This is a genomic window from Prevotella sp. Sow4_E9_plate (genome assembly GCF_052116205.1).
Lineage (GTDB): Bacteria > Bacteroidota > Bacteroidia > Bacteroidales > Bacteroidaceae > Prevotella.
In genome coordinates this window covers 1-57671 of record NZ_JBQKLN010000012.1, presented here as the reverse complement: position 1 = coordinate 57671, position 57671 = coordinate 1, and the positions used below count along the sequence as shown (strand labels likewise).

Below are 57671 nucleotides of genomic sequence, written 5' to 3'. Positions count from 1 at the left end.
GCTGGTGGCTATGCATCAGACGCCTACAAGAGCAAATCCTACATCATCTACATGAACGGCAAGGTAGCCAAGGTGGGACATGGCACCAAGGTTCAGCCAGGCTGCGAGATAGTAGTACCTGCCAAGATGAAGCGCAAGATGAGCGTTGCAGAAACCATGAGTCTGGGTACAAGCATGAGTAGCATCGCAGCCATGATTGCGACGATAGCTAATCTTAGCAAGTAATAAAGATTATTACTTATCAATAGCAGATTCTATTATCGGATTTCTGCTGTAGGTAAGATAACAACTTATATTATTTGATTGGCTCAGAAAAGAAAATACTTTTGCAAGAATTTTAAGAACAAAAAGAATAAATGGAAAATAAAGACAAAGACGAAAATATCAAACAGATAGATGTTGTAGCAATTGTGAAAGCAATGTGGCAACATAGAAAACTATACTTCATAACATTGCCGATTGTTATTGTAATCTCTTGTCTGCTCATTTTATGCGTACCAAGATATTACAATAGCACAGCCAAGCTTGCCCCAGAGTTGTCTAGCTTCAACTCTAGTTCCTTGGGTGACCTAGCCTCATCTTTCGGTTTTGATTTGGGCAACTCTTCTTCCAACGGAGATGCTATCTTCCCTGAACTGTATCCAGACCTGATTAATTCAAATGATTTCCTTACAAGTTTGTTCGATGTAAAAGTGAAATCACTCGATGGAACCATCAATACCACTTATTATGATTATCTTGCCACCAAGCAGGAATCACCCTGGTGGTCAAAAACAATGAATACAGTAAAGTCTTGGTTCGCAGAAAAGGATACGACAACGAATGCAAACAATAATAAAGTAAATCCTTTCAGACTCACCAAACAGCAAGATAGAATTGCACGCAGCATAGCAAGCAAGGTATCTTGCACTGTTGATAAAAAGAACTATGTAATTTCTATTTCTGTGCAAGATCAGGATCCACTGATCTGTGCAACATTGACAGACACCGTACAGTCACGTCTGCAACAGTTTATCACAGAATACAGAACCAGCAAGGCCCGCAAAGATTTGGAGTATTACCAAAGACTCTGTGCGGATGCCAAAAGCAAATACGAAAAGGTTAGACAAACCTATGGAAGCTATGCGGATGCCAATAATGACGTTATTTTGGAATCCTATAAGTTGAAGGAAAACGATTTGGAAAACGAGATGCAGTTGCTCTATAACAACTATACAGCATTGCAAGGTCAGGTACAACAAGCCCGTGCCAAACTTACTCTTCAGACTCCAGCTTTCACTACCCTGCAGAGTGCCTCTGTACCATTGAAGCCGGCAGGCCCTAAAAGAATGTTGTTTGTTCTCGGAATGACCGTCTTGGCCTTCATTGTTATTACAGTTTATTCTATAAGAAAAATCATCTTTGGTGAAAAGCAATAAATTATGTCAAAAAACAATAAAGACATACAAAACCGTTCTAAGCGAATAGCATCCAATACTTTGGTGTTGTTCGCTAGAATGCTTATTATCACCTTCATCAATCTCTATACCGTACGTTGGGTATTGGCAGGACTTGGCACAGAAGACTATGGTATCTTCAATGCCGTGGCAGGTGTGGTGACAGCAAGTACATGTGTCAGCAGTATATTAGCCTTATCAACTCAACGCTTCTACTCATTCGCAATGGGCAAAGGTGAACAGGAACGATTAAAAGAGATATTCTCCGTGAGCCTCAACATCGTCATGATGATAGCTCTTGTACTCTTTATTCTCTTTGAGATTGCTGGTCCTTGGTTGGTATCAACCCAACTCACCATCCCGCATGAACGTTTGGAAGCAGCCCAATTGATTCTTCAGTTTTCCCTGTTCTCTTTCATATTTACACTCCTGCAGATACCATTCATCGGAGCGGTCTTTGCCAATGAGAATATGGGATATTACGCCCTGATATCTACCATTGACTGTATCGTAAAACTCCTCATTGCCTATTGCATCGGTATGACAGGTGGAGATAATCTGGTGTATTATGGAGCAGCATTAATGCTCGAAGCATTCATGGTTATGTTGCTTTATGTTATCATTGCCAGAAGAAAGTATCCGGAATGTAAATATACCATTGTAAAGAAGAAGATCCTCTACAAGGAGCTTTTCTCTTTCTCAGGCTGGTCATTCTATGGAGCTTTGGCAGGTGTAGGCATGACTCAGGGAAGTACCATTATTCTGAATGTGTTTTTCGGACCAATCATCAATGCAGCCTTTGGAATCGCCAATCAGATATACAATGCCATCAATACGCTTACCAACAGCGTAGCCATTGCCTTCCGACCTGCGATAATCATGTCATATTCTGCAAAAGAGAATAAATATTTGGAACAGCTTTTCTTCGCAAGCAGCAAGGCCATACTTTATCTGCTGGCGATGGTACTCATCCCATTCATATTCGAGGTAGAGACATTGCTCACGCTTTGGCTAAGAGAATGTACACCAACCATGGTCTTGTTTGCTAGGCTCTATGCGGTCTATACAATATGTCTGGCGTTACATAATCCGATAACAACCATCATACAGGCAACAGGCAACATCCGTAAATACAGCATGTATGTTGAAAGCATGACAATACTATGTCTGCCTGTCAGTTGGGTCTTATTCAAGTTAGGTATGCCATCCTACTATGTATTCGTCACAATGATTGGACTCTGCATTTTGGCGCATATCATCAGACTACTGATGCTGCAGTCAAGCATCTCCGTCTTCACCATCAACAAATATCTAGTGAGATTAGTATTACCAGGCATTCTGATTATTTCGATAACCACGCTGATAGTATATTGCATAGAGACATTGCACGTAAACAGGATCTTTCAGTTCCTCTTATCGTTTGCCGTTTCTGCTATAAGCATATCCATCCTATTATACGCAGTGGGTATTTCGAAGAAAGAGCGAACCCTCATCAAAGAGTTAGTAAATAGAAAATTAAAAAAATAAAGCAATATGGGTTACATTTTATCGGCAATATTTCTAATCATTGCTATACTTTGTTACTTGGAAGACTATATTAGGAAGTATCAGAAGTCACTATTCTTCCTAATAGGGCTTGTGCTGATTTTTGTGGCAGGCTTTCGAGAAATAGGCTTGGATCCTGATTCGGAAAATTACGAATATACATTCCAGCATTATTTCAAGAACGGAACAGATGAGATGGTTGAGCCATCCTTTCTGCTCATATCTTACATTTTGGGATTCTTTACTGACAATGTACACGTTCTGTTCTTGCTTTATGCTTTGTTCGGAGTGTCACTAAAGATGTTTGCCTTCAGGAAATTGAGCGAATTCTATTTTGTTCCATTGCTGTGCTATATCAGTTTCTACTATGTACTGCACGATCTTACCCAGATAAGAGCGGGAGTGGTATCAGGAATCTTACTTATCGCACTCCATCTCATCACAGAGAACAAAAAGAAAATTGCCTTTCTGCTTTTGCTTGGAGGATCTTTGATACATTATTCATCTTTGACGCTCCTTCCAGTTCTGTTTCTCAGCAATAAGCCATTCAATAAAAAGACAACCATTCTGTTTCTTTGTGCCATTCCGTTGGGATATGTCGTATATTATGCAGGAGGTAGCATTCTGATGAACCCGTCACTTCCATTCATCGGAAACAAACTAGCTATCTACCAGGCAGCAGTGGAAAAGGGTAAAATGACTGTAGGCATCAATATATTTGATCCGCTGCATATCATGTCGATTATGCTATTTTATTACCTCCTCCTCTTTAAGGATTCGCTGACGAAACTATGCGATGATTTCCCGATACTGCTCAAGACGTCTGCGATCGGATTATCCCTGTATTCGGCGCTTGCTTTTTTGCCAGTTTTGGCATTGCGAACCAGCCAGTTGTATTGCATCGTGAATATACTGCTCTATACCTATATCATATACACTTTCAAACAGAAGTGGATAGGTATCAGCATGGTTGTCGTCATCTCTCTCCTTCTGCTCTATGTAGGCATACCGCATTATGGATTGGGAATGATGATCATACCCAATTAAGCAACAATAATAATAATTAAACATATTAAATGGAAGCAAGAGTTATTGCATATTATTTACCACAATTTTACCCGATTCCAGAAAATGATAATGTATGGGGGCCGGGATTTACAGAATGGACTAATGTTGCCAAAGCCCGTCCTGTATTCCATGGTCACTATCAGCCAAGAATACCAGCCGATTTGGGCTTCTATGATCTTCGTCTACCAGAAACACGCGAACAGCAGGCGCAGTTGGCATCCGAAGCTGGCGTGGAAGGATTCTGCTACTGGCATTACTGGATGGGTAACGGCAAGCGTTTATTGCAGCGTCCATTCGATGAGGTTCTTAATTCCGGCAAGCCAGATTTTCCATTCTGCCTAGCATGGGCAAACCATGATTGGAAAACCAACACTTGGAAGAACAAAGGTGGCAACCAGATGATCTGTGAGCAATTGTATCCTGGCGATGAAGATTACATCGCCCATTTCAACTATGTGCTCAAGGCATTTAAAGACCACCGTTACATCACCGTAGATGGTAAGCCACTGTTTTTGATTTTCGATCCATATCATTTCAAGGATGTTCGCCACTTCATGGAACTCTGGAGAAAGATGGCAAAGGAGAATGGATTGAAAGGCATCTTCTTTGTTGCTATGTGTGCTTCTACAACAACAGTCAAGAGAAACGAAGATGGCACCATCAGACGTGTGATGCCAAACCTTGAAAGCAGTGCAGACATCTATAACTCATTCCTGGAATTAGGTTTCGATGGCATCAACCCGATGGGAAAAGGTAGAGCCGAGATGATGTATCAGGGAAAGTATTGGCGTATTGCAAGAAAAGCGATGCAGAAGGCATTCCCTTTCATACCGACACTGAAGTATGATTATCCTAAGGTGATGAAGCATTTCTTTTCACCAGAAGACAATTGGGACAACGTGTTCCCTACCCTTTTCCCACAGTGGGACCGCACCCCTAGAGCCGGCAAGCACGAAGGTATTTACGTGAATGCTACCCCAGAGAACTTCGAGCATCATATAGAAGATGCATTGCAGCTCATCAAGAACAAGCCTGAGCAGAGAAAGATTCTCTTCCTTCGCTCATGGAACGAATGGGGTGAAGGCAACTATGTAGAACCAGACACCAAGTATGGTCATGGTTTCCTGGATGCCATCAGAAATAAAATTAAGAAATAAAAGAATAACTACATCGATAACGAAACATGGAAGTTAAAATCATACCAACAGGAGGACTTTGCAACCGATTACGTGCCATAGCCACAGGAGTGGCGGTGGCAAAGAAATATCATTGTCCTTCTGTCATTTACTGGAACAACAGCCTAGGCTTAAAAGCTGATTATTGCGAACTTTTCAAACCTATTCCACAAGATGATGTGAAACTGATTGAGAACAAACAATGGCTATACAACATCAATGGAAACAAGGACTATCTGGTAAGATGGCCCCTGCTAAAAACGATGTTCGAGCAAACCGTATTCAACTTCAGTATTTATCGCAATGGCGATGAGGTATATAGCAAATTAAAGAAAAGCTATTCACGCTCGCTCCTCCTCATCTCGTGTTATCCTATGTGTACGAAATATACCATCCAAGGGATGTTCATTCCACAAGATGATATCCAGCGAAGAATAGACGAAGTAATGGCAGGCTTTTCTGAGCGAACTATCGGTGTACATATCCGCAGAACAGACAATGTGGTTTCCATTCAATCCTCTCCATTAGAGAACTTTACCAACATGATGGATGCGGAAATCAAGAAGAATGCCAATACCAAGTTCTATGTAGCCAGCGATGATGATGAGGTAAAGGAAAATCTGAAATCAAAATATCCGAACCGCATCATTACCCTGATGGATGATACAGACCGCAATTCCCTGGAAGGAATGAAATTTGCAGTGTTAGACTTATTCTGTCTTAGCAAGACCAACAAGATTATAGGAAGCGTAGGTTCTTCTTATTCACAGATTGCTGCAGAGATAGGAGGTATTGAAGTTGAATATGCAAAATAAGTAACAGTTATGGCAACTAAAATAAGTGTTATCATACCAACATACGCTCCCAAGGACTATCTTTGGGAGTGTTTAGGAAGTCTTGAGAATCAAACTTTATCAAAGGATGAGTTTGAGGTAATCCTCGTACTCAATGGTGAAAGAGAACCTTATGAAAGTTTAATCCAGAAGAAACTGCCCGAATATTCCTTTAACAGTACGCTGCTTTACTCTACTCCTAATGGAGTGTCTAGAGCTCGAAATCTTGGAATGGAAAAAGCACAAGGTTGCCATATCTGTTTCATAGATGATGACGACTGGGTATCAGACAACTATCTGGAGGACTTGCTTTCTAAAGCATGTGACAACGGAATTGTTGAAGCCAATGTGAAAGATGTAGATGAGGTTACTAGAGAAGAAAGCGAGCAGCATTTCTTAAGCCGTGCTTATAAGAACTACCAACCAGAAAAGGAATCAAGTCTTTTTGTCAATCGCAGTTTTTTCTCGTCAGCATGCTGCAAGCTGCTTCCTAAAAACTGCATAAATGGACAACGTTTCGACACAAACATCAAACGTGGTGAAGACTCGATATTTATGTATGGAATATCCTGGAAAGTCAAGCATGTGAAAGTTGCCACTCCAAATTGCATATACTATGTCAGAAAAAGACATAATTCTGCAGGAAGACGTAACATCAGCATCGTAACAAGATTATATGAGTTTCTGTCTCAAAGTTCCAAATACACAAACATGTACTTTAGACACCTTACTCACAATGACCCACTATTCTATATAAGCAGAATAGCTGGTACTTTTTATAATAAACTGATACAGCAACATTAAAAATAGTAGATATGATACATCCAACATCAAGTAAAGTAGGAAGAATACTCTTTGCCCCTGCTATTAGTTTTTGCCATTTCTTAGGCAAGCACAATCCGGAATTACTCCTGAAGATAAGATATTTTCTCACCTTCAAGAAAAAGCTCAATTTAGAAGACCCTCAGGATCTCAACGAGAAGATTCTTTGGGCTAAATTGTATTCCGACACAAGCCAGTGGACTGTCCTCGCTGACAAATATAAGGTGAGAGATTATGTAGAGGGAAAAGGACTCGGTGAGAACCTTGTCAAGCTCTATGGTGCTTGGGACAATGTAAATGACTTTGACTTCGACCAACTGCCAGAGAATTTCATCCTCAAGGCAAATAATGGCGATGGTAAAGGTACCAACAAGCCAATAAGAGGAAAAAGTCATCTTTCTGAAGCCCAGAAAGAGACACTTATAAAGACTATGGACGAATGGCTACACCGCAAGAACATAGGTTTGCTTCATGCAGAACCTCATTACAAGGCTATCCATCCTATGGTTATTGCCGAAGAGCTACTACCTGCTCCAAAGGGAGAATCCACATTGGTAGATTACAAAATGTGGTGCTTCAACGGGAAAGTTCATTATATATGGACATGTTCTGAGCGTTCTTCTGATGGTGCAAGTGCCCATGTTATGCTCTATGACAGAGAGTGGAATGCCTGCCCACAATATTCTATCTTCAACTCGGGCTATTCAAAAGGTAAAGTAATGCCCAAACCCAAAAATCTGGAAAAGATGATAGAGGTAGCAGAAAAGCTATCCCAGGGATTCCCTGAATTGAGAGTTGACTTATACAATTTGAATCCGGAAGACGAGAACGGAAAGATTTACTTTGGAGAGTTAACGTTCACATCACTCGGAGGACTGATGACTTACTTTACTCCTGAGTTTTTGAAAAAAGCAGGTGCATTGTTTAGCATAAAAGATTTCAAAAAGAAAATTTAATGGAATCATATTGACGTCTGTAATCAGAAAAGGACACCACTTTTAATAATAAGTGATGTCCTTTTCTCTTTGATATATTCTCACCCAGTCAAACTCGGTTTCATAAGTTGCATGCGGGTCTGGAGCATGCCAGTTGCCATATCCTACACTTTGATTAAGAATAATAAAGAAGGAACGGTCAAACGTCCATTGCCCCTCTTCTAACTTAACGGGGTCATTCGACTTAAGATAGCAGCCGGTAGTCTCTCCATCAATAAAAGTAATCAGCGCATGAGGTGTCCATTCCAAACCATAGACATGCCATTTGTCTCGCTCGATATTTCTCGTCAGGAAGACTGTCTTATCGCCACTTTTTTTCAAAATCGCCGTGCGATGCGAATGGAAGGTTTGTCGTGCAATGCCTTCGTCGCCAAAATATTCTATCAGATCCACTTCGCCATATCGATATGGGCTACCGGGAACTTGCGGCATAATCCATGCAGCAGGAAAGTTACCTTTCTGTAAATTTGTTCTCATCCTAACTTCTAATTTACCATATTTAAAGGCAAACTTATTCTTTGTAAATACTGCACCCGCCAACATCATAGCTGTATCTGCAGGATTCGTATTCGGAATGACCCGGCAAACCAATCTTCCATTTCTGATGAAGACGACATCCGTAGTATCAGAATTCCACTTTGCCCAAAGATTCTTTGCACGCGGAACCCTACTCCATAATTTAGGATTAGGCTGGCTACCATCAGGAAGATTAAACTCCTCCCGAAACACAAGCTTATATTTCTGCACCCTATCCCTGGCCATTACATGATAAGTATCCCCTGCCAGAAAACAGAAGGTAAATATCACCAGACTACATATTTTCTTAAAATTTATCCTCATATTGTTATATTTATGAATAACACCTATATCTTGTTTTACATACAGGTTTAAGGAAATACAAATATACGGTTTTTATTAGAAAGAAACAAATTTTTCCTTCACATTTTTGTAAAAGACAAGTTTTTAAAAGCAAAAACTTCAATTAGTATCTTCATTTTACTTTTATCTCATTATTTTTTATTACCTTTGCAACGAAAGAAACTATAATCATTTTTTGAGAAAGTTAAACTCTAAAATAATGAATCAAGAAGACTTAGTATCTGTTATAATGCCTACATATAATGCCAGCAAATATCTTGCCGACAGCATCAACAGTATCCTTAATCAAACTTATAAGAACTTAGAGTTGCTGATTACTGATGACGCTTCCACAGCCCCTATTACCTTGCAATTGCTTCAGGAAATTGCAAGCAGGGACAATCGAGTCAATATACTATATCTAAAAGAGAATCATGGTGCAGGCTATGCAAGAAACAAGAGCATAGAACGCGCTAAGGGACGCTATATCGCCTTCTGCGACAGTGATGACAGATGGACCACAGATAAACTTGAAAAGCAAATTGCCTTCATGAACGAGAAAAAGTGTGCCCTATCATGCGCATCTTATATCATATTCGATGGTGAGACGCAAGAGGAGATTGGCTTCTGTACAGCTCCGAAAAAGATAACATACGGGATGATGAAGAGAGACAACAAGGTGGGATGCCTCACTGCCATCTATGACATCAAGATGCTGGGCAGAAAATTCTTCATGCCTACCATCCGCAAGCGCCAAGATTGGGCCTTATTCCTACAAATTATCAAAGAATGCAAAGTATGCTATTCATATCCCAGCAAGCCTCTTGCATACTACTGTGTTCGCAAGAACTCTATTTCGAGCAATAAAATGTCTCTTATGAAATATAACTTAGCTGTCTACAAGAAAATTCTAGGTTTTCATTCAATAAAAGCAAATCTATATTTCTTTATGCTTTTCCTACCAACTTATGGTACTAAAGTTTTAAAACGCAAATTAGATAGTTACTTTTTCTTACATCATAAAAGGGATTTGAATCAAAAATTTCATAATAGTGCCTTGGATATTTAAGGCACTATTATGAAAATACCGTCACCTTTCATTCACCATGAGCCAAAAGGTAAAGGATAAAAGAAATGCTGGTATGTCACTTACCAACCTTTATAACTGACATAAATACATAACATAGCTCCAATATGGCTCGTATGGCGACAAAACAATGCCTCATTATACACCGAACTGCTATTTAAAAGCAACTTAAAAGATTAAAAAAATAAATACAGCACAATACAATATATAAAACTATATTTCGTTTTATAAATAAAAGAGTAGAAAAAATTATATGGAAAATGTTCAAAGGAAATTCAATAATATCCCATCATATATTAAATGGAATGATGATATAGATAACCCACGTTTCATACCTGATGGCATGAATGAAATCGAACGCAGCGTCAAGAGAGCTGGAGACTTTGTTTTATCAGCTATCAGCCTATTAATGTTTTCTCCACTTTTCCTTATATGCTATATTGCTGTGAAAAAAGAGGATGGTGGACCTGCCATCTTCAAACAAGAACGCATCGGAAGATTTGGAAAACCATTTTACATTTATAAATTCCGCAGCATGAGAGTAGATGCTGAAAAAAATGGTCCTCAACTTTTTGCTCACAAAAAGGATACTCGTATGACACATATAGGTATGTTCCTGCGATCCCATCATCTAGATGAATTGCCGCAGCTGTGGAATGTATTCAAGGGAGATATGGCTTTCATTGGTCCACGTCCTGAACGCAAATTTTACATCGACCAAATTATAGAGCACGATTCTCGCTATACATACTTGTATCAGATAAGACCAGGAGTTACCTCTTATGCCACTCTTTACAATGGATATACTGATACAATGGAAAAAATGTTAAGGCGATTAGAACTCGACCTTTACTACCTGGAGCACCGCTCATGGTGGTTTGATTCGAAGATTTTGGTTAAAACCTTTATCAATATTGTATTTGGAAAAAAGTTCTAGCCATATAGTTCTTTCTTCCCCTCTTATTGCCTAACTATGGCACAATATTGCCCTTTACAGAGGCAACATTTTGCCATTGCCGGGCGTGTGAGAGGTGAAGGGTTGGTTCCACCCTTCACCTCATATAAACTTTCCGATTGATGAAGGGTGAAGGGTGTTTTTAAAAGTAGCTTTTTATCCACCGCCTATGGGGGGTAGCCTATGACTTACGTTTCAAGAGAAACTAGAACTTTTTAAAATTCAATCTTAAATCTTTTGTACGAAGAATCATTTTATTACCACTCAATTTCTCCTTATAATATGACTCTACCAAGTGGTTAATTCCACATTGACGAAGAGTTTCGTTGATTTCTGTGATGGGAATATCCCCACCATTCTCTACATCTTGATGCCCATGATTCTTATAGGGAGAAGAAAGTATAAGACTATCGGAAGTCTGACGGAAACGGAAATTAAAACTTCCTCCCTTGTAATTATTCACTGTCAGCAACTTATGCTGTACACCCCAGAACACCCGCTGATTGCTATAGTCACATCTGCCCCCTGTGGCCAGTGTATCAACACTCTCCAAATGCCAGAATCCATCAAGATCGCCATTATCACTGCTATCTACTTCGCAAGAATTCAACAATGCACTACCCAGCATCAACATCAGCAAAAAACAAACATATTTCATATTCTTAATCATATCTTTATGCATCTTTGGTTAAACTAATCATTTTAACAACCCCTTCTTGGATATGGTAAATTGGAATCCCGCATTGTGTCCCAACATCAGATTACTTCCAAAATCCATTCCATAACCAGCCTTGACACACCAGCCATGATTAAAATCATACTGCGATTCCAACAAGAAACTCACATTGTGATGCTCCTTCGTAAAAGGCTCCTGATAAGTACCCCAACCTTTCTGATACGTAGCCAAAGCTCGGTATCCCAATCGTTTTGCCGGGTGGCCGTCAAATCCTAAATGGTAAGCTATGAAACGATTATCCTTTACATAAATTCTACCATCCGTATTATATATAGGTGAACGGAAAAGAGGATTGCCGATTACTTGACCCCAATGTTGCCAGCCATTGTAAATACCGTGGTTATAATAATTATCCGTACCTGCAATATGGTCAGGAATATTCATTGTATGGTCGTGATAGATTGGTCCACTCTGATATTTCGTATAAAGGTATTCAAAGACTACATTTTGCAACCAATGTGTATTCTTTAAATTCAACTCTATTCCCCACAACATGTCCTTTAAATCATAACGGAAGAAACGGAACTTCTCTTTTTTCGTCCAGTTAGATTGTTCACCATAACCATCATAATCCAGAAGGAACATTTGGCTATGATCCTCAAAGAAATGATCCAAATAGGCATGAAGCGCCCATTTCTTGGCATTATAGTTAACGCGCATAACCCAAGAACCCAACTGATTGCCTGCTATATTTGGGTATTTCTCCCCATCAGTAGCATCGGAACCACCTGGAACAAACGCATGCCAAAATCCATTCAAACCCTTTTCTGTCGGTATCTGCACCTTTACACCATTATCCAGCCGATAGAGATTTCCTCCAAACTCAGCGCCCATTTCCAAACCTAGTTCTACGCTCCAAGGACTGTTCTTCCTCTGATTTTCTATCTTAAGATAACCCGCCTTGCTATGAAAAAGGACATGATCGGCATATTTGGATTGACAAGAAGTAAATTCGTGCTGCCAATGATCATCGGTCATTATTCCATAAGAGACATGACCTTTGAACTGCAGCCAACCTTTCAGGAAAGGAAGCGTGATATATTCTGGTAAAGCGAATCGGACTTGAGGTATTGGACGGGCATTAATACCTAATGCCTGACTGCCGCTTGATAAAGTCTGATTCTTTAATTCCATAGGAAATTCCTTTGATCCTATAGTCATTGTTCCATGAAGCCAGCGAACCTCGACAAAACCTTGCTGGACAATAAAATGACTTGTATAATTAACCGGAACAGCAATATCCAAGCCATAACCTACAGCCCAGCGACGGGCTGAATCTGATTCCATAGGACGAACCAGGCTTCCACGTAAATAGCCATTGCATTCTTCCAGAGAGCTGAGTCCATGCTTATTTGCATTAAGCCATAATGGAGTTTTACCTTTAGAGAAAGTCCCCTGCATTTCTGCTTTCCATTCAATATTGCTAGAAAGATTCATCTTACTTACACCCTCACCTTTCTGTTCTACATTCTGCGCATACACTACAGGAGAAAAGAAGGACAAAACTGCAAGAAATGGTTTTATATTCTTCATTTTGATTACTTTTTTATATGATAAAAATTCCACTCACTTCTATTATATCTATTTGATAAACGATTTCTTTTGCCTTTTATCATATCTATTCATTAAACAGTAAAAATTGTCGTAAAAGACTATAGAAGTTGTTGAAAAAGACCGTAAGTTTCACCGATATAGATAATATCTGAAACCGCACAACAGCTGTTGTGCACTTGCATAGCAGCTGATATGCACACGCATAACAAGTGATGTGCAAGCGTATAACTCCTGCTATGCAGTGACCGAAATCATTTTGGGCTGCCTAAAAAATCGCCTTACCGATTATTCGGCAAGGCGATTATAATTTCATATCATCCTATGTGATTACTTGCTCTCTTCCTCAGCCTTCTTGGTCTCAGGTGCATTAGGACCATAGTAACCATAGTAAGCCTGGTAACGGGTGTAACCCCAGTTAGCCTGTGCCTTCTCTGGATCGAGTTCCTTAGCCTTATCAAGAATCTTGATTGCCTCCTGAAAAACTACCTTACGGCCCTGAACAGCCTGGATATCACCAGCCTTGCTGTTGTAGCAAGCACCAAGATATGTCATCACTACAACATTGTCTGGCTTTGCTTCGAGAGCCTGCTTGAGGCACTTGATTGCATTGTCAGCATCGTTCTTCTGAATGTACATCATACCCTTGTTGGCAAGAGCTACGAAGTTCTTAGGATCCTTAGCGATAGCTGCATCCAAAAGCTCAGTCTGCTCTTTCTCCATCTTCAAGGCAGAATACATAGAGTTCAAGCCATCGAGCATTACCTCATTAGATGGATCCTTAGCATAGAGATCCTTCAGCTTGTTAACGTAGTTCAAAGAGTCTTCCTTAGTCTTCAAACCATCCTTCATTACATAGAGCTTGAGGTTAAGAGCATCCTTAGCCTCCTTCTCGCTTGTCATGGCAATGTCGCAATACTTCTCGCAACGAGCAGCATCCTTAGCCTGATAAGCATAACGAGCTGCGAAGAGAGCAACCTGACCGATATACTCCTTCTCACCTTCCTTCTGCTTAGCATCAATAGATGCGAAGAGAGGCTCAGCATCAGTATCCAAGAATGCACCCCAATACTTCAAAACATCATCAGCCTTATTGTTCTGAGCTGCAGTCTGACCTGCATTAACAAGCTGCTGGCGAGCACCCCAAACGCGGGAAGCATTGCCATTGAACTTAGGAGACACCTTACCCTTTGCATTAGGAAGCTGATCGTACTTGTAGCACTCGATAGCGTTCATCAAAGCATTGTAAGCGCCCTCGTTCATTACATTCTCATCAACAGGATCATTCTTCTTCATGAGCTGATTGGTCTGCTGAATAGACTGCTGATCGTTAAAATCCTTCATACTAAGGTCTACCAACTTGTTGTAAGCCTTAGCCTTCTCTGCATCATTAGCAAACTGACCCAAGTTCTGCTTTACCAAAGCCTCAGCCTCAGCATAAGTCTTTGCCTTCATGACAGCCTTGAGTGCATCACTGTCACCTGCGAATGCTGATGTGGCACCTAGTACCAACATAGCAGCTACGATTAACTTTTTCATTTTGTTTAAAGTTTAAAAAGTTGAAATTTATAATTTGTTACGCTTCGTCAATATGATATGAACGAGTGTTCAGGGGATTACTCCTGAACATTCTCGTCATCTTGATTCTCCAACTGAGCTTCTGCCTCAGCTGCTTCTTCAGCAGTCTTGGCACCAACAGTATCGTTTTCTATTTCCTCGCTCTTCTTTGCCCAAGCTGAACGGCTCTCCTCTTCTACAGAAGCTTCGAGTTCTGAACTCATCACCTTACATACGCTAGCAATGACATCATTCTTCTTAGCCAGATTGATGAGGCGGACTCCCTGAGTAGCACGACCCATGATACGGCAATCGGCAACAGCAAGACGAATCACGATTCCACTCTGATTGATAATCATGAGGTCGTTATCATCGGTTACGTTCTTGATAGCTACCAGACGACCGGTCTTTTCTGTAATGTTAAGAGTCTTCACACCCTTACCGCCACGGTTGGTTACACGGTAATCTACTACGTCAGAACGCTTACCATAACCCTGCTCGCTGACAACCATCACGGTTTCCTTCTCAGGATCATTGACTACAATCATACCAATCAAGGCATCATCGCCCTCATCAAGACGCATACCGCGGACACCGGTAGAAGTACGTCCCATGGTACGGATCTGATTCTCATCAAAACGAACGGCACGACCGTTTCTGTTGGCAAGAATCAACTCGTTATGACCATTTGTCAAACGAACATCTACCACCTCATCACCCTCTACGATGTTGATGGCAATCACACCGTTAGTACGTGGACGTGAATATGCCTCGAGACATGTCTTCTTCACTGTACCGTTCTTGGTAGCAAAGACTACATAGTGATTATTGATAAATTCGGCATCATTCAAGCCTCTCAGGCGGAGGAATGCATTTACCTGATCATCATTCTCGATATTGAGGAGGTTCTGGATAGCACGACCCTTTGAATTGCGGTCGCCCTCAGGAATCTCATAGCACTTGAGCCAGTAGCAACGTCCCTTTTTGGTAAAGAACAGCATGGTCTGGTGCATAGTTGCAGGATAGATATACTCAGTGAAGTCCTTATCACGAGTACGTGCACCCTTAGAACCTACACCTCCACGAGCCTGTTCACGGAACTCTGACAATGGAGTACGCTTGATATAACCAAGGTGACTCACGGTAATAACCACAGGATCATTTGGATAGAAATCCTCTGGATTGAACTCATGATCATCTGGCTTAATCATGGTACGGCGAGCATCACCATACTTTTCCTTCACCTCATTGAGTTCATCCTTCATTACCTTCTTGCAAAGCTCAGGGTCATTCAAGATCTGATTCAAGTAGTCGATGGTCTTCATCAACTCATTGAACTCGTTATGCAACTGCTCCAGACGCAAGCCTGTCAACTGACTGAGTCGCATGTCTACGATTGCCTTACTCTGCAGTTCATCCAGTTCAAAACGCTTCTCCAAGTTGCGCTGAGCATCAGATGGAGTCTTGCTGGCACGAATGATATGTACTACCTCATCAATATTATCACAAGCGATAATCAGACCTTCAAGAATGTGAGCACGCTCCTGTGCCTTCTTCAACTCGAACTGAGTACGACGGATTGTTACATCATGACGATGGTCAACGAAGTACTTCACGCATTCCTTCAAACTCAAGAGACGTGGACGTCCATTGACCAAAGCAATGCAATTCACAGAGAATGAACTCTGAAGAGCTGTCAACTTGAAGAGTTTGTTCAAGAGAACATTGGCATTGGAATCACGCTTTACATCGACAACGATACGCATACCCTGACGACCGGACTCATCGTTCACGTTAGCAATTCCATCAACCTTACCTTCCTTGGCAAGATCTGCAATTGCCATTACGAGCTGCTCCTTGTTAACTCCGTAAGGAATCTCAGTGATTACAATCTTATCATGGCTTTCACCGCTTTCTATTTCGGCAGTAGCACGAACCACGATTCTACCCTTACCTGTCTCGTAGGCATCCTTCACACCCTGGATACCATAGATAGTAGCACCTGTAGGGAAGTCAGGAGCAGGAATATACTGCATCAAGCCATCAGTATCGATATCAGGATTATCGATATAAGCACAGCAACCATCAATCACCTCGCCCAAGTTATGGGTAGGGATATTTGTAGCCATACCTACAGCAATACCATTACCGCCATTCACAAGGAGATTAGGAATCTTTGTTGGCATGACGGTAGGCTCCTGGAGCGTATCATCAAAGTTGTTCATCATGTCAACGGTCTCCTTATCGAGGTCGTCCATGATGTGTTCACCCATCTTTGAAAGACGGCACTCTGTATAACGCATAGCAGCAGGAGAGTCGCCATCCACAGAACCGAAATTACCCTGTCCGTCGATGAGAGTATATCGCATATTCCATTCCTGACCCATACGAACCAAGGCACCATATACGGAAGAGTCACCGTGTGGGTGGTACTTACCGAGCACCTCACCTACAACACGCGCACATTTCTTATATGGTTTGTCACTGGTGTTTCCAATTCCCAGCATACCGTAAAGAATACGGCGGTGCACAGGCTTGAAACCATCACGTACATCAGGAAGGGCACGAGCCACAATCACTGACATCGAATAGTCGATGTAGCTAGACTTCATCTCCTCCTCAATGTTGATTTTCATGATTCTATCATGATCCATTGTCTGATTTTCGTCCATTTCTTATATTTATGTTTATGTATTTTTATTACCATGATTTTAATGGAAAATCGCTCAGAAGGGCATTTATTTGCGTTCTAAGCCGTTTTGCCTCTCCAAAAATCTCGACAAAGATACAAAAAAATATCCATACTCAAACGCTTTACAGGCAAAAAAAATGAATCTTTTAGCATTATTTGTCTTTTGAGAAAGAAAAAAGTTGGCTGGAGGTTTGCAAATACCAAAATAATTTGTAACTTTGCACTACTTTATTAAGAAAGGAATATAGAATATGCAAAATCCATTTGAACATATACAGAAGATTCTAGCGCAGTGTGGTGAGAATGTAGCTCGCCGCCATGGCAACAAGATTACGATAGAACATCTAATCTTGGAATTCGTGCGAAAGAATAAAGAGATAAACTACATATTGGAGACAGGATTCAGGGTCGACATCAACGTTCTTGAAAATTCACTCAATCAAGAAATTGCGAAAGAACCAAATTGCGACTCAGAAGAATCTGAACTGGGAACTCCTTCTTTGGACGCAACAGCTTCCGAGCTGATGCGTAATGCAATTAAGGAGGCTTATATCTGCGACAATTCACCTTATGTGGAGCCTAAGCATGTACTTCTGGCTCTGCTGAAACAGAACAATAATCCTATTTCCAATTTGCTTTCCGGCAATGGAATCACCTACGATAGTCTCAGAGATTATCTGAAAAACCAAAACAGGAAAGCGGATGATGAAGCAAAACATCAGGCAGAAGAGATTGCAGAGGCTGAAGATTCAGAAATGGAACATGGAGAGATTACTGAAACAGACATAGAGGATACTCATGCAGAAAGTGAGTTGGCTGTAGATGAAAACAACGAGAATGACGAAGTTGAAACAGAAGAAGATATGGAACAGAAAAGTAAACGTCCGAAAGCTAACCTCCTGGATTCAGACGATGAGCCCCTGGACCTAAACAGCAATCCTGAAGACAATAAGAAAACGGCTAAGAAAGAGGAGAAAAAGACTAAGACAAACACTCCTTTCATAGACAAATATGGTCACGATTTAACTCAGGATGCAGCTAAGGGAATTCTCGACCCTATGGTTGGAAGAGAAAACGAGGTACAGAGAGTGATGGAGATTCTGGGACGCCGCAAGAAGAACAATCCTGTTCTCATTGGTGAACCAGGCGTGGGTAAGAGTGCTATCGTTGAAGGGTTAGCCCAACTCATCAAGAACCACCAGTCTGCCCCACTCCTCTTTGATAAGCGTGTCATCAGTCTCGATCTTACGAGTCTTGTCGCAGGCACTAAATATCGCGGTTCCTTCGAAGAGCGTATCAAGGGAATCGTGAACGAACTGGAGACGCACCCGGAAATAATCCTCTTCATCGATGAGATTCATACGCTCATCGGTGCAGGAGGAGCTGAAGGTGCCATGGACGCAGCCAACATCCTGAAACCGGCTCTGGCTCGTGGAGTAATACAATGCATCGGTGCAACAACACTGGATGAATATCGCAAGAGTATTGAGAAAGACGGTGCACTGGAAAGACGATTTCAAAAGATAATCATCAATCCGACAACGCCAGAGGAGACACTGCGGATACTTCATAACATCAAGAACACCTATGAGAAATTCCATGAGGTTACCTATAGTGATGAAGCATTGGAAGCATGTGTGAAACTGACTGACAGATATGTTACTGACCGTTTCTTCCCAGACAAGGCAATAGATATTCTTGACGAGGTCGGCTCGCGCGTACATCTTAAGAATGCAAGCATTCCTGATGACATTCTGGAATTGGAGCATAATATAGAAGTATTGATTACAAATAAGCAAAATGCTGTAGCGAATCAAAATTATGAATTGGCCGCTGCTTATCGTGACCAGCAAGCCCAAATGGAGAAGATGCTGACACGTGCCAGAGAAAAATGGCAAAACGGAGAAAGCGACAGTCATCGCACACCAGTAGAAGTAGATGACATTACTGCCGTGGTGAGCAAAATGACTGGTGTTCCGGTACAACGTATGGCTGAGGCTGAGAATAGCAGACTCTTGAAGATGGCAGAAAAATTGAAGAGTAAGGTCATCGCACAAGATAATGCCGTAGACAAGATTGTAAAAGCTATACAGCGCAATCGTATCGGCTTGCGAGATCCAAATCATCCAATAGGAGTATTCATGTTCCTGGGTCCTACAGGTGTTGGAAAGACATATCTGGCAAAAAAACTTGCTGAAGAAGTTTACGGAGATTCCAGTGCACTGATCCGCATAGACATGAGCGAATACGCTGATGAGTTCAACTCATCCAGACTGGTTGGTGCACCTCCGGGATACGTAGGATATAATGAAGGTGGTCAACTTACCGAGAAGGTTAGACGCAAGCCTTACAGCATCGTCTTACTCGATGAGATAGAGAAAGCTAGCGGCAAGATTTTCAACATGCTTCTGCAAGTACTTGACGAAGGTAGACTCACAGATGGCAATGGACGTCTCATCGACTTCCGCAATACCATCATCATTATGACTTCAAATGCCGGAACCCGTCAGCTAAAAGAGTTCGGCAAGGGTGTCGGCTTCAAGTCTGGCAGTATAGGTAATGTTGCCACCATGTCGGATACGGACAAGGAATACGCCCGCAATGTGATACAGAAGAGTCTGAGCAAGCAGTTTGCACCGGAATTTCTGAATCGCCTTGACGAGATTATCACCTTCGACCAGCTCGACATCAATGCCATCAAGCGAATCATCGACCTGGAACTCAGTTCGCTCATCAAGCGCATCAACGATATGGGTTATGGCTTCCAGATAACAGAAAAGGCAAAGCAGCTGGTTGCCGAGAAGGGATATGATGTACAATTTGGTGCTCGTCCATTGAAGCGCGCCATCCAAACCTATATAGAAGATGGAGTCTGCGAGTTGCTGATGCAGGGTAAATTGGAAAAAGGAAGCATCATCAATGTCGGGAAATGCCCTGGTAAGGATGAGTTGACTTTCAAATAAAAAAGGAAGAATCAATAACACTTCATTAAAAACATAAAGCGAAGCCCCTGTGCCTAAAAAAAGAGCACAGGGGCTTTATTTTTTTAAAGTATCATTCTACAAGCTATTATTAAGCGCCATCAAGGCAAGTACAGCCTCATTGTATTCATTGATAACATCAGCTTGTTTCATTCTCATATCGATTGCCTCGTTCAAGGCATTCACATATTCCACATAATTGATTTCACCATTCTCATATTCCGTGGTACTCAGACGAACTATCTCATTGGCTTTATCAATATTCTCTCCGTTGTAATATTGCAACTTCTTCGTAGCATTCTGCAAACGGTTATACCACAACCGGTAATCACGTTCTTTCTCGCGGCGTTCCTGCTGCATATTCAGCTCTGCCAGCTCCCGGTCTTTCCTTGCAGCCTTCACCTTGGCCTTGGTTGCCCCATAAAAAAGAGGTACACCCACACCAATTTCAAAACCGAAGAAATTACCCTCTGTAAAACGCTGACGGTCGATATGATATGGATCCCAACTGGAAATCAGCAACTGCGAACGCAAAGCCAGAGAAAGCGAAGGCGCATAACCGGTCTTTGCACTTTTTATCTCCTGATCGAGTACCTTCAGGCGGTCCTGCTGATACTGGGCATCAGCCGTCTGCTGGTAATTAAACGAACTACTGATTGATGAATCCAATATGATAAGATGAGACTCTGACGGCAATATAGGCTGGTCTGAATTCAGCAGATTCATCAAAATCATCTGTTGATTCTCTGCCTCCGACTTCACATTTCTCATCTCCACCTGATTCTCATCACGCAGACGCTCTGAGGTAAGTACTTCCAACTGGCGGGTTTCTCCCGCCTTGTATCGTTTGCCGGCAATATCACAATAACGATTCAGTATAGAATCAAGACGTTGAAGAATACTCAGACGATAGGTCTGATACAGCATCGCATAATAAGTAGAAGCGATTTCCTGCTTCAACTGTTGCCTGGACACATTCAATCTGCTCTTTTCAGCCTGCGTCTCTGCTTTCAACTGTTTCTTCCTAGCTGCATAGACAGTAGGAAAATCGATGCTCTGAGAGAAGGTAAGTCCATTATCTGTATCACCGCTCGAAGCAGGATTCTGAGAGAAAGCCACCTCGGTTTTATCAACATCCCAAGCTGTACCTTCCATTACCTTGGCACGTTCTATCGTTTTTCTCCCTGCCTGAAGCGAGAGATTCTGCTGTTCAGCCAGATCAAAACACTGCTGCAAAGTCATTTTCTTCCCCGGCAGACTCGCATCAAGAAACTGGGCATGGACTGTTCCTGGCAGCAACAATATCATGACCGAGAATGTTACCTTTCTAAATGTTCCTATATACTTCTTCATGATAAGTTATTTTTTAGTAAAAGTCTTGTAGATGGATGGCAACACAAGCAATGTGAGCAACGTACTTGTTATCAAGCCACCTATCACTACAGTAGCCAACGGGCGCTGCACCTCTGCACCATCGCCCTGCGAAAGTGCCATTGGCAAGAAACCCATAGAAGCAACAAGAGCTGTCATTAAGACAGGGCGCAAACGAACCATACAACTCTCGATGATGCGATGATGAATCACTTCTGAGAGATTGGCAGAAGTGTTATCAGGCGAAGCCTTCTCTTCACGCTGCATCTGATTCATCTGTCCGATGAGTACAATGCCATTGAGAACTGCCACACCAAAAAGAGCAATGAACCCAACACCAGCCGAAATACTAAACGGCATTCCCCTGAACCATAAAGCCCAAACACCACCGATTGCTGCCAAAGGAATGGCAGAGAACACGAAGAGCGACTCTCGAACATTCTTGACCGTAGCATAAAGCAGCAGCAAGATGATGACAAGCGCTATCGGTATTACCACCATCAAACGCTGCGTTGCACTCTGCAGGTTTTCAAACTCGCCACCATAATTATAATAGTAGCCCTCCGGCAGCTTCAACTTTTCATCGAGAATTTCCTGAATATCCTCTACAGTACTCTGCACGTCTCTCCCCTTTACATTGAATCCCACATAGATGCGACGGGCACCATTTTCATGAGACACCTGTGCCGGAGCTGGCTCATAGACGATATCCGTAATCTGAGAAAGAGGAATCTTAGAACCATCAGCCAATGGAATACTCAATTCCTGTAGGGACTCTGCATTACGCTGAGAAGGATCCATACGAAGCACAACATCAAACTTCTTATCACCTTCATAAAGTGCACCAGCTACTGCACCAGCAAAGGTGGTTTCCAAGACCTGATTGATTTCATCTACGCTCACTCCATAAGAAGCCATGCGTTCATGATTGTATTTCACCTGAATCTGAGGCAAACCCGATACTTCCTCTACAAAAATGCCACTCACACCCGGTACACGCTCTATCAACTTCTTTACCTTTCCGGCTTCAGAAGTCAAGACATCAAGGTCTTCACCGAAGATTTTGATAGCCACGTCCTGTTTGATACCCGTCAGCAACTCATTGTTACGCATCTGTATAGGTTGCGAAATCTCAGCTTCCAAACCAGGAATCGCCTTCAAGGTCTCCTCCATCTTCTCCATCAACTCCGGAGTAGTTTCTGCAGACGTCCATTCTGCCTTCGGTTTGAGGGCAATCATGATGTCAGCACGTTCTATAGGCATCGGGTCTGTAGGAATCTCTGCACTACCAATGCGGCTCACCACCTGTTTGACTTCCGGATACTGCGCCTTCAGCAGCTTTTCTGCCTTGGTACAACATTCCACCATCTGAGAGAGCGAAGTACCTTGTGCCATACTCATCTCTACAGCGAAATCACCTTCTTCCAAACTAGGAATAAACTCGCCGCCAAGGAACTTGAAGCCCATGATACTGACACAGAACAATCCGATAGCGGCAGTAATGACATCTTTATTGCGCGCCAACACCCAGTCAAGGACAGGTCGATACCAACCTTGGAGTTTCTCTATCATCTTATCAGAGAATGTCTTTCGGTTATGTACCTTGCGACTCAACAACAGTGAGCTGGCCATTGGCACATAGGTAAGCGAAAGAATGAAAGCGCCAAGGATGGCGAAGAAAACAGTCAGCGCCATCGGACGGAACATCTTCCCTTCAATCCCAACCAAGGTCATCAGCGGAATATAAACTATCATGATCATAATTTCTCCGAACGCAGCACTCTGTCGGATGCGTGAAGCTGAAAAATGCACCTCTTCATCCATCTGCTTCTGTGTAAGAGCAAATGGAATATTCTGTCCGCCATTCTGACTTTGAGCCAGATAAGCAGCCCTCACTTCTGGCTGCGAAAAATGCCCCGTATTAATATGTGTTACTACCGCCTCAACCATAATAACGGCAGAATCCACTATCATTCCAAAGTCGATAGCTCCGAGCGACATCAGGTTGCCATCAATACCGAAAGTCTTCATCATACCGAATGCAAAGAGCATACTGAGCGGAATCACACTGGCTACCACCAAACCCGCACGCCAATTACCTAAGAAGATAACCAGCACAAAGATAACAATGAGTCCACCTTCTATCAGGTTTCGGGCAATGGTACCCTCTACTCTATCCACCAGGTTGGTACGGTCAATGAACGGCTCTATCACAACGCCTTCTGGCAGCAATTTCTGAATCTGCTGAATACGCTCCTTCACATTGTGGCTTACTTCCTGAAAGTTTTCGCCTTTCAACATGATGGCGATACCAGCCACAACCTCACCTTCTCCATTGCGGGTTACAGCACCAAATCTCGTCGCATGTCCTAACTGAACCTTAGCTACATCGCTCACCTTAACCGGTGTACCGCCAGCAGTCTTCACCGTGATATTGGCAATATCCTCCAAACTCTTGACGGTTCCGATACCACGGATATAATATTGGTTGGCATTTTCTTCTATATAACTGCCACCGGTATTGGCATTGTTCTTTTCCAGCGCATCAAAAACTTCGCTAACGGTAATATTGTTGGCATTCAGCTGGTCAGTATTCACTGCCACCTCATATTGCTTCACGTAACCACCCCAACCGCTCACTTCTGCAACACCGGGAGTTCCTGAAAGTTGCTTTCTTACTATCCAGTCCTGCAAAGTTCGCAATTGGGTAAGAGAGTATTTATGCTCATATCCTTCCTTGGCCCTTACCGTATAATGGTAGATTTCACCCAATCCGGTAGCAATGGGTCCCATTTCAGTATCAGTATTCTTTGGCAACTCTTTCTCTACCTGAGTCAGTACTTGGCTCACCTGCGAGCGAGCCCAATAGATATCTGCATGATCATCAAACACCAAGGTGATGACGGAGAGACCGCTACGGGAAATACTTCTACGTTCCTGAAGCCTAGGAATATTGGCGAGCGCCATTTCCACAGGAGTGGTAACATATTGTTCCACTTCTTGCGCTCCAAGAGAAGGGGCTTGGGTTATCACCTGAACCTGATTATCAGTAATATCAGGAGTAGAATCAAATGGAAGATGAACAAGCGACCAGATGCCCCATACCATTAGGGCTATAGAGAGAACTCCAATCACCAGCTTATGGCGAATGGAATAAGTAATCAATTTCTGAAACATAAGCTTTAATCTAAAATCTTTTACTGTCTATTGATAAATAATCAACTAAAGCTTAGTGAGCATGTTCACCATGTTCGCCTGTAAGCGATGCGAGATAGAACGCATTGTCGGTAACTATCTTCTTGCCTGCCTTCAGATGGTCGCAAAGCTTCACTTCTGTAAATCCACCGCCTGTAACGCCAGTGCTAACCTCATGTCGGGAGAAACTATACTCACCCTTCTTTGGTTCTCCATTGAGAGCAAAGACATACTGCTTACCATCGGTAGAAACAATTGCTTCAGAAGGCAAGGCAAGACATCTCTGTGAACCAGTAGCAATCTGTCCACTCACATACATACCATCAAAGAGTTTGATATGATTGATACGACTTGTTTTCAATGAAGAATCATCCATTTTTATATGAACAGCAACAGATTTCGAACCGTCGTTAAAGTATTGGTTCATACCATAAACTGTACCAGACAGCTTGACACCAGGCTGATTGGTCAAAGAGAGAGTTACACGATTACCCACCTTCACCTTGGCCAAATCTTTCTCAAAAACATTCAGATCGCATTCCACTGCCTGAGTATTTCGAATTTTCATCAGTGGAGTCTGCATATCTGCATAACTACCCAGACTTGCCGTCAACTGACTGACAACACCGGAGATAGGTGCACGAAGAGGAAAAGCCGTAGTAAACTTACCTTTGGCAACAGCCGAAGTAGAAATGCCCATCTGAGCGAGCTGTCTGCCAATACCCAAAAGATTGGCATGAGCCACTTGGTAATCTTTCCGAGTCTGCTGTAAGGTGCGCTTCACACCCGCTCCCTGCTTACTGAGCAGAAGTTGGCGCTCCAAATCAGCCTTGGCAAGTTCACACTCCTTGGCAGCAGAGTAATACTCACGCTGAAGACTTACCACATCTGTATTTTCAACAGAAGCAACAATCTGTCCTCTATGAACAAGCTGCCCTTCTTTTACAAAAATAGATTTCACGATACCGCCCATCAAGGAGGCAACATCACCCATCGCCTGTGCACGCAGTACAAGCGATCCTTTTGCTTCTATAGTGGCATCCATCTCGCGCTCCACAGCCTCACCCATCTTCAAATCTACGGTGCTGACCTGCTTGGCTGTCAACGGAATATGATCAAAATCCACTTCTTCATGCTCATGCTCCTCGTGTGCATGAGCCTCTGAGCCGTTCTGTTTCGCCAAGAAAGCGAATCCAGCCCAGGCTATCGCCGTAACGGCGACAATCAAAATTACTCTTTTCATGTTTGTCTTTTCTTCTATTTTATAATTCTACACAACTATTTCACACAACGAATCTTATCAAAAATCCGTTGGCAAAAGTATACAAAAAATCTTGCAACTCAGTTGCATTCGAATCTTCAAACCGATTTCTGCAACCAAGTGGCAAACTTGTAAAATCATAAAATAGAAGGAGGTCCCCGTCTACTATAGCCTGCCGCCAGTTCCTCAGCAAGAGGAGAAGCAGCCACATGCTGCCATCTCACTGAAATGAGTGAGAGACGAGGGAGGGTTAAAAGGGAAGAACAAGACAAGACCACAAACTGATGGTTCTCATCTACCAGCAACTTGCGGATATTCTTCACCACCTTGGAATTGACTACAAACTGATGCATTTGACGAACGCTACAGTTCTCACGATCACCTTCGCTCTCCTGATCATTATGCTCAGTATGCTCATCATTGATATTGCCGTCCTGCTCACATTGTTCTTCTACCATACAGATACGCCCTTTGTGGTGATGATATGTCATCACCGTAGATAGCATGATACTCATGGTGGCTATCCAAAGACAGAATATGTACAGTATTCTTTTCTGCATACTAAATTTTTGCGCAAAATTACAGAAAAAAAGGTTAACCACCAAGAATAACAGATGTTTTTATAGCATTTTTTCTTAAAAAAATAAAAAGACCTATACCCGAATCAAAATTATAGGCGTATTTATAAGTATTAATTCGTAACTTTGCATTCAAAATTAATACAAATATAGAAATGAAAAAAATTTTTGCAGTTTTACAATTACTCCTAGTAGTAATGTTGGCGCAGGCGCAGATGGTGAACCCAGTCAAGTTCTCTACTTCGCTCAAGACCAATGGTACCGCAATAGCGGAAATCGTATTTAATGGTAAAATCCAATCGGGATGGCATGTCTATTCTACAGGATTGGGAGCAGACGGACCTATCTCAGCTACTTTCAATGTCAACAAGATGGATGGTGTAGAGTTGGTTGGCAAACTTCAAGCTCGTGGTAACGAGATTAGTAAGTTTGACCCACTCTTCGAGATGAAGCTACGTTATTTTGAAGGCAGCGTTACCTTCGTTCAGAAAGTGAAGTTTGTCAAGCCAAACTACCATATCGATGCATACGTTGAATACGGTGCGTGCAGCGACCAGAATTGCCTTCCTCCTAGCGAGGCAAGTTTCAAGAAGAGTGGAAAATCTCCAGCAGTAGATGGCAAGGCTGAGACTGACAGTAAGGACGCAGCCAAGGCTAACGGTCCTGAAGTCATTGATGCCGTCAAGGCCAACACCGACTCTTCTTCACTTCAGGGAGTAGCTGAAAAGATGGACAGTACAGCCAATATCGATGCTGCATTATCTGTAGATAGTGATGACGCAAAGGCCTGGTGGGCTCCAGTAGTAAAAGAGCTTCAGAATTTCGGTGGCAATAACGACATTGCAAACCACTCACTCTTCTATATCTTTATCATTGGCTTTGTAGGCGGACTTCTAGCACTTGTCATGCCATGTATCTGGCCTATCATCCCTATGACTGTAAGCTTCTTCCTCAAACGAGCTAAGAACGATAAGAAAAAGGGTATTCGCGATGCTTGTACATACGGATTGAGCATTGTTGTCATCTATTTGGTTCTCGGTCTTGCCGTTACAGCCATTGCAGGTCCTAGCACCTTGAATGCACTCAGCACCAGTGCTGTGTTCAATATCATCCTCTTCCTGCTCTTGGCAGTTTTCGCCTTCTCATTCTTCGGATGGTTTGAAATCAAATTGCCAGACAGTTGGGGAAATGCCGTAGACAGCAAGGCTTCCAGCACTACAGGTATGATCAGCATTTTCCTGATGGCTTTCACACTCGTGCTCGTAAGTTTCTCTTGTACCGCTCCTATCATCGGATTGCTTTTAGTACAAACTGTTACTTCTGGCGATTGGCTGGCTCCTACCATCGGTATGTTTGGTTTTGCCCTTGCTTTGGCACTTCCATTTACCCTCTTCGCCTTGTTCCCATCATGGTTGAAGTCAGCTCCTAAGTCAGGTTCATGGATGGAAACTGTAAAGATTGTACTGGGCTTTATCGAGTTGGCATTCTCATTGAAGTTCCTTTCTGTTGCAGATTTGGCATACGGCTGGCACATTCTTGACCGTGAGGTATTCCTCTCTCTCTGGATTGTCATCTTCGGTCTCTTGGGGCTCTATCTCATCGGCAAGTTGAAATTCCAGGTTGATGCCATTGGTGGCGACATCCAGAAGCCTATGCCTGTACCATGCATCATGCTCGGTCTCTGCTCTTTGGCTTTCTCTGTATATATGATTCCTGGACTTTGGGGTGCACCTTGCAAGGCTGTCAGCGCTTTCGCTCCACCTATCAATACACAGGATTTCAATCTCAATACCAAGACTGTAGAACCTGCTTACAAGGACTACGAAACCGGTATGGCAGCAGCTAAGGCAGCAGGTAAGCCAGTACTCATAGACTTCACAGGTTTTGGCTGCGTAAACTGCCGTAAAATGGAAGCATCAGTATGGACAGATCCTACTGTAGCAGACATTTTGACAAAGGATTACGTCCTCATCTCTCTTTATGTAGATGACAAGACTCCGTTGCCTCAGCCAATGGAAGTAGAATTCAATGGCGAGAAGCGTACACTCCGCACCATCGGAGACAAGTGGAGCTATCTGCAGGCAAGTAAATTTGGTGCCAATGCCCAGCCTTTCTACGTACCAGTAGACAACGATGGCAAGCCTTTGAATGCAGCATTCAGCTTCAAGGAGGACGTCAGTGCCTATCTCGATTTCCTGCACAAGGGACTTGAGAATTACAGAAAATAATCTGGAATTATAGATTACCAGCAAATAATCTATATATATATTGAATTTAATTGATTACAATGATGAACAACAAGGAAGTTCCGGTACTCCTACTCACAGGTTACCTTGGCAGTGGTAAGACCACACTGCTAAACAAAATTTTGGCAAATAAGAAAGGTATCAAATTCGCAGTTATTGTGAATGACATTGGTGAGGTCAACATTGATGCAGCACTCATAGAGAAAGGTGGCGTAGTGGGTCAGAAAGATGACTCGCTCGTTTCATTGCAGAACGGTTGCATCTGCTGCACGCTCAAAATGGACTTGGTTGAACAGTTGAAGGAAATCGTAGACATGAAGCGCTTTGACTATATTGTAATCGAAGCTAGCGGCATCTGCGAGCCAGCTCCTATTGCCCAGACCATCTGCTCTATCCCATCATTGGGACCTCAGTATATCAAGAATGGTATCTTGCGTCTCGACAGCATTGTAACCGTCGTAGATGCTCTCCGTATGAAGGATGAGTTTGCAAACGGTTCTGATTTGATGAAGTCAAATCTTGACGAGGAAGATCTTGCATCGCTTGTTATCCAGCAGATAGAGTTCTGTAATATCATCCTCTTGAACAAGGCTGCAGAGGTAGAGCCTAAGGAGCTGGAACATCTCAAGCAGATTATCCGTGCCATACAGCCTAAGGCAGAGATCTTTGAATGCAACTATGGTGATATTGATCTCGATTTAATCGTGAATACCCATAAGTTTGATTGGGAGACTGTAGCTACATCTGCTGGCTGGATTCAGGAGATAGAGGCTGAAAGAAATGGCGAGGAAGATGAACATGAGGAACATGAACATCATCACGAACATGAGGAACATGAACATCATCATCACGATGACCATGACCACGTTCATGACCATTGCCACCACCACCACCACGATCACGACCATGACCATGAAGGTGGTGAGGTAGAAGAATACGGAATCGGAACCTTTGTATATTATAGACGTAAGGCATTCGATCTAGCTCTCTTTGATGAATTCGTAGCCAGAAAATGGCCTCGTGACGTAGTACGTGCCAAGGGTATCTGCTATTTTGCTGACGAACCAGACATGTGCTATGTATTCGAACAAGCAGGACAGCAGAAAACTGTAAAGCAGGCAGGACAATGGCTCGCAACGATGCCAGCTGACCAATTGGCTGAGCTTCGCAGAAACAACCCTCAACTGGAGAAGGAATGGGATGACAAGTATGGTGACCGAATGATAAAAATCGTATTTATCGGCCAGCACATCAAAGAGCAGAAGGATGCCATCATCAAGGAGCTCGATAAATGTTTGAGCTTGTAGCAACATGCTAGGGCATCTTATGAAGACTATAGTTTCAGAAATTGAAGCTATAATAGCCTCAAAATAGAGAAAAAAGGAGAAAAATCGACACATTGGTTTAGTTTTTTCTCCTTTTTCGCTTTTATTTCGTTTTTTTTTGTTAAATTTGCAGCGGATTTAATATAATAAAGGAAAAGATAATATGAAGACTGACTTCAGACCTGCATACAAAAAAGATTTTGAAGCTTGCTGGAATGTCATAGATCAGGCAAGAAAACTCATGATTGCTTCTGGAAGACACCAGTGGACTAACGATTATCCGTCTGTTAAAGACATTCAAAACGACATAGACAATGGTAATGCTTTTGTCATCACGGTTGATGATCAAGTAGCAGTCTATGGTGCCGTCATGCTGAACGGAGAACCACAATATGACTTTCTTAAAGGAGAATGGCTAACGAATGGAGATTACTATGTAATTCATCGTTTCGCTACTTTGCCGATGTTCCAGAGAGAAGGATTGGCTCGAATCTTTATCGATAAGGTTAACAGCCTTTGCGAAGTAGAAAAAGTACCAAGTATCAAGGTTGATACCAATCACGACAACTTACCTATGATAAATCTTCTCTCTTCAATGGGATTCTGCATCTGCGGACAAGTAAACTACGGAACGAGAGGTATGAGATTTGCATTTGAAAAAACGACTATGGAAATTGAAAAATAATGAACGATAAAATATCACTTATGAGAAGCTTGGTTGAACGACTCAATCAAGCTTCTCTTGCTTATTACAATGGTGAAGGCGAACGGATGACCGACTACGAGTGGGACGCCATGTTCGACCAACTGAAAAAACTGGAAGAGGAAACTGGTGAAATACTACCCAACTCCCCTACCAATAAAGTTTCTGAAGACCAGATTGCCGGTCAGAAAGAAGAGCATGAATTTGCAGCACTATCCCTTGCAAAGACAAAAAAGGTGAGCGATCTCGTCAAGTGGGCTGAAGACCGCCCGATATGGATTTCCTGGAAGCTGGACGGTCTGACTTTGGTGGTAACTTACGATAACGGTAGTCTCAGCAAGGTGGTAACACGTGGTAATGGACATATCGGCACCAACATCACCCACTTGGCTCCAGCTATCAGTGGTATTCCAGCAACAATCAAGGAGAAGGGTCATCTTGTTGTACGTGGTGAGGCAGTCATCTCCTATGCCGATTTCGAACAGTTCATCATTGAGAGTGAAGGCGACTATGCCAATCCTAGAAACCTGGCATCAGGATCCCTCTCACTGAAAGATGTAGAAGTGGTTAAGCAGCGCCATATACAATGGATTCCATTTACACTGGTATATACCGAACATGAAATCACATCGTGGGGAAAACGTATGCAGTTACTGGAAGACCTGGGACTACATCCTGTGGAACGACAGTTGATAGAGCATCCTACGGAAGACCACATCCTACAGGAAATTGATGTCTTTACCAAAAAGGTAACCAACAAGAAAAATCCATTTCCTGTCGATGGTCTGGTTATCTGCTACGATGATACCGTGTATGGTGCCACAGGTTCTGTTACGGGCCATCATGCAACCAGAGCTGGCTTTGCCTTTAAATGGCAAGACGAACATGCAGATACAGAATTAGACCATATCGAATGGTCGTGTGCTGCAAATACCATCACGCCTGTTGCCGTTTTCAAGCCAGTAGAGTTGGAAGGAACCACTGTGCAACGTGCATCTCTCTGCAATGTAAGCGAATGTGAACGCTTGGGTATCGGTGGTAAGGGAACGAAATTGCAGGTGATTAAAGCAAATAAGATTATTCCTAAAGTGATTCATGTCACTGAAGCTATAGGAACTTTCGAAATACCTGAGTTCTGTCCGGTTTGCCATGCTGAAGCCAAAGTACAGGAAAGCGAGAGCGGTACAAAAACCCTACATTGTACAAACCCACATTGTGCAGCAAAGCAACTGAAGAAATTTGCCAGATTCGTCAGCAAAGAAGGTCTCAATATCGAAGGTATTTCTGAGCAGACTATCTGGAAATTCGTAAATGAAGGATTAATTAGCGAATATGCTGATTTCTATAAACTCAGAGAACCAGAGAAAGTCTTTAAAATTTCTAACTTTGAAGGCTTTGGCAAGAAAAGCGTCAGCAATTTACTGAACAGTGTAGAAAAAAGCCGTCATACCGATGGGCGTCATCTTCTCTATGCGCTCAACATTCCCCTTTGCGGTGGTGATGTTGCCAAGAAATTGATAGAGCGTTACCCGTTAGAGGAATTGATAGATATAGCCCAAAACAGCACCAGCTTGTTTGGTGATGACTTTGCTGACATTGATGGCATTGGACCGGAAAAAAGTGCTAAGTTCATCAACTGGTTCCATGATGCAGACAATAGAGCTCATGTAGCGCACCTCCTTCCACATCTCGTCATCGAGAAGCAGGAGCCTATAGAAAAAGGTACGAAGTGTGATGGTTTGACATTCGTAGTTACGGGAGATGTACATCATTATAAAAATCGCAATGAACTGAAAGCGTACATCGAGAGCCAAGGTGGTAAAGTGACTGGCAGTGTGAGCAAGAGCACCCATTATCTCATCAACAATGATGCAGAATCACAAAGTTCAAAGAATAAGAAAGCGCATGAATTGAATATTCCTATCATAACCGAAGAGCAATTCATTGCACAATTTGGAGAAGAACAAGAAAAGAGCATCTCGTGAAAACGGGTATTCCCTTATTGTTATCAAGACGCCCTGTAAGGACAAAAGCATGAAAATGAAAGCCTTTGCCTTTACAGGGCGTATTATTTCTTCGGATTGTGAATCATACAACTTTAACTCATCCCCCTTCAGCTGGTATAAACACAAATGTTATTTTGCCTTCTTCTTTTTCAATTCCAACTTTGGAATCTTGATCTTCTGTCCACTCTTAATCGTAGAGGTACCATTGAGAGCCTCAATATAACATTCCATACCAGGACCTAAATATCGCTTGCTGAGTGTAGCCATTGTCTGATGCTCGCCAACAGTTACTACCTGGTCTACACCTACGATACGATAGGCACCAGTACGAACCCTTGGGTCACTGTCATATTTATCTGACACTACATTTGCATGTTCAGCTGCCTTATCCCGCTTTTTATCTGTTGCAGACTTCTTTTTAAGTTCTGCAGACTTTTCATCAGTTTTCAAGTTCTTTACAGACATTTCTTTATCTACAGCAGCCGATTTTAATGAATCGGCTCTTTCTGCAGCCTTAATGGCATCATTTGCCTTTGCCATACGCAAACTGTCCTGTCTTGCTTTTTCCTGAAGAAGTTGCTCTTGACTCTTCACATTAGCAGGCTTCGCTACGACATTCTTATCCGTCTTATATTGCGCCAATTGCAATTCAAGATGATCACGTTGAGCTGCCATCTGCCCGTAATTGAAGGCAAACCATCCCAAGCCTCCTATTAATAATAATAAGGTGAAGCTTGCAATAATCACCACATATTTTGGAATGATGAAATGACGACGACGTATCTCAACTTCATCATCGGCCCCAATTTCAGCATCAGTCTCAGCCTCAATTTCTGCATCGGCCCCAATTTCAGCATCAGTCTCAGCCTCAATTTCTGCATTAGAATTTTCCTCCCTGCTATCTGCCTGAATATCATCTGATACAGATGAAGGAATCTCCTCCGTTGGCACTTCCTGAGAAACAGTTGTCTGCGGTTCAATCGTCGAGTCTTCACCAATCACCACCACACTACTATCTTCAGATGGATTTTCAGGAACATCCAGAAAATCTATAACTCCACTAGTAGTAGGTTCTGAAGAGGAAACAGCTTCAGCCTGTGTAGTTTCTTCTGAAACAACGTCCGGTAAAGGAGTTTCCGTAGGTTCAACAACCTCTATTATAGGCTTAGGTTTCTCAAGAGATTCCTCTTGCTCCTCATCCTCTAAACTATCCTCATATTTCTTATCTATTGACTCGAAATCAACACCGTCGTTCACAATCACAGTCTCAAACTGAGCAAAAGGCTTATTGACAATTTCCTTGAGAATATTATCAGGAGTAAAGGAAATCTTATCACGTCCCTCTATAACGATACGCTCACCCGTATTCACATCTACACTCTCACGTTCCTTCACGGAAGTAACCTTGAAAGTACCTAGCCAGCGCATCTTGACTATCTTATCAGCAGCAAGCCCCTGATGACAGACATCAAACATTTTACGAATAAAAAGTTCTGCCTCAATTTGGCTCAGCCCACTCTTCTCGGCCAATTTATCAGCCAATCCATTCAGACTATTCTTACTCATACAGCATCCCCTCCATTTTTAAGTTTCTCCTTGACAGCAGCAACCGGACGAAATCCTAATACGAGCTTCGGTGGCACCAACTGGCGCTTTTTGGTAGTAGGATTAACCACCACACGCTCCATACGCTTCTTTACCTCAAACGTACCAAAATTGGGGATAGCGACAACCTCGCCATCCTCAAACTCAGTTATCATAGCATCGATAACCTTACGTACCAACTTCTGAGTGTCATCTTGTGAATAACCAGTTTGCTGAGCCAACTCAGCGACAAATTCCTTATTATTCATAAGCCATTTATTATTTCACCACTTCACCATAGAGATCAAACTCTTCGCTTGCAGTAATCTTAACATTATAGAAACAACCCACACGCAGGCGCTTCTCCGTAGCACGAATCAATACTTCTGGATCTACTTCCGGCGAACAGAATTCTGTACGACCTATATAATAATCACCTTCCTTACGGTCGATGATAACCTTTAAGACCTTGCCTACCTTTTCTGCCTCTATATCAGCACTGATGTCCTGCTGAAGAATCATCAATTCATCAAGCCGGCGCTGCTTCACATCTGCAGGCACATCATCCTCATAGTGAGTAGCACTATAGGTTCCCTCTTCTTCAGAATAAGCAAAGGCTCCCATACGCTCAAAACGCTGCTCACGTACAAAATCCATCAATTCGTCAAAGTCTTCCTTAGTCTCACCAGGGAAACCAACCATCAGTGTAGTACGGATATGAATTCCTGGCACACGCTCACGGATAGCCTTCAAGAGATCTATTGTCTCCTGCTTGGACACATGACGGTGCATACGGGAAAGCATGTGATCACTGATATGCTGCAACGCTATATCAAGATACTTGCAGACATTTGGTTTCTCGCGCATCACATCGAGCAGATCCATAGGGAACTGATTAGGATAAGCATAATGCAATCTAATCCATTTCACGCCTGGAATATCAGCCATTTCGCTGATAAGCTCTGTGATATGATGCTTGCCATCAAGGTCAACACCATAATAGGTTAATTCCTGAGCAATAATCTGAAATTCCTTAACTCCTTCTGCCACTAACTCCCTAACCTCATTCAAAATCTCCTCCTTAGGGCGAGAAACATGTTTTCCTGTAATGATTGGGATGGCACAATAGGCACAATGACGGTTACAGCCCTCTGCTATCTTGACATAAGCATAATGACGAGGAGTAGTAAGATGACGGTGTCCATCGCAGGAAGGAACGTCAGCCTTACCTAATTCGTGAAGTAACTGCTTATAATTGAATTTGCCGTAAAACTTATCAACCTCAGGCATTTCTGCTTCCAGTTCCTTCTGATAACGCTGTGAAAGACAACCCATTACATAAAGTTTCTTCAGTTTTCCTTCTTCCTTAGCCTGGATAAACTCCAGAATGGTATCAATACTCTCTTGCTTGGCATCTTCTATAAAACCGCAGGTATTGATAACGGCTATTTCCCCCTGAGGACGCTTTGGGTCATGAGTACAATGATAACCGTTGGCCTCAAACTGCTTCATGAGCAATTCGCTGTCAACCAGGTTCTTCGAACAACCCAAAGTTATAATATCTATCTGATTTTTCTTCATCTATTTTTTCACTACTATTTCTTAAAAAGAGAGTCAACGAACTCACGCTTATTGAAAAGCTGGAGATCTTCCATACCCTCACCAAGTCCAATGTACTTAACAGGTACCTTCAACTGATCAGAGATACCGATAACAACACCACCCTTTGCTGTACCATCCAGCTTGGTGATGGCAAGCGAAGTGATATTGGTAACAGCCGAAAATTGCTTAGCCTGTTCAAAGGCATTCTGACCAGTACTGCCATCAAGAACCAGCATTACCTCATCAGGTGCATCAGGAAGCACCTTCTTCATCACTTCCTTAATCTTCTTCAACTCGTTCATCAGGTTCACCTTATTATGAAGACGACCGGCTGTATCAATCAGAACTACGTCAGCACCGTTAGCCTTAGCACTCTGCAGAGCATCAAAAGCCACACTGGCAGGATCGCTACCCATCTGCTGTTTTACAACAGGCACCCCGACACGTTCGCCCCATATACAGATTTGCTCTACAGCAGCTGCGCGGAATGTATCGGCAGCACCGAGATAAACCTTCTTGCCAGCCTTCTTAAACTGGTAAGCCAATTTGCCAATGGTGGTAGTCTTACCTACACCATTCACGCCAACCACGAGAATAACGTATGGTTTATGGTCGCTAGGCAAATCCCAATCATCATTATCATCAGAATGATTCTCAGACAAGAGATTGGCGATTTCTTCACGCAAGATCTGATTGAGCTCTGAAGTTGAAACATATTTATCACGTGCTACACGCTCTTCGATGCGACGAATGATTTTCACGGTAGTCTCTACACCTACATCAGAAGTGATGAGAACTTCCTCCAAATCATCAAGCACATCGTCATCTACGGTCGACTTACCAGCCACCGCACGAGCTAATTTTCCGAAAACACTCTCTTTGGTTTTTTCCAAACCCTTATCGAGAGTTTCTTTTTTCTTATTACTGAAAAATCCGAATAATCCCATTATTTATTTTTTATAGCTATAATTTTCTGCAAAGATACGAAAAAAAATGTATACATCTGCCATTTGAGGCGAAACTTTTCAATTAATTTTTATTTATATTGAAACCTTTAGCCAGTCCTCCCTCACTCGTTTCCTTATAAAGAGAAGGCAAATCATGTCCTGTCTGGCGCATCACCTCCACCACTCTATCAAATGAAACACTATGATGACCATCAGAGAAGGAAGCATAGAGATCTGCATCCAAAGCACGGGCTGCCGCAAAGGCATTACGCTCAATACAAGGAATCTGAACCAAGCCACAAACAGGATCGCAGGTCATTCCCAAGTGATGTTCCAAACCCATCTCGGCAGCATATTCTACCTGTGCAGGACTTCCACCAAAGAGCTGACAGGCTGCAGCCGAAGCCATTGCACAAGCCACACCTACTTCACCCTGGCAACCAACATCTGCACCACTGATAGAAGCATTATGCTTCACGATATTACCCACCAATCCGGCAGTAGCCAAAGCACGAAGGATGCGCTGTTCACTCATATCATGAGCCGTGTGCATATGATAAAGCACAGCAGGCAACACACCACAAGCACCGCAAGTTGGAGCTGTCACGATGGTACCACCAGAAGCGTTTTCTTCACTTACAGCCAAAGCATAGGAATAAACCAATCCTCTGCTCTGCAAAGAGGCACGATAGCCCCTTGCCTTGATAAAATAAGTAGCAGCCTTGCGCTGAAGCTTGAGAGGACCAGGCAATACGCCTTCATGATCCAATCCATTACGGATGGACTGTTTCATTGTTTGCCAGACAGTACCGAGGAAATCCCAAATATCACTACCCTCACACTTTTCTACATACTCCCAGAATGATCGGCCGTTATCATAACACCATTGCTGAATCTCGTGCATGGTATTCAAATCATATATATCTTTAGCCCCCAACTCATCATGGCCATCTGTGCCATCAGAAAGAGCACCACCACCAATACTGTAAACCGTCCACTCTTCAATAATATCACCATTCAGATCTTTACCCACAAACTTCATCCCGTTTGGGTGGAAAGGCAGGAAGGTCTGTGGCTCCCAAATGATGTGAACTAACTTATGCGGCCTGAAGACCTCCTCAATAGCAACATCAGTCATGTGCCCCTTACCAGTAGCCGCAAGACTTCCATAGAGGGTAACTTCGTAAGTAGAGGCATTTGCACAACGTTCCATAAACAGCTTTGCTGCACGCTGAGGTCCCATGGTATGACTACTGGATGGTCCCTTACCAATTCTGTACAATTCCTTTAAAGATTTCATCGTAATAATGTTTTTTTCAGTTATTTATAGATTTTATTTTACTTGTGTAGCCTTGAGGATTACTACATCCTCTAAAGGTCGGTCATTATTTTCTTTGTTAGTGGCTACATTCTGAATTTTGTCTACCACTTCCAAACCTTCCAGCACCTCTCCAAAGACGGTATAGCCGTTATCGAGATGTGGCACTCCTCCATGCTTCATATATCCTTGCTGAATCTGCTCAGAAGGAATGGCATAGTTCTTACCCTCGTTCTTCATTTTGTTGACGGTATACTCCATTTGACGTGGAGAGAAATTGCGACCCCAAGTGATATAAAAATCAGTAGAAGCCGAAGCCTTGGTTGGGTTTTCATCATCTCCTTCACGGGCAGCACAGAGCTGACCGCGTTTGTGATAGTATTTAGGATAAATGATTTCAGCAGGCACGGTATAATCAACATCAAACTTTTCAACCTTTCCTGGAGTCACCTTTCGGGTAGAATAGTCACCTCCCTGTATCATAAAGTTCTTGATAACTCGCTGGAAGATGCAGCCATTGTAAAATCCTGAATTCACAAGTTTCAGAAAGTTATCTCTATGCTTCGGTGTATCATTATATAACGCCACAAGAATATTGCCCATATTGGTTTCGATCATCACCTGATGACAGGTTGGATCATGAGGAGTTTCCCAAGGCAAGAGCTGCATGGTACTATCCAGAGCTGCCTTGTCCATCAAATTTCCTTTTGAACCCATATTTGCATTTTGAGCATGAACGGCTGTTGCAGTCATCATGAACAAAATAGTGAATAAAGAGAATACTTTTTTCATTTTTTCTTCAATTTTTACCCTTATTTATGTTATCGAGTGCAAAGATAACGATTTTATTCTAAAAAGATGAGTGTTTCTCAAACTTTCTTTATAACTTTGCGTCTGAAATACAACTTTACGTCTTATTTCTTGCTTTTCAGTAGAATTACATGACGGTCATGGCATTCTGAATCTGGGATTTAAGGAATCTGAGTAAAGAATTTATAAAAAACAATATACAATGAATAAGAAAAGACTATATATCCTCTTCATGTCGGCCTGTATGATGATGACCCATGCATACGCCCAACAAATCAGTTTCGGGCCTTTGCATAGTCTTGACAGTCCTCGTGAAGATTGGATTTTGCCAGGCGATACCATTCTACAGGATGGCAAAAAGATGATTTATAGCGGAAAGCCTATGCAGAACTCCTATGTTCCGTTACGACATATCAATGAATCCGCATCTAATGAACTTGCTCCAACGGCAGTATACAGTTCTGCACAAGATAGCCTTCAGACAAGTCTTTGCCTTTCCAATCCTACCCCAACCGATTACGGATATGGATGGGGAGATTACGGTTGGGGACTTCATAAAGGACTCAATATGTCGGTTGATCTTTCTGCCTTTGCCACCTTCGGCAAACATGCGCCTCATCGTGGCGGGTTTACCCAGACGATAGATGCCACCTATCTTACACCACTCAGTAAGGACGAAAAGTTATGGATGGCATTGGGTGTTTATCTTACAAATACCAATTATGGTGGCGACAGTTATCATGACGGTGGTCTCTATGGCATTCTAGGATATAAAATCAACAAGAATTGGGAGGCTTACGTATATGGTCAGCTGAGCGTTGCCAATAATTACAACTCAATCTATGGCAGATATGCCGGTTACGGTCCATACGGATATGGTGCCTACGGTTACGGTCCTTATGGCTTTGGTATGCATCCAGGTTATTGGAGCCACGGCATTATGCCAGGAGGTTATGGAATGGGAGTACCGGGAGCCAACGTGTTAGGCGGTGGCATCAGATACACCAATGACAAGAAAACATTCTCCATCGGTCTGAATGTAGAAGGTATCTGGTATGACAATAAAACTCCTTCTTATTTCAAGAAATACGATTATCCTACGCCAAATAATACAGCAAAATAAAAAAAGCGCCCTGAAAAAGCAAGAGCATTTTACATCAATGCTTCTGCCTTTTCAGGGCGCTTTTCCATGCTATATGAATCCCCTTTCTTCAAAGGATTATTCAGCAAGAATCTGAACGATGCGTTCTGCAGATCTTCCATCCCATCTGTCAGGAATACCAGCCTTTTTCCATTCACCATTCAATATTTTTTCCATCGCATTCTGCAATTTTTCAGGGTCCTCTGCCACCAGTTCATTGGTACCTACAGTCACAGTCTCCATGTGCTCGGTATAACTGTTGAGCGTAACACAAGGCACGCCATTGAAGGTTGCCTCTTCAGCCACATTACCGGAATCTGTAATGACGCCCATCGCATGAGCGGTAAGATATAAGAACTCGAGATAACCCTGTGGTTGTACCACCATGATGCCCGACTGATGATCGGCAACATCCTGATAAGCCTTGAATGCCAGAACGAAACCCAATGCCTTACCACGCAATGGAGCCACGACCTTGATGCCAGCCTTCCGAGCCACGGAATCAATAACTGTGATAAGACTCTTCATCTCATCAATGTTATTGACTATCGCCTTGCGGTTCAAGGTCAGCACCATATACTTGCCTTCTTCCATATGCATCTCATCCATCACCGCAGGACGCTGCATACGCTGCTGCAGGAATCGGATATTATCGATAAGCACATTACCTACCATATACACCTTGGAAAGCTCAGCTCCCTCTTTATTGGCAATACTGTTATTGGAAATACCTGCGGTAAAGAGAATGTCAGAAAGCCCGTCAATCACAAGACGATTGATTTCCTTTGGCATCGTAATATCAAAACTGCGGGTTCCTGCAGCAATATGAGCCAACTGCACGCCCTGCTTCTTGGTTACGATAGCAACAGCCATGGTAGAAGCCAGGTCATCAACAACGATAACGACATCCGTAGGATGATCCTGAAGATAACGCTCGAATTGCGCCATTACCATACCCGTCAGTTCATTCATATTCTCGCAATCCACCTCAAGGAAAACGTCAGGACTCTGAATATCCAAGCCAGAAAAGAGTGAAGATTCCAGTGTTGGATCGTCCTTTCTTCCTGTATAAACCAATTGATATTCTACATCAACGCCCGACTTCTGGGCATTGCGAATGGCTCTGATAACTGGTGCTACCTTAATAAAATTTGGTCTGGCACCAGCTACAATACATATATTCTTACTCATTTTTTATAATAAAGTACCGTTTATTAAAAATCAACCTTTAAACAAATCTTTTATACCACCAATAGATCCCATCAGATTAGTAGCCTCATAAGGCAGGTAAACCACCTTATTATCCTTACCCTGAGCCACTTCCTGCATCATGGCAATATACTTCTGGGCAAGGAGATAGTTGGCAGGATTTGTACTCTGTCCCACAGCTTCTGTAATCTTCTGAATGGCAATAGCCTCTGCCTCTGCCTTGCGGATACGGGCTGTTGCCTCACCTTCAGCTCTGAGGATAGCCTGCTGTTTGGCTGCCTCTGCCTTGTTGACGATGGCAGCCTTCTCACCCTCAGAAAGCAGACGCTGCTTCTCTTTCTCACCTTCAGAGGTAAGGATGGTAGCACGTTTGTTACGTTCTGCCTGCATCTGCTTCTCCATTGCCTGCAATACACTTTCCGGTGGAGTAATATCCTGCAACTCTACACGGTTCACCTTGATACCCCACTTATTAGTAGCATCATCCAGTACCGCACGAAGTTTAGTATTGATGGTATCACGAGAGGTCAGGGTCTGGTCCAATTCCATCTCACCTATGATATTACGAAGAGTAGTCTGAGTCAACTTCTCGATAGCATTTGGCAAATTGTTGATTTCATATACACTCTTGAAAGGGTCTACAATCTGGAAATACAGCAAGGCATTAATCTGCATCTGGATATTATCCTTGGTAATCACATTCTGTCGGTCGAAATCATATACCTGTTCACGGAGATCAATGCTGTTGGTATAAGTATATCTTCCATTTTTCATAGCCACGATTTCCTTGGCATGATCGATAAAAGGAATGATGATATTGATACCTGGCTTCAAGGTGGCGTAATAACGTCCCAGACGCTCAATGATTTTCGTTTCACTCTGAGGAATGATAACGATGGTTTTCTTAACCACGACAAGTGCGAGCAATACGAGAGCCGCAAGTACATAAATTCCTATGCTCATGATGTTTATGCTATTAAGTGAATAATGATTATTTCTACCTTTATAATTAATTCTTCCCAGGAAACAAGAATTAAACTTTTTCTACTTTCAGAATGATAGACTCATGTCCCAGCACCCTTACTCGCTGACCCACCAGCAAGTCTTCAGTACTATCAGGAGCCTGTGCCTTCCAGTCATCGCCATCAAGTTTCACGCGTCCGAAACCGCCAGCCACGATGGTCTCACTCACTTCACCAATCTGTCCTGCCAAAGCATCATAATTGCTCTTTCTGTTATCTGCCCCATGTCTTATTGCCTTTACAAGATGTGGTCTAATCAAGAGAATGCTCAATACCGAGCAAACGGCCCATACCACTACTTGAACCCAGAAGGGAGCATCCATCACGGCCACAGGAATACTGATCAAAGCACCGATGGCAAAGCACGTAACATAGAAGTCACCCGAAGACAACTCCAGGATAAGGCAGATGAACATGATAACTGTCCAGAACAGCCAAAGATTTTGTGAGATATAATCCATCATAGTTGTTAATATTTAGTGAATACTACTTTCTTCTTTTAGTTGTTTTCTTGGTTGACACCTTCGTAGTCTTCACTGTCTTGGAGGTAGAAGTAGCCGGCTTGTAATACTTCAAAGCCTCTGGCATTTCCTTCTGAAGAGCAGCAATACGCTTGGCGTCCGAAGGATGATCACTGAAGATATCACTCTGGTTGGCGCTCTTACCTTGCGACATACGCTGCCAGAATGGAATTGCCTGCCGAGGGTCGTAACCTGCCATGGCAGCAAAGATAAGTCCCATGTAATCAGCCTCAGTCTCGTTGTCACGGGAATATTTCAAGTTGCGGAAAGAGAAATACTGTCCGGCTACGGCACTAGCCACATCGCCAACGCCATTACCTACAGCCTGATTCAACACACTACCCACAATGGCTGTACCTACCTGCTGGTTCTGCTGCTTACTCAACTGCTCGGCACTATGCTTAGCCACGGCATGAGCAATTTCATGACCTAACACAATAGCCAGACAAGTCTCATTCTGAGTATAAGGTAACAAACCTTCGAAAACAACGATCTTGCCGCCAGGCATACAAAATGCATTGACGTTTTTATCTTGTACGAGATTAAACTCCCATGCATAATTCTTCACATCATTGGCAAAGCCATTATTCTTCAGGTAAGTTTCTACAGCATTAGCCAACTTTTTACCAACACGCTGCACCATGGCAGTATTGGCAGCGTTTGTCGACTTTTTAGCCGATGCCATATATTTGGTGTATTCCTGATTAGACAAGCTCAAGACCTGCTCATCGGATACAGAGATACGATGAGTTCTACCAGTAAGAGGCACCTGCTGAGTGGTACCACAAGATGACAGCGCAAGAATTGTGACTGCTGTCAAAGCCATCATTTTAATACTTTTCATTTTTACCTATAACATTTTAAAATATTTACACTGCAAATTTAATATATCTTACCGAAACCACCAAATAATTCAACAAAAAACTAAACAAAAATTCTCATTTATTTCAAAAGGTATGACCTTTTATCCTTCTACCGTTAATATTACCTAAAAATCAACCACCTTTCTTGCTCCTTTCCAAGAATATCATTACTTTTGCGAACGATTATCACGGGGTGCTGAAAATTCGGCTGAGATTATACCCATTGAACCTGACACAGATAATGCTGTCGCAGGGATTCGATATAAGCTTATCATGATAGAGCCCCTATTCTGTGCAACTTCTGCTAGGATTAGGGGCTTTATTCATACCGGACTTTCTCAAGAACAGTTCTCCGTGTTGATTACATATTATTATTAGGAGTAAACAACGATGATTATCATTGATGGCGAAAGATAAACATCTTTCTTTTCCCATGATGAATATCATCATAAAAACGAACTGTGATGAAAGTAACTATCAACAACAAAGAGACAGAAACTCAGGCAAAGAACGTAAAGGAACTTGCCCAGGAACTCGACCTTCCTGCTACAGGTTGCGCTGTAGCCATCAGTAACGAAATGGTGCCACGTGATGAATGGGAAAACCATCTCATCCAGGAAGGTGCCGACATAGTGATTGTGAAAGCTTTCTGCGGAGGATAATCTATAGTTTATATAAAAGTTTATAGGACTATGGCAGAAATATCATTAGAAAGATTTCAACTCCAGTTCATCTCCCACCAGAATGAGAAGATGAGTTATCTCGATGGCATCCGTGAGGCCTTGGCTGGCGGATGCAAGTGGATTCAGCTCCGCATGAAGGGTGCCACCGATGAGGAGGTGCGCCCTATAGCCCTGAAGGTCAAGGAATGGTGCAAAGAGCAGAATGCAACCTTCCTCATCGATGACCGAGTACAGCTGGTGAAGGAATTGCAGATAGATGGCGTGCATCTGGGCAAGAACGATATGCCGATTGCCGAGGCCCGCAAGATTCTGGGCGACGACTTCATCATCGGCGGAACGGCAAACACCTTCGAGGATGTGAAGGCTCACTATGAGGCTGATGCCGATTATATCGGTTGCGGTCCGTTCCGCTTCACTACCACTAAGGAGAAGCTCTCCCCCATCCTTGGTCTTGAAGGCTATCGCGAAATCATCCAGAAGATGAAGGCAGAAAATATCGATATCCCTATCGTTGCCATCGGAGGCATCACCAAGGAGGATATTCCCGACATCATGAAGACGGGAGTTAACGGCATCGCACTCAGCGGCTGCATCCTCAACGCCAAGGATCCGGCATCAGAAACCCATGATATCATGGAAATGATGGAGGAATTCAGATAAGTAACGCTAGGCATCCAAAAAAATAAAGCCCGCTAGGCGTCCCGCCGGATTTGAAATCCGGCGTAAAAAAGGTCCCAACCTATTTAAGATCTGCGGATTTGAAATCCGCAGCAAACTAGGTTGATAAGGGGATTACAAATCCCCAGGTTAAGTGGTCGAACATTTTTTAACGACGGATTGCAAATCCGTCGGAACGCCTAGCGGATGAAGGACCGTCGGAACGCCTGGCGGATAAAGGGATTCAAATAGCAAACATTAAAAAATAACAATACAAAAAAATGGAAAAATTAGTAATTGCAGGACGAGAGTTCAACTCCCGCCTCTTCCTCGGAACAGGAAAGTTCAACAACAACCAGCTCATGGCTGAAGCCATCAAGGCTTCTGAAACAGAAATGGTAACCGTTGCCATGAAGCGTATCGAACTCGAAGACAAGCAGGACGACCTGCTCTCTCATATCGTGCAGAACCCAAATATCCAGCTTCTTCCTAACACCAGTGGCGTGCGCAACGCTGAGGAAGCTGTATTCGCAGCACAGATGGCTCGCGAGGCTTTCGGAACCAACTGGCTCAAGCTCGAAATCCACCCAGACCCTCGCTATCTTCTTCCAGACTCTATCGAGACTCTGAAGGCTACCGAGAAACTGGTAAAACTCGGTTTCGTGGTATTGCCATATTGCCAGGCAGACCCAACCCTCTGCAAGCACCTCGAAGAGGCTGGTGCTGCTACCGTGATGCCACTCGCTGCACCTATCGGTACCAACAAGGGATTGAGAATGAAGGACTTCCTGCAGATCATCATCGAACAGGCTACTGTTCCAGTAGTAGTAGATGCAGGTATCGGTGCGCCTAGCCACGCAGCCGAAGCCATGGAGATGGGTGCCAGCGCTTGCTTGGTCAACACAGCCATCGCCGTTGCCGGTGACCCTGTAGAGATGGCCAAGGCATTCAAGGAAGCAGTAGTATGCGGTCGCCGTGCATACGAGGCAGGTCTCGGAGCCATCAGCGATTGTGCCGAGGCAAGTTCTCCTCTCACCGCATTCCTCAACGACTAATTATAATTATAGATATACAAAGGCATGAAGGATGAAGGCAAAGAAGCAAGAACGCTCTTTTTACCCTTTTACCTTTTTACCGTTTTACCTTTAATATAATAAAAGGCATGAAGGATGAAGGCAAAGAAGCAGAATGTTCTTTTTACCTTTTTACCCTTTTACCTTTTTACCTTTAATATAATAAAAGGCATGAAGGATGAAGGCAAAGAAGCAGAATGTTCTTTTTACCTTTTTACCTTTAATATAATAAAAGGCATGAAGGATGAAGGCAAAGAAGCAGAATGTTCTTTTTACCTTTTTACCCTTTTACCTTTTTACCTTTAAAAAAATTATGCCAAACGATAAGAAAGCTTACGCCCAGAGAGAAAAGGCGTATATGCAGGGAAAAATCTTCCCACAGATCAAGGTTGGAATGACCAAGGTAAACCTCACTCCTACTGTTGTGAAGGATGAGCGCGGCATTCCACATACAGAGCCAAACGCTCCGGTTTACATCTACGATACCAGCGGTCCTTACAGCGACCCTAACTATCAGGTAGATTTGAAGAAGGGCTTGCCAAGAATGCGCGAGCAGTGGATTCTCGACCGCAACGATACCGAGCAGCTCAAGGAGGTTACCAGCGAGTATGGCAAGCAGCGTCTTGCTGACCATAGCCTCGACCACCTCCGCTTCGAGCACATCCAGTTGCCTCGCCGTGCACAGGCTGGCAAGCACATCACCCAGATGGCTTACGCAAAGGCTGGCATCGTAACTCCAGAGATGGAGTACGTGGCTATCCGCGAGAACATGAACTGCCAGGAGTTGGGCATCGATACCCATATCACCCCTGAGTATGTGCGTGATGAGATTGCACGCGGACGTGCCGTTCTTCCAGCCAACATCAATCACCCGGAGAGCGAACCGATGATCATCGGCCGCAACTTCCTCGTGAAGATCAATACCAACATCGGTAACTCTGCCACTACCTCCAGCATCGAGGAAGAGGTGGATAAGGCTGTATGGTCTTGCAAGTGGGGAGGCGATACCTTGATGGACCTCTCTACCGGCGACAACATCCACGAAACCCGTGAATGGATTGTGCGCAACTGTCCTGTACCAGTAGGAACCGTGCCTATCTACCAGGCTTTGGAGAAGGTAAACGGCAAGGTAGAGGACCTGAACTGGGAAGTATTCCGTGATACCCTCATCGAGCAGTGTGAGCAGGGTGTTGACTATTTCACCATCCATGCCGGCATCCGTCGCCACAACGTGCATCTTGCTGATAGCCGTCTCTGCGGTATCGTGAGCCGTGGCGGTAGTATCATGAGCAAGTGGTGTCTCTACCACGACCAGGAAAGCTTCCTCTATGAGCACTTCGACGACATCTGCGACATCGTGGCACAGTACGACGTAGCCCTTTCTTTGGGCGATGGTCTGCGCCCTGGCTGTATTGCCGATGCCAACGATGCAGCCCAGTTTGCCGAGTTGGATACCATGGGCGAACTCGTTACCCGTGCTTGGGACAAGAACGTACAGGCCTTCATCGAGGGCCCTGGTCACGTGCCATTGCAGAAGATCAAGGAGAACATGGAGCGCCAGCTCGACCACTGTCACGAGGCACCATTCTACACCCTCGGCCCATTGGTTACCGATATCGCTCCAGGTTACGACCACATCACTTCAGCCATCGGTGGCGCCCAGATTGCATGGCTCGGCACCGCTATGCTCTGCTATGTAACACCAAAGGAGCACCTCGCCTTGCCTAACAAGGAAGATGTGCGCACAGGTGTGGTAACCTATAAGATTGCCGCTCATGCAGCCGATTTGGCTAAGGGTCATCCAGGTGCAACTATCCGCGACAACGCCCTCTCCAAGGCCCGCTTCGAGTTCCGCTGGAGAGACCAGTTCCACCTCTCACTCGACCCAGAGCTTGCCTTGAAGTATTTCGAGGAGGCTGGTCATACCGAGGGTGAATACTGCACCATGTGTGGTCCTAACTTCTGTGCAGCCAAGTTGACACACGATTTGAGAAAGTTTAAAAAGTAAGAAAATGTTTTCAGACGAATTAAAGAATATCAGTTGGGAGGAGACCACGGAGCGCATTGCTCGAATGACCGATAACGATGTGCGCCGTGCCCTTGCCAAGGATCATTGCGATGTGAACGACTTCATGGCGCTGATTTCACCGGCAGCCGAACCATACCTGGAGGTAATGGCGCGTCTTTCCCGCAAATATACCGAGGAGCGCTTCGGCAAGACCATGTCGATGTTCATTCCTCTCTACATCACCAATTCATGCTCCAACTCCTGCGTGTATTGCGGTTTCCATCGTGAGAATCCGATGGCTCGTACCATCCTCACTCCAGAGCAGATTGAGAACGAGTACAAGGCTATCAAGCAGTTGGCTCCATTCGAGAACATCCTTCTCGTTACGGGCGAGAACCCAGCAAAGGCTGGCACCCCTTATCTTGCCAAGGCAATCGACATTGCCAAGAAGTATTTCTCTAACGTGAAGATTGAGGTGATGCCGCTCTCTACTGAGGATTACAAGACCCTCGCCGACCATGGTATGAACGGCGTAATCTGTTTCCAGGAGACCTACAACCACGAGCACTACAAGCTCTACCACCCACGTGGCATGAAGAGCAAGTTTGAGTGGCGCTGCGACGGTTTCGACCGCATGGGTATGGCAGGCGTTCACTCCATCGGCATGGGTGTGCTCATCGGCTTGGAGAAGGAATGGCGCACGGATGTAGTGATGATGGCTCATCACCTGCGCTACCTTCAGAAACATTACTGGAAGACCAAGTACAGCGTGAACTTCCCTCGTATGCGCCCTGCACAGAACGAAGGTTTCCAGCCAAACTGCTTCATGACCGATAAGCAGTTGGCCCAGGCAACTTTCGCCATGCGTATCTTCGACCACGATGTAGATATCTCCTACTCTACCCGTGAGCCAGCCTACATCCGTGACAACATGGCAACACTGGGTGTCACCACCATGTCGGCAGAATCAAAGGTAAATCCTGGTGGTTACCATACCTATCCTCAGGCTTTGGAGCAGTTCACCGTAAGCGATGAGCGTACCGCCAAGGTAATCAATGCGAGATTGAAGGAATTGGGCAGAGAGCCTGTCTGGAAGGATTGGGATGCCTCATTCGATTTCTTTGGAAATATCGCAAACGGATAAAGAAGATGTAATTAAACAAAATAAAAAAAAGAGTGTATCATAAATTTATGACACACTCTTTTTTGTTAATATTCTCAGGCTTTCAGATGGATGGTCTGTGTTTTCCCCGTGATATCAGTTACCACGGCGATCCCTCCATCACGAATCTCGACCTTCTCATATTTGGCATCAACTATCACCTTGCCTTTTAAGGTCATAATACCCCAATATCTTGGAATCTCTTCAAAGGCACAATAGGCACCAACAGGTTGCGCTATGCTGCGATAAAGGGGTGGCACGACAACTCTGCCATCCACTTTTATGCCCCATTTCTTTCCAGCCTGATATAATTCCACATGTCCTGCTACAGACTTTTCATGCAAAAGAATCATCTCGCTTGCTTCCTTTTTCTTCTCCTGTAACATCATCTCATCATAGTATTTCTTGCCAAGGCGAGGCATTACAATATGAAGATCTTCATTTTCATTCTTTGGGTTATTGCATCCAATATAGGTCTTCTTCAAATATGAATCCACCAGGTAGTAGTCCTGCTTGCTGTCCATAACCACGATACAACCACAACGAAGAGTGGCACACTTCCAATACACATGTTCATAATCACCACGCAAGAAACATACTCGATTACTATCTATAGTAGCCTTCATCATCAAGCCATTGCCTCCTTCATAATAGTACCATTCCTGGCAACCACTATCTACTAAATAATTATAACGATATATCAGGTAATCCCCAAAATTGAACAGGTCATATTTGGAAGGGCAATATGGCCAAGAGAAATGTTCGTAGGTGCGAGACATATAAACATCTCCATATTTGATGAACTCCCAACCTTCTAGCGTAACCACCTTTGGAACATCGTAAACATTGGGACCATCGTCAATAATAGCTCCAGACAACAGGTCATAATAGCAGACCTCCTTTCTGCGATGTCGGTAGAACAGGATGTTGCCATCCAACAGCTTCATGTCACGGTAATCGCCTGGCTCCAAGACTTGTTCTCCCTGCCGGTTCACTACCGTCATCTTCCCATCAGGAAGCTTGATGATGCCAAACTCCCCTTTGCTATCTACAAACTCACGATACTGTATCGTTTGGAGCAATTCTTCATGGCTCATCACCATCATCATTTCTGAGTCTGGATGAATCAGAATATCGTCTTGCTTCTCGTTCATCAGGAAAAACTCTCTATCCTTCGGAGTCTCCTTTCTCTTGCCAACTTTCAGCTTTCCCTCGAACATAGCATTCCAGTTCCATACTTGCGAAGGCAACCCGAACACCCGATATAGTCCCACATTATCTATAATCACGCAGTTCTTCTTTCCCCTAGCTACTCGCAATCCTCTTCCTACCATCTGCAGATACTTGGCAAGCGACAACGTTGGTCGTGCCAACTGTACAAACTCCACATCCGGGCAGTCAAATCCCTCCGAGAATATGTCCACATTCACCAACACCTGTATAGGAGCAAGTTCATCAGCAGCCCGCAAGCAAGTAGCACCAAGCCTATCAGCAGCCCCATCAGCAAGTCCATCAGCAGCCCGCAAGCAAGCAGCACCCAGGCGGTCCCATCCCGCACAATCTGGCGAGACCTTTGATGGTCCGCCATCCTTAGAGCGTAGCGGTTCCGAGCGACGAGGAGGAGCGGTTACATCCCCTGTCCCCTGAGGGGAAAGGGGCTTGGGGAAAGCGGTGGAGCCTCCCTTAAGGGTAAGGGAGGTTTCTGTCCCCCGGGAACGGAGGAACCGAAGGGGGTGTAAAGACCATTGAGGGTGGGTTTTCGAAAAATCTCCTTCTTTAATGGTAAAGAGGGTTTCTGTCCCCCGGGAACGGGGGAACCGAAGGGGGTGTAAAGACCATTGAGGGGTGATTTTAGAAGAATTGACAGGGTGATTCGAAAAAGGAAGATTTTGAGAAGTATTAGAAGAAGAAGCCTTGAACCTTTCTATAAGTTCTTTTCGTAAAGAACTTGGCGTTTTACTATCAATAGCAACAGCCGCGATGCCGTGTTCTCTATAGAACTCGGCAATAGCATTGGCATGAGAAATATTGATAGCATAGACGATGCCCTTTCGGTCTTTACCAAATTCTTCCAAGCTCCGATAGAGCCTTTCGATACTCGGCTTCTTATTCAGCAGCATATCCATTTCCTTGTTCTGGTAGTCACCATCTGCCCCTCGCTTCTGCAAGGACTCGATGAGCCGTTGCGTCACACCATCCGATTTGATGCTCACGAAATCGTATGTCGCCAATCTTCCCTTGCTGATAAATTCAGGAACACTCCACGACTGCACCAAGACATCAAACAGATCTGTGAATCCCTTACCATTCAATCGGCAAGGAGTAGCCGTCAGTCCCAGGAATTTAGCTTTCGGGAATCTCTCCCACATCCCCTTATAGGTCTTGGCAAGCGCATGGTGCGCCTCGTCAATCACAATCATCCCCGGTTCTTCCTCTATCTCATCATAGTGTTTCGACAACCATTGTATCGACACCGCCTTGATAGGAACATTGAATGCGCCAGCCGACAAACAATCTGGCGAATAACCTGATACCTCCTTTGATGCGCCAGCCGACAAACAATCTGGCGAATAACCTGATACCTCCTTTGATGCGCTAGCCGACAAACAATCTGGCGAGACCATTGATGGTCCGCCAACCTTAGAGCGAAGCGGTTCTGAGCGACGAGGAGGAGCGGTTACATCCCCTGTCCCCTGAGGGGAAAGGGGCTTGGGGAAAGCGGTGGAGCCTCCCTTAAGGGTAAGGGAGGTTTCTGTCCCCCGGGAACGGGGGAACCGAAGGGGGTGTAAAGACCATTGAGGGTGGGTTTTCGAAAAATTCCCCTCTTTAAGGGTAAAGAGGGACGGGGTGATTTTCGAAAAGACTCTTCCAATAGTTTCTCGAATCTGAGAAACCAACTCCCTTCTATGGGCAACAATCCAAACATGACAATTAGAATGTTCCCTCAAAAACGATTCTACGACCGAAGCGAGTAGAACCGTTTTTCCTGTACCCGTTGGCATTTGTGCCATTACGGACTGATGAAGGCGCAACGCCTTCTCAATCCGTTCCTTCATATCCTCTTGGTAATCAAAGAGTTTAATATTCTTCATATAAAAGCATATAATGAATATAGCGTCCCTGCTATATTCCAAGCAGTGACACCTATCAGTATGTTAAAAAGTAATATGGTATCTTTTTTTTTAAGAAAAGTCAAAAAGATAGGCAGAGCTTCATCAAAAGCCCTGCCAATCTGAAAGTATATAATTAAAATTTAAAATCTAATCCCTTTGTGTTTTCCAGATATTAGGCAATTAAAGTGTATATCCGCATCCGATCCGTTTTGTTACCGCAACAATTACGCTTTTTCTTCGAAACCACCAAGAAAATCAAAAGAAATCTGCAAGTTATCAGCAAATAACCACGAAATCAACCGTAAACTATAAACTATTAACTGTAAACTATAAACTGCTATTCCCCAGGCGGTCCCATCCCGCACAACCATGGCGTAGACCGCTTTGGTCCGCCAACCATAAAGCGAAGCGGTTCTGAGCACCGGAGGGCGGTTACATCCTTCCCTTTTCGAGAAGGGAAGGCTTGGTTAGGATGTGGAGCTCTCCTTGCAGGAGAGACGGAGAGGTAGAAAATTCTAATATATTTTTTATTTTTCTATCCAGTTTTCAACAACAATACCATTCAGCCTTCCTATGTGCTTAACGTTTTCTGTAACCATAACCATATTATTTATGATAGCTGTAGTACCGATAATTATGTCAGCATCTTCAATAAGCAAACTTGACAGGTTCTGACTTTGACATTTTACTTTCGTTGATATTTGCTATAATATCTTCTGCCGACTGTTCGCCAACCCAAGAACCACAGCAACGTTCTACCATTTCTTTAGTTCTATCTGCTGGCGTTTTTATTTCCTCTGCATTTGCCATCGACATGGAAAGTAAAGCAATAACCTCTATCTTATCTTCCTTACTTAACTTTTCGAGTTCATGCCAATGAGGAACCTTACTTGCGAGCCTATTACTTAAAGCAACAATATTCATAATTTTCTCCTTTTTAAACGTTCAACTTTGCCGCAAAAATACGCTTTTTTCTCGAAACCGCCAAGAAAACCACAAGAAATCTGCAAGTTATCAGCAAATTATCACAAAACCAGCACTTCAATAATCCTATCCGCCTTTAGCAAGGCGGTCCCAGCCCGCACAACATGGCGTAGACCGCTTTGGTCCGACAACCTTATAGCGAAGCGGTTCCGAGCACCGGAGGGCGGTTACATCCTCTCGTCCCTGAGGGAAGAGAGGCTTGGTGAGAAAGGTGGAGCCTTCCTTAAGGGTAAGGAAGGTTTCTGTCCCCCGCTAACGGGGGAACCGAAGGGGGTGTAAAGACCATTGAGGGTTGGTTTTCGAAAAATCCTCCTTTTATCTAAAGAGGAACGTGGCGATTCGATAACGCATACCCTCCAATCACCCCATAACATACCAACGGTATAAGAAAGGCAATCGCCATACTGCCCGTAGTATCCGCAATATGCCCCATGATTACAGGAGCAACCGCTCCACCCACTATCGTCATGATAAGCAAGGAAGAGGCTAGCTTGGTCTTTGTACCCGCATCCCTCAATGCCAGCGAGAATATCGTCGGAAACATGATGCTCTCTCCCAGATAAAGGGCGAAGAACGCTATGAGAGATAAGGTTCCGCTACATACCACCACAATCAATGTAGCTACAAAGGTGAGGATGGCACAAGCGAGCAGCACCAGCCTTGGCTGGATATAATTCATGATGACACCACCAGCCAGTCGGCCGATAAAAAACAGGCCCATTCCGCCAAAGGCGAGATACAGACTGGCAGTCTGCTTCTCTATATGAATACTCTCCTCAGCATAGTTGATGAAGAAACTGTTCACACCCGTCTGGGCAGCCACATAAAGAAACAAGGTTAGCATACCAAAACCGAATGCCATCACTCGCATCGGCTTCTCCTCTACCTTCTCGTTCGTATCCGCCTCATGCGCTCTCCTTGGGTCCGGCAACTTGATCCTTGACAGAACCAGTGCCACAGAAAGCACGAAGATACCCACCAGGGCATAAGGAATGGCAATGTTGACACCCGAGAACAGGAGCTGACCGCCAACCAGCGGTCCTACAATCCATCCGATACCATTGAGCGACTGCGACAGGTTGATTCTGCTCTCCGCCTTGTCAGGATGTCCCAGTACCGTAGTATAAGGATTCGCACTCGTTTCCAGACAGGTCAGTCCGCATCCTATCACAAACAGCGACAGAACGAAGAAGTAGAAACTGTTGATCCTGCTTCCCGGTATGAACATCAGAGCACCGATACCGAAGAGAACCAGTCCTGTTATCACTCCCCTCCTGTAGCCCCACTTCCGGATAATCCATCCGGCAGGCAGCGCCATCAGACAGTAGGCACCATAGACAGCAGCCTGCGTCAGGGCCGACATCGCCTTGCTGATATGGAACGACTCCTGAAAATGCGGATTCAGCACCTCCAGGATGCCATGGGCAAAGCCCCACATGAAGAAGAGGCTGCTGATGATGAGGAAGGGCACCAGATAGTTATGCCCTTCGTATCTGAAGATGGATGGCTTCGTCATATTATTCTTTATTCTTTTTTAGACACTTACCGATGTAAATACCTCTATGGTTTGCCAAACGATTACCTTTCTGCTTACAGACAGACTACAGTCTTGACAACCACCTTGATGATACAGATCAATTGTTTCTTGCCTTGTACCATAATTTGAATAATTTAAAATCATGGTGCAAAGGTGTACGAAACTTTATCTAGGCGCACAATACGGCTTTCACTTACGCAGTATTAGGAGTTGGTAAAGTAGTCTCCTTCTTCTATTCCTCAGCAGCACCGTATGGTGCAATACTAGAAGTAAACACAATCTTCTTGATATTCCACTTTTCGGAAAAAGCCACAACATTCTCTGCTCCACGGATATTTGTCTCGAAATGCTCATGATCTTCATGTCCAGGGGTACGATGCACGGTAGCAAAGTTGAAGATGACATCATCCTCAGTAGGAGTAAACGGCAAGTTCTCGATAAGCTTGCGGATATCATACTCAACGAAAGTAGATGCCATTTTCTGTCCCTCACGCAAAGCAGGCTTGTAATCCTTCACCACAGGGTTAGGAGTACCAGCCCTTATCGATGTCGAGGTTATATACCTGAGCGTCAGGATAACGCTCCTTAATCAAGTTTGTAAGATGGGTACCGATGAAACCGGTACCGCCAGTGATAATATAGTTCATATTGAAATTGTCTAATCAATTAAAAGCTTATTTTCTTCTTGTTCAAAAGTATCCTTAGATATTATACCTTGACGAAGTTTATATTCGTTTGCAGCTCTTCTAACATCCATAGAATCTCCATAAATATGCAGATAATCAGATATTAACTGCAACATTTTAGGTACATTTGTTTTTCTAACGTAGGCTTGATATTCAATATCCATGGCAGCAGAAAGTTCATCTTTTTTTGTTGAGTAGCTATTTTGAACAGCTTCCATAAGATTATTAATAATTCGAATATCTTCTCTACCCAAATTGTGTTTTCGAACAAGACAACGGAAATAAGCATGGATATGATAAGTATTATCAGAATCCTTTTCGAAATTCTCTTTGGCTAAAGACAAAGCATCATCAAAGCATTTTTGACATAAAAGGACTGTTACCAATTCACGTTTAGCCCTTTGCATATTTGGCGAATGTTCCAAGGCCTGGCGATAATACCGTTCTGCTCTTTGATAATCTCCCTGATTTCTAAAATAAAATCCTTTTAAGAATTCTTCATCTGTTCCATCTATATTTTTGATTTCCGTCCAAAATCTATTTGCATTTCTTTCGCTATTTTTTGCCATTCGGCATAATGCCAAACAAGCCCAATAGGAAATTTCACGATGTATATCCTTGTAATAACTGTGTAAATCATTAGCTACAGCATCACAAATTTTAATAACCATCTTATAATTATGAGTATTATATACATCCATAAGAGACTTGATAACAATAGAAGGTATCAAAAACGATTTATTGTCACAATGGCCTTGAACAATTGAACGTTTAACCTTAAAAAGATATAAAGAAACATCTTCCGTTATGTCATCTGTGGTTACTGTGTTTTCTGCAACTTCCATAACATAAGTTTCCAAATCTGAAGGCAATGCTATTTTATTTCTTTTGACATAATCACAGATAAAGTGATCGAGCCTAACAAAAGAATCTGATGGGCCAAATGTAGAAACAATCCCATATACCATCATTTTAGAAATTACATTTTGAAGCTCATGATATTGTTCCTCGAAAATTTTACCAAGAACATCAAAGGAAAGAAATTCAAATGTAGACAAGATAATCAGTATATTCTTTGACAATTCATCTACCATAAACATATCCAACAACGGCTTCATTTTCTTTGTGCCCAACAATATCAGATGCTCTATATCTTGTTTGGCAACTAGCACTCCTCTATTAGCACAAACTTCAACTGCATTCAAAATTTGAGAAGGAGATTGCAACAGCTTATCAACAAAGAAATTCACATCACTATCAGTTATATCTGTCAAATTATAAAATTCAGCATACTGATAAAAAAGTTTTTTTCTATCATTCTTGTTTAACCAATAGTTCGTTAATAATTCAATAATGTGCTAAGCAGCTATACGCTGTAAGCACGAGAGATCTTTGAAAATCTTGCTAATTAAAGTTCGGTTCGGGGTGTACCCACTTGCTTTAAAAATTCGTTTCACCAGATAAATGTTGGTCATCAGTGACTTGAATGAAGACATAGAATATTCCATTCCCATCTCCTTCATAGTTACCTTGGCAACATTTAGTGATGTGAACGAAGCATTGAAAGCAAAATCGAGTTTCCACTTATCGCGAGCCTGGCAGTCCATAAGACCAGTATATCCTTTGGCGTCACGAAAGCAAAATTCGATCTGGAACCTGGTTCTATAATAAAGAAGTACCTCTTCACCCGAAAGTGAGGTGTCTGTAGAGAAGAATAGTTTCTTCTTGCCATTCGGCATCTGCCAGATGACAAGTCTAACTTTACACCTGAGTGC

45 protein-coding genes, 2 pseudogenes and 1 riboswitch (1 of these 48 running past the window's edge) are annotated in these 57671 nt (G+C 43.3%); of the genes and pseudogenes, 22 read left to right on the top strand and 25 right to left on the bottom strand.

All coding sequences use genetic code 11. The features are described 5' to 3' along the window. The 8 genes from ACTQ53_RS06705 to ACTQ53_RS06670 all read left to right on the top strand — a co-directional run. Positions 1–225: the 3' portion of an SLBB domain-containing protein gene (locus ACTQ53_RS06705; protein ID WP_441932518.1), read on the top strand. It extends 2376 nt beyond the left edge of the window; only the last 225 of its 2601 coding nucleotides appear in the window; its start codon lies off the left edge, out of view; the stop codon is at positions 223–225. Between the two features lie 131 nt (positions 226–356). Further along, entirely contained in the window at positions 357–1418 is a 1062-nt protein-coding gene (locus tag ACTQ53_RS06700; RefSeq protein ID WP_441932517.1) for a chain-length determining protein, read from the top strand. Positions 1419–1421: 3 nt separating this feature from the next. After that, positions 1422–2963 carry an oligosaccharide flippase family protein gene (locus ACTQ53_RS06695; RefSeq protein WP_441932516.1) on the top strand — a complete coding sequence of 514 codons (1542 nt, stop codon included), beginning with the start codon at positions 1422–1424 and terminating at the stop codon, positions 2961–2963. A 6-nt stretch (positions 2964–2969) separates the two neighbouring features. Beyond that, positions 2970–4028 (top strand): EpsG family protein, encoded by a 1059-nt coding sequence (locus tag ACTQ53_RS06690; RefSeq protein WP_441932515.1) that lies wholly within the window; start codon positions 2970–2972, stop codon positions 4026–4028. Between the two features lie 29 nt (positions 4029–4057). Then, positions 4058–5206 (top strand): glycosyltransferase WbsX family protein, encoded by a 1149-nt coding sequence (locus ACTQ53_RS06685; RefSeq protein WP_441932514.1) that lies wholly within the window; start codon positions 4058–4060, stop codon positions 5204–5206. A gap of 26 nt (positions 5207–5232) precedes the next feature. Beyond that, on the top strand, positions 5233–6039 hold the full coding sequence (locus ACTQ53_RS06680; RefSeq protein WP_441932513.1) for a hypothetical protein: 807 nt from the start codon (positions 5233–5235) through the stop codon (positions 6037–6039). A 9-nt stretch (positions 6040–6048) separates the two neighbouring features. After that, positions 6049–6861 (top strand): glycosyltransferase family 2 protein, encoded by an 813-nt coding sequence (locus ACTQ53_RS06675; protein ID WP_441932512.1) that lies wholly within the window; start codon positions 6049–6051, stop codon positions 6859–6861. Positions 6862–6872: 11 nt separating this feature from the next. After that, on the top strand, positions 6873–7835 hold the full coding sequence (locus tag ACTQ53_RS06670) for an ATP-grasp fold amidoligase family protein (protein ID WP_441932511.1): 963 nt from the start codon (positions 6873–6875) through the stop codon (positions 7833–7835). A 42-nt stretch (positions 7836–7877) separates the two neighbouring features. On the opposite strand, the gene ACTQ53_RS06665 is transcribed toward ACTQ53_RS06670, so the two are convergent. Further along, positions 7878–8714 carry a glycoside hydrolase family 16 protein gene (locus tag ACTQ53_RS06665; RefSeq protein ID WP_441932510.1) on the bottom strand — a complete coding sequence of 279 codons (837 nt, stop codon included), beginning with the start codon at positions 8712–8714 and terminating at the stop codon, positions 7878–7880. Between the two features lie 238 nt (positions 8715–8952). On the opposite strand from ACTQ53_RS06665, the gene ACTQ53_RS06660 reads away from it, so the two are divergent. Continuing rightward, a complete protein-coding gene (locus tag ACTQ53_RS06660) occupies positions 8953–9801 on the top strand; it encodes a glycosyltransferase family 2 protein (RefSeq protein ID WP_441932509.1) in 849 nt (282 codons plus the stop codon). 361 nt (positions 9802–10162) lie between these two features. Beyond that, positions 10163–10756, top strand: a complete 594-nt coding sequence (locus ACTQ53_RS06655) for a sugar transferase (RefSeq protein ID WP_441932546.1) — start codon at positions 10163–10165, stop codon at positions 10754–10756. Between the two features lie 223 nt (positions 10757–10979). Here ACTQ53_RS06655 and ACTQ53_RS06650 read toward each other — a convergent pair whose 3' ends face one another. The 4 genes from ACTQ53_RS06650 to gyrA all read right to left on the bottom strand — a co-directional run bounded on the left by ACTQ53_RS06650 (position 10980) and on the right by gyrA (position 17290). After that, positions 10980–11444 carry a lipocalin-like domain-containing protein gene (locus ACTQ53_RS06650; protein WP_441932508.1) on the bottom strand — a complete coding sequence of 155 codons (465 nt, stop codon included), beginning with the start codon at positions 11442–11444 and terminating at the stop codon, positions 10980–10982. 27 nt (positions 11445–11471) lie between these two features. Next, a complete protein-coding gene (locus ACTQ53_RS06645; RefSeq protein ID WP_441932507.1) occupies positions 11472–13043 on the bottom strand; it encodes a capsule assembly Wzi family protein in 1572 nt (523 codons plus the stop codon). Between the two features lie 348 nt (positions 13044–13391). Continuing rightward, positions 13392–14600 carry a tetratricopeptide repeat protein gene (locus tag ACTQ53_RS06640; RefSeq protein ID WP_294970732.1) on the bottom strand — a complete coding sequence of 403 codons (1209 nt, stop codon included), beginning with the start codon at positions 14598–14600 and terminating at the stop codon, positions 13392–13394. Positions 14601–14677: 77 nt separating this feature from the next. After that, positions 14678–17290: a DNA gyrase subunit A gene (gene gyrA, locus ACTQ53_RS06635; protein WP_294970734.1), complete on the bottom strand. Its 2613-nt coding sequence runs from the start codon at positions 17288–17290 to the stop codon at positions 14678–14680. Positions 17291–17834: 544 nt separating this feature from the next. On the opposite strand from gyrA, the gene ACTQ53_RS06630 reads away from it, so the two are divergent. Next, on the top strand, positions 17835–20273 hold the full coding sequence (locus ACTQ53_RS06630) for an ATP-dependent Clp protease ATP-binding subunit (RefSeq protein ID WP_441932545.1): 2439 nt from the start codon (positions 17835–17837) through the stop codon (positions 20271–20273). 96 nt (positions 20274–20369) lie between these two features. Here ACTQ53_RS06630 and ACTQ53_RS06625 read toward each other — a convergent pair whose 3' ends face one another. The 4 genes from ACTQ53_RS06625 to ACTQ53_RS06610 all read right to left on the bottom strand — a co-directional run bounded on the left by ACTQ53_RS06625 (position 20370) and on the right by ACTQ53_RS06610 (position 26678). Further along, entirely contained in the window at positions 20370–21644 is a 1275-nt protein-coding gene (locus ACTQ53_RS06625; protein ID WP_441932506.1) for a TolC family protein, read from the bottom strand. A 6-nt stretch (positions 21645–21650) separates the two neighbouring features. Further along, positions 21651–24839 (bottom strand): efflux RND transporter permease subunit, encoded by a 3189-nt coding sequence (locus ACTQ53_RS06620; protein WP_441932505.1) that lies wholly within the window; start codon positions 24837–24839, stop codon positions 21651–21653. Between the two features lie 52 nt (positions 24840–24891). Continuing rightward, complete coding sequence (locus ACTQ53_RS06615) at positions 24892–26100, bottom strand: efflux RND transporter periplasmic adaptor subunit (RefSeq protein WP_441932504.1); 1209 nt, start codon at positions 26098–26100, stop codon at positions 24892–24894. A gap of 155 nt (positions 26101–26255) precedes the next feature. Continuing rightward, positions 26256–26678, bottom strand: coding sequence for a hypothetical protein (locus ACTQ53_RS06610; RefSeq protein WP_441932503.1), 423 nt, complete (start codon positions 26676–26678; stop codon positions 26256–26258). 173 nt (positions 26679–26851) lie between these two features. Here ACTQ53_RS06610 and ACTQ53_RS06605 point away from each other — a divergent pair, with 173 nt between their 5' ends. From ACTQ53_RS06605 to ligA, 4 genes are all read left to right on the top strand, one after another. After that, a complete protein-coding gene (locus ACTQ53_RS06605) occupies positions 26852–28924 on the top strand; it encodes a cytochrome c biogenesis protein CcdA (protein WP_295346555.1) in 2073 nt (690 codons plus the stop codon). 62 nt (positions 28925–28986) lie between these two features. Further along, positions 28987–30249 carry a CobW family GTP-binding protein gene (locus tag ACTQ53_RS06600; RefSeq protein WP_441932544.1) on the top strand — a complete coding sequence of 421 codons (1263 nt, stop codon included), beginning with the start codon at positions 28987–28989 and terminating at the stop codon, positions 30247–30249. 181 nt (positions 30250–30430) lie between these two features. Further along, positions 30431–30952 (top strand): GNAT family N-acetyltransferase, encoded by a 522-nt coding sequence (locus tag ACTQ53_RS06595; protein ID WP_153125955.1) that lies wholly within the window; start codon positions 30431–30433, stop codon positions 30950–30952. Further along, positions 30952–32955 carry an NAD-dependent DNA ligase LigA gene (ligA, locus tag ACTQ53_RS06590; RefSeq protein ID WP_294970749.1) on the top strand — a complete coding sequence of 668 codons (2004 nt, stop codon included), beginning with the start codon at positions 30952–30954 and terminating at the stop codon, positions 32953–32955. Before ACTQ53_RS06595 ends, ligA begins: the two co-directional genes overlap by 1 nt. A 150-nt stretch (positions 32956–33105) precedes the next feature. Here ligA and ACTQ53_RS06585 read toward each other — a convergent pair whose 3' ends face one another. From ACTQ53_RS06585 to ACTQ53_RS06560, 6 genes are all read right to left on the bottom strand, one after another. Then, positions 33106–34542, bottom strand: coding sequence for an HU family DNA-binding protein (locus ACTQ53_RS06585; protein WP_441932502.1), 1437 nt, complete (start codon positions 34540–34542; stop codon positions 33106–33108). Next, positions 34539–34829 carry an HU family DNA-binding protein gene (locus ACTQ53_RS06580; RefSeq protein WP_217760689.1) on the bottom strand — a complete coding sequence of 97 codons (291 nt, stop codon included), beginning with the start codon at positions 34827–34829 and terminating at the stop codon, positions 34539–34541. Before ACTQ53_RS06580 ends, ACTQ53_RS06585 begins: the two co-directional genes overlap by 4 nt. Before the next feature lie 10 nt (positions 34830–34839). Beyond that, on the bottom strand, positions 34840–36141 hold the full coding sequence (rimO, locus tag ACTQ53_RS06575; RefSeq protein WP_294970754.1) for a 30S ribosomal protein S12 methylthiotransferase RimO: 1302 nt from the start codon (positions 36139–36141) through the stop codon (positions 34840–34842). A 14-nt stretch (positions 36142–36155) separates the two neighbouring features. After that, positions 36156–37109, bottom strand: a complete 954-nt coding sequence (gene ftsY / locus ACTQ53_RS06570; RefSeq protein ID WP_295346561.1) for a signal recognition particle-docking protein FtsY — start codon at positions 37107–37109, stop codon at positions 36156–36158. A gap of 82 nt (positions 37110–37191) precedes the next feature. Next, positions 37192–38409: an L-serine ammonia-lyase gene (locus ACTQ53_RS06565; RefSeq protein WP_294970756.1), complete on the bottom strand. Its 1218-nt coding sequence runs from the start codon at positions 38407–38409 to the stop codon at positions 37192–37194. A gap of 33 nt (positions 38410–38442) precedes the next feature. Further along, the gene (locus tag ACTQ53_RS06560; RefSeq protein ID WP_218416592.1) at positions 38443–39219 is read right to left on the bottom strand and encodes a peptidylprolyl isomerase; all 777 of its coding nucleotides are present in this window, start codon (positions 39217–39219) and stop codon (positions 38443–38445) included. Positions 39220–39439: 220 nt separating this feature from the next. Between ACTQ53_RS06560 and ACTQ53_RS06555 the strand changes: the two genes are divergently transcribed. After that, positions 39440–40360 (top strand): hypothetical protein, encoded by a 921-nt coding sequence (locus tag ACTQ53_RS06555; RefSeq protein ID WP_441932501.1) that lies wholly within the window; start codon positions 39440–39442, stop codon positions 40358–40360. Between the two features lie 96 nt (positions 40361–40456). On the opposite strand, the gene ACTQ53_RS06550 is transcribed toward ACTQ53_RS06555, so the two are convergent. The 4 genes from ACTQ53_RS06550 to ACTQ53_RS06535 all read right to left on the bottom strand — a co-directional run bounded on the left by ACTQ53_RS06550 (position 40457) and on the right by ACTQ53_RS06535 (position 43974). Beyond that, positions 40457–41569, bottom strand: coding sequence for a UDP-N-acetyl glucosamine 2-epimerase (locus ACTQ53_RS06550; RefSeq protein ID WP_441932500.1), 1113 nt, complete (start codon positions 41567–41569; stop codon positions 40457–40459). A 30-nt stretch (positions 41570–41599) separates the two neighbouring features. Next, complete coding sequence (locus ACTQ53_RS06545; RefSeq protein ID WP_441932499.1) at positions 41600–42550, bottom strand: SPFH domain-containing protein; 951 nt, start codon at positions 42548–42550, stop codon at positions 41600–41602. 70 nt (positions 42551–42620) lie between these two features. Further along, positions 42621–43073 carry an NfeD family protein gene (locus tag ACTQ53_RS06540; protein WP_295347200.1) on the bottom strand — a complete coding sequence of 151 codons (453 nt, stop codon included), beginning with the start codon at positions 43071–43073 and terminating at the stop codon, positions 42621–42623. 22 nt (positions 43074–43095) lie between these two features. Continuing rightward, positions 43096–43974, bottom strand: coding sequence for a M48 family metallopeptidase (locus ACTQ53_RS06535; protein ID WP_294970770.1), 879 nt, complete (start codon positions 43972–43974; stop codon positions 43096–43098). A 198-nt stretch (positions 43975–44172) separates the two neighbouring features. After that, positions 44173–44268, top strand: a riboswitch (TPP riboswitch). A 189-nt stretch (positions 44269–44457) separates the two neighbouring features. On the opposite strand from ACTQ53_RS06535, the gene thiS reads away from it, so the two are divergent. The 6 genes from thiS (at position 44458) to thiH (ending at position 49558) form a co-directional block, all read left to right on the top strand. Further along, complete coding sequence (gene thiS / locus ACTQ53_RS06530; RefSeq protein WP_153125928.1) at positions 44458–44655, top strand: sulfur carrier protein ThiS; 198 nt, start codon at positions 44458–44460, stop codon at positions 44653–44655. A gap of 30 nt (positions 44656–44685) precedes the next feature. Then, positions 44686–45336: a thiamine phosphate synthase gene (locus tag ACTQ53_RS06525; protein ID WP_441932498.1), complete on the top strand. Its 651-nt coding sequence runs from the start codon at positions 44686–44688 to the stop codon at positions 45334–45336. Positions 45337–45614: 278 nt separating this feature from the next. Continuing rightward, positions 45615–46388: a thiazole synthase gene (locus ACTQ53_RS06520; protein WP_089542780.1), complete on the top strand. Its 774-nt coding sequence runs from the start codon at positions 45615–45617 to the stop codon at positions 46386–46388. A gap of 114 nt (positions 46389–46502) precedes the next feature. After that, on the top strand, positions 46503–46712 hold the full coding sequence (locus ACTQ53_RS06515) for a hypothetical protein (protein ID WP_441932497.1): 210 nt from the start codon (positions 46503–46505) through the stop codon (positions 46710–46712). Positions 46713–46719: 7 nt separating this feature from the next. Then, entirely contained in the window at positions 46720–48414 is a 1695-nt protein-coding gene (gene thiC / locus ACTQ53_RS06510) for a phosphomethylpyrimidine synthase ThiC (protein ID WP_441932496.1), read from the top strand. Positions 48415–48418: 4 nt separating this feature from the next. Further along, on the top strand, positions 48419–49558 hold the full coding sequence (gene thiH, locus ACTQ53_RS06505; RefSeq protein WP_006848700.1) for a 2-iminoacetate synthase ThiH: 1140 nt from the start codon (positions 48419–48421) through the stop codon (positions 49556–49558). 74 nt (positions 49559–49632) lie between these two features. Here the strand turns inward: thiH and ACTQ53_RS06500 are convergent, their stop codons facing one another. The 6 genes and pseudogenes from ACTQ53_RS06500 to ACTQ53_RS06475 form a co-directional block, all read right to left on the bottom strand. Beyond that, positions 49633–52668: a DEAD/DEAH box helicase gene (locus ACTQ53_RS06500; RefSeq protein WP_441932495.1), complete on the bottom strand. Its 3036-nt coding sequence runs from the start codon at positions 52666–52668 to the stop codon at positions 49633–49635. 669 nt (positions 52669–53337) lie between these two features. Continuing rightward, positions 53338–53613, bottom strand: a complete 276-nt coding sequence (locus ACTQ53_RS06495; RefSeq protein WP_218420955.1) for a hypothetical protein — start codon at positions 53611–53613, stop codon at positions 53338–53340. 379 nt (positions 53614–53992) lie between these two features. After that, positions 53993–55189, bottom strand: a complete 1197-nt coding sequence (locus ACTQ53_RS06490) for a sugar MFS transporter (protein WP_441932494.1) — start codon at positions 55187–55189, stop codon at positions 53993–53995. Positions 55190–55445: 256 nt separating this feature from the next. Further along, a pseudogene (locus ACTQ53_RS06485) lies at positions 55446–55857 on the bottom strand (NAD-dependent epimerase/dehydratase family protein); the annotation flags it as partial. A gap of 11 nt (positions 55858–55868) precedes the next feature. Further along, positions 55869–57170 carry a tetratricopeptide repeat protein gene (locus ACTQ53_RS06480; protein ID WP_441932493.1) on the bottom strand — a complete coding sequence of 434 codons (1302 nt, stop codon included), beginning with the start codon at positions 57168–57170 and terminating at the stop codon, positions 55869–55871. A gap of 84 nt (positions 57171–57254) precedes the next feature. Beyond that, a pseudogene (locus tag ACTQ53_RS06475) lies at positions 57255–57671 on the bottom strand (transposase); the annotation flags it as partial.

Coding starts and splice junctions, on each gene's coding strand:
- ACTQ53_RS06550 (WP_441932500.1), bottom strand. CDS start 41,569: ATGAGTAAGAATATATGTATTGTAGCTGGTGCCAGACCAAATTTTATT.
- ftsY (WP_295346561.1), bottom strand. CDS start 37,109: ATGGGATTATTCGGATTTTTCAGTAATAAGAAAAAAGAAACTCTCGAT.
- ACTQ53_RS06670 (WP_441932511.1), top strand. CDS start 6,873: ATGATACATCCAACATCAAGTAAAGTAGGAAGAATACTCTTTGCCCCT.
- thiS (WP_153125928.1), top strand. CDS start 44,458: ATGAAAGTAACTATCAACAACAAAGAGACAGAAACTCAGGCAAAGAAC.
- ACTQ53_RS06665 (WP_441932510.1), bottom strand. CDS start 8,714: ATGAGGATAAATTTTAAGAAAATATGTAGTCTGGTGATATTTACCTTC.
- ACTQ53_RS06545 (WP_441932499.1), bottom strand. CDS start 42,550: ATGAGCATAGGAATTTATGTACTTGCGGCTCTCGTATTGCTCGCACTT.
- ACTQ53_RS06620 (WP_441932505.1), bottom strand. CDS start 24,839: ATGTTTCAGAAATTGATTACTTATTCCATTCGCCATAAGCTGGTGATT.
- ACTQ53_RS06595 (WP_153125955.1), top strand. CDS start 30,431: ATGAAGACTGACTTCAGACCTGCATACAAAAAAGATTTTGAAGCTTGC.
- ACTQ53_RS06690 (WP_441932515.1), top strand. CDS start 2,970: ATGGGTTACATTTTATCGGCAATATTTCTAATCATTGCTATACTTTGT.
- ACTQ53_RS06540 (WP_295347200.1), bottom strand. CDS start 43,073: ATGATGGATTATATCTCACAAAATCTTTGGCTGTTCTGGACAGTTATC.
- ACTQ53_RS06495 (WP_218420955.1), bottom strand. CDS start 53,613: ATGAATATTGTTGCTTTAAGTAATAGGCTCGCAAGTAAGGTTCCTCAT.
- ligA (WP_294970749.1), top strand. CDS start 30,952: ATGAACGATAAAATATCACTTATGAGAAGCTTGGTTGAACGACTCAAT.
- ACTQ53_RS06660 (WP_441932509.1), top strand. CDS start 8,953: ATGAATCAAGAAGACTTAGTATCTGTTATAATGCCTACATATAATGCC.
- ACTQ53_RS06630 (WP_441932545.1), top strand. CDS start 17,835: ATGCGTAATGCAATTAAGGAGGCTTATATCTGCGACAATTCACCTTAT.
- rimO (WP_294970754.1), bottom strand. CDS start 36,141: ATGAAGAAAAATCAGATAGATATTATAACTTTGGGTTGTTCGAAGAAC.
- ACTQ53_RS06500 (WP_441932495.1), bottom strand. CDS start 52,668: ATGAAGAATATTAAACTCTTTGATTACCAAGAGGATATGAAGGAACGG.
- ACTQ53_RS06600 (WP_441932544.1), top strand. CDS start 28,987: ATGAACAACAAGGAAGTTCCGGTACTCCTACTCACAGGTTACCTTGGC.
- ACTQ53_RS06645 (WP_441932507.1), bottom strand. CDS start 13,043: ATGAAGAATATAAAACCATTTCTTGCAGTTTTGTCCTTCTTTTCTCCT.
- ACTQ53_RS06685 (WP_441932514.1), top strand. CDS start 4,058: ATGGAAGCAAGAGTTATTGCATATTATTTACCACAATTTTACCCGATT.
- ACTQ53_RS06605 (WP_295346555.1), top strand. CDS start 26,852: ATGAAAAAAATTTTTGCAGTTTTACAATTACTCCTAGTAGTAATGTTG.
- ACTQ53_RS06680 (WP_441932513.1), top strand. CDS start 5,233: ATGGAAGTTAAAATCATACCAACAGGAGGACTTTGCAACCGATTACGT.
- ACTQ53_RS06655 (WP_441932546.1), top strand. CDS start 10,163: ATGAATGAAATCGAACGCAGCGTCAAGAGAGCTGGAGACTTTGTTTTA.
- ACTQ53_RS06525 (WP_441932498.1), top strand. CDS start 44,686: ATGGCAGAAATATCATTAGAAAGATTTCAACTCCAGTTCATCTCCCAC.
- ACTQ53_RS06640 (WP_294970732.1), bottom strand. CDS start 14,600: ATGAAAAAGTTAATCGTAGCTGCTATGTTGGTACTAGGTGCCACATCA.
- ACTQ53_RS06580 (WP_217760689.1), bottom strand. CDS start 34,829: ATGAATAATAAGGAATTTGTCGCTGAGTTGGCTCAGCAAACTGGTTAT.
- ACTQ53_RS06560 (WP_218416592.1), bottom strand. CDS start 39,219: ATGAAAAAAGTATTCTCTTTATTCACTATTTTGTTCATGATGACTGCA.
- gyrA (WP_294970734.1), bottom strand. CDS start 17,290: ATGGACGAAAATCAGACAATGGATCATGATAGAATCATGAAAATCAAC.
- ACTQ53_RS06695 (WP_441932516.1), top strand. CDS start 1,422: ATGTCAAAAAACAATAAAGACATACAAAACCGTTCTAAGCGAATAGCA.
- ACTQ53_RS06675 (WP_441932512.1), top strand. CDS start 6,049: ATGGCAACTAAAATAAGTGTTATCATACCAACATACGCTCCCAAGGAC.
- ACTQ53_RS06515 (WP_441932497.1), top strand. CDS start 46,503: ATGAAGGCAAAGAAGCAGAATGTTCTTTTTACCTTTTTACCCTTTTAC.
- ACTQ53_RS06610 (WP_441932503.1), bottom strand. CDS start 26,678: ATGCAGAAAAGAATACTGTACATATTCTGTCTTTGGATAGCCACCATG.
- ACTQ53_RS06615 (WP_441932504.1), bottom strand. CDS start 26,100: ATGAAAAGAGTAATTTTGATTGTCGCCGTTACGGCGATAGCCTGGGCT.
- ACTQ53_RS06565 (WP_294970756.1), bottom strand. CDS start 38,409: ATGAAATCTTTAAAGGAATTGTACAGAATTGGTAAGGGACCATCCAGT.
- ACTQ53_RS06700 (WP_441932517.1), top strand. CDS start 357: ATGGAAAATAAAGACAAAGACGAAAATATCAAACAGATAGATGTTGTA.
- ACTQ53_RS06585 (WP_441932502.1), bottom strand. CDS start 34,542: ATGAGTAAGAATAGTCTGAATGGATTGGCTGATAAATTGGCCGAGAAG.
- ACTQ53_RS06535 (WP_294970770.1), bottom strand. CDS start 43,974: ATGAAAAGTATTAAAATGATGGCTTTGACAGCAGTCACAATTCTTGCG.
- ACTQ53_RS06650 (WP_441932508.1), bottom strand. CDS start 11,444: ATGATTAAGAATATGAAATATGTTTGTTTTTTGCTGATGTTGATGCTG.
- thiC (WP_441932496.1), top strand. CDS start 46,720: ATGCCAAACGATAAGAAAGCTTACGCCCAGAGAGAAAAGGCGTATATG.
- ACTQ53_RS06490 (WP_441932494.1), bottom strand. CDS start 55,189: ATGACGAAGCCATCCATCTTCAGATACGAAGGGCATAACTATCTGGTG.
- thiH (WP_006848700.1), top strand. CDS start 48,419: ATGTTTTCAGACGAATTAAAGAATATCAGTTGGGAGGAGACCACGGAG.
- ACTQ53_RS06520 (WP_089542780.1), top strand. CDS start 45,615: ATGGAAAAATTAGTAATTGCAGGACGAGAGTTCAACTCCCGCCTCTTC.
- ACTQ53_RS06555 (WP_441932501.1), top strand. CDS start 39,440: ATGAATAAGAAAAGACTATATATCCTCTTCATGTCGGCCTGTATGATG.
- ACTQ53_RS06625 (WP_441932506.1), bottom strand. CDS start 21,644: ATGAAGAAGTATATAGGAACATTTAGAAAGGTAACATTCTCGGTCATG.